Raw genomic sequence first — 54820 nt, 5'->3', positions numbered from 1 at the left:
TCGCAAAGCGTTTACCGAAACCACCCAGCAAGAGTGGGACACGCTGTTCGCCGTCAATACGCGCTCGGTCTTCTTCTACACAAAACACGCGCTGCCAGGTCTGATCGCAGGCCGTGGCGCCGTGGTGAACGTCTCCTCCATCGCGGGCAAAACCGGGGAACAAGGGCTGGCCACCTACTGCGCAAGCAAGGCCGCGCTCTTGGGTCTGACTCAGGCATTGGCCCTGGAATACGGCGGGCAAGTGCGTTTCAACGCGGTCTGCCCCGGGCAGATCGCCACGCGCATGATGGACAAAATCGTCAACGACGAAGCCCGCCTTGCAGCCCTGACCGCCCGAATCCCGGAAGGCCGCCTGGCATCGGCCACGGAAGTCGCTGACGCGATTTGCTGGCTGCTCTCGCCGGGGGCCAGCTACGTGAACGGCACCACGCTCACGGTCGACGGGGGTGAGACAGCCGGATTGCTGTCGCCAAAGTCCCTGTAGTGGCCGGGGCAGGCAGGCGTACTGAGGTTTTGTCAGTCGCCTGGCCCTGACCGTGCACATTCATTTCGGGCGGGCAGCGTCGTCAAAACCGGATGAAATCTGGGAGATCGTGACGCTCTCTGGCTGGCCCTTGTAGTCTGTCTACCCAATTCGCATACTCCTGCGCTGAAACTGAACGGCCGCGATACGGCCATCCATGGGTAGTCCAGGCGCTGAGCACTTCAACATGCATCATCCCCAGTCCATTCGTACGGTCGGCAGCCTTTTCAGCCAGCGCCCCTCCTCCATTCCTGATGGACCCGGTGTGTACGCGTTTTGGTGGATCGCTGACAGGGATACTCTCCTGGCGTCAAACCGTACAGTTGTCCTCAAGGGGCCTAATGAGGTTCGGGTCAACGTAGAGTACAAGGATTGGTGGCCGACTGAGCTGACGTACCCTTGCCTTTACGTCGGCAAGACAACCAACCTGCGAAAAAGGTTTGGTCTTCACCTGAAGCGCAAGAGCAAAGGTCGACTGCACGCAGCACATCCCGAGCACCACAAAGCAACCCCTCACACCACGTCATGTCAGCTTCGCTGGGGAATCGAACACATTTTCCCCAACACGCTGGACCCGGATGTGATCGCCACGCTGTTGATGGACGAAGACAAGACGCCGAGGCCACCGCAGAACACTTGTTTTGAAGGTGTCGTCGCACCTGCGCAAATGATCGATGCGTGGTTGCGCATGATGCGGCTCATGGATCATCCCCACGAGGCCACGATCCTGGCGCCGATGATCGAACGTGAGATTCTGTTCCGCGCCTTACAGGGGCCGTTGGGTGGCATTCTGCGTGACGTCGCGCGGCCGGATGGCCGGATGACGCAGATCCGCCGCGTCACACAGTGGATTCGTGACCACTACACTGAGCCTTTTCGGGTAGAGCCGCTGGCACTCATGGCGGACATGAGCGTTGCCGCCTTTTACCGGCACTTCAAATCGGTGACGGCCATGACACCGATCCAGTATCAGAAACGCCTGCGTTTGCTCCGGGCGCGGTGGTTGCTGCTGTTCGACACACTGGACGCGACGTCGATCGCCTATGCCGTGGGTTATGAAAGCGCCTCGCAATTCAGCCGTGAATACGCGAGGTTATTTGGCCTGCCGCCTGCGCGGGATGCGGCGAGATTCAAGTCTCCCCTCCCCGCCACGGGCTGACAGCATCCCATTAGGGCCGCCTCAGAAATCGATGATCAACGTCCCCTCGATACGCTCGGCAAACCCATCACCGAAGACATTCGCGGGTGTGGCGAACCCGGGTAGACGCTCACCTTCCAATACCTGCCGCGCTGCCTCTACTGCGGCCAGCGGCGTGTAGGAATAGCCGTTTATGGTTTCGATCACGGACCGGGCGATGGCTCCGTCAACGCCAGTGACCTCAACCACTGCACGGGCACGATGCGCCTCCCGCTGTGCTTGGGTCGGGCCGTCGGGCAATTGTGAGAGATCGCCTTCTGGAAACGCGTCGCCTGAGATGTGCACGAACATCGCGATGTTCGGGATGCCCGTCGAATGCCACGCTGTCACCAGATCACCAAACGACAGCGGCACACACAGGACTGGCCCCTCACCGAAGTCAAAATGACGCGGCGTTGCATCCGGTGTGGCGACCAGTTCGCCATCGACCCTCGCCATGACCCCTGCCCCGATGATTTCGCTGACGCTCATGGCCGAGCCACGTGACATCGAACCCGGGACTTGAAGCGCAATGCTCAGCGCAAAAGGCTGTTCGACCCGCTTGGCGACCTGCACCGCCAGCGAATCGGTCGGCACGACGTCCCACCCCACACCCGGCAAGAGCATGACCTGATGCACAGCGGCTTCCGCTCCCAGTCGCTCGGCCAGCCGGTAGACGTTGATCTCCGCCGTGATGTCCAGGTAGTCGACCCCGGCCTCGATACAGGACCGCATCAGCGGCTCTGCGGTGTGCGCAAAAGGGCCAGCGAAGTTGAGCAGGACCGAGATGCCTGAGAGCGAGCCCGCCGCATCTGCATTGGCATCGAACAGTCGAAACGGCACGCCCAGTTGCGCAGCCAGTGCCGCAAGACGCGCGTGATCACGCCCGGCGATTTCGAAGGACAGGCCCAGCGCTTTTGCCCGTTCAGCGGCCATGCGACCGGTGTAACCGGTGGCGCCGTAGATCAGAAGCGTGCTCATTGGACGTGCTGCCATTTTTTATAAACGAATTCGAGGCTGTACCCGTCCGGGTCCAGCACATTGGCGGCGTAGTAATCGGGATCGTAGTGCAGACGCGCACCCGGCGCGCCGTTGTCGACAGCGCCCTCCTTCATGGCGGCGGCGTAGGCGGCGTCCACTTCGGCTTGGCTGTTGGCGACGAAACCCACGTGTGCGGCGCGTCCCTCGACGACCCCTTCACGCAGCCAGAAAAACACCCGGCCATTGGCACCAAATCCCTTGAGATCGGGGTGCCCCGGCGGGCCGTCCTTGCCGTCGTAGTCCAGGCGCGCAGTAATGCCCAACGGGGTTAACGCCGCTTCGTAGAAACGGATGGAACGGGTGATGTCGCTGACCGACAAAAAGACATGATCCAGCATTGCGTGCTCCTCAAAGGATGTAGCTGTCGGCGGTTCAGATGCTGTAGCCGCCTGCGATTTCGATGGTCTGGGCATTGATCCAGCTGCCGTCGTGCGACAGCAGCATGGCAATCACGCGGGCGACGTCTTGCGGCTCACCCACTCTGCCAAGCGCGGTCTGCGCTGCGAGCATGGTCTCGAATTCGTCGTTCAAGCCGCCGCCAAGCTCGGTGCGGATCGCGCCGGGTGACACAGCGTTGGCCCGAATCCGCCGCTCGCCAAACTCTTTGGCCATGTAACGGGTGAGCACTTCCAGCCCGCCCTTGAACGCTGCGTAAGGCGCCACACCCGCCGTGGCAACGCGGGTGGTTGCGCTGGTCAAGTTGACGATACTCGCACCGTCCGCCAGCAGCGGCAGCAATGTTTGCGTGAGGAAAAAGGGGCCTTTGAGATGAACATTGAACAGGCCATCGAACTGCGTTTCGCTGACAGTGGCCAAGGGGTTGAACAGGCCATACCCGGCATTGTTGACCAGCCCGTCGAGCGTGGCGACGCCCCAGGTCTCGCGCAACGCCAGGGCCACCGACTCACGAAACCCGGAGAAACTTGCCACCTCCGACACATCGAGCTTGAGCGCTACCGCCTTGCCTCCCGCGTGCTCGATGCGCTCAACGACCGAAACCGCCTCCTCTGGATGACTGTTGTAGGTCAGGATGACACCCATGCCCCGCTGAGCAATGTGCTCGGCGGCACTGGCTCCGATGCCGCGACTCCCGCCCGTGACAACGATTACGCTCATGTGCTGTTCCTCTGTGCTTCGAATGAGGACCCAGCCTACGGATCAGGCCGATCAGGAGCGCACCCGTTCCTGCTCGAAACCTGCCTGTTTCTGCTTTTTGCTCGCAGCAACCGAGCGTCTGCCCTCAGCCTGTGCGAACTGGACAGATGGATCGACTCAACGCCGCCACACCTTTCCCTGATCGCTCACGACCCACGGTTGGTCATCGGCCACGACATGGACCCCGCCGACCCAGCGCTCTGCTGGTGCGTGGTCGAGCCAGTTCAAGCGGCCCGACAATACCTGCTCGCCCAAGGCAGTGATTCGGATAACGCGCTTCTGCCACTCGGGTCCCGGCTGCTCATGCACGAGAGGCTGCGGCGAATCGATCAGGGGGCGCAGCAGTACGTGGAACATCAAATCCCCCAGAAAGGGCAACGGCTCATAACTCATCATCAAATGGCCAAAGACTTTTCCGGAGGGCAGCTCACCGTGATCGGCCAGCACGCGCAGTGTCAGGCGCTCGGTCATGCTTAATCCGTCATTGGCGCCTGGAAGCTCTTGCAGTTGCCTGGCCAAAGCGGGCCCCAGCAGCGGCAGTGCTGGATGCGCTCGCGCAGCAATGCGGGCCCACTCGACCGGGGTTGTCGACGTGTAGGCGGCCCATGCTTCACGCGCCACTGCCAAGGCGTCTTCGCCCAACGGGCGCCGTTGTGGCCACAGCCAGGCGAGCAGATCGGGCGCCAGTTGCCCAATGCCGATAAATCGCTCCACGCCGGGAACCTGAGCGATTTCGATCAATTCAAGTCTGCGCGGTAACGCGGGCAAGCTCGCCAGTATCCGCGCCAGAAACAGTTGATCGTAGGCGTCGGCTTCGCACCACAACACCAGTTCGCTTTCGCCATCCAGTTGCGCCAATGCCTTGCGCTGCTTGGCTTGGCGCTGCTGGATATCTCGCGTCGGCAGACCGAAGGCCTGTTCGGCAAAGGCCGCTCGCACGGCCCAGTAATCATCCTCAGGCAAGGCCGGCACCGGGCCCATCACCATCGGATCATCGAACATATGAAACGCACCCGAGAAACCGGCGATTCGCAGGTTGTGCTCGATATCGTTGCCGCAGCGCCAGTGTTGGACCGCCGCCTCACCCGTCGCGACAAAATCCGGATGACGTGCAGCGAACGCAATGCTGTCGGCATGGGCTATCAGCTTGGGCCAACTGGGGAAACCCGCGTCGCGCGCCACCAGCCACTGCGTGTCAGCGAGTCGATAGTCAGGGCCCGACAAACCGATCACCCGCAACTGCATGCGGGCATCGTCGGCTTCGTGGTTTTTCAGTGCTTTCAAAAGACGCTTGGCGCGCTTGCGCAGCGAGGGCAGATCAGGGAGGCCGTGATAGCGGGAAGCGTTTATGGCAGGCATGCCAACTCCTTTCAGGGCTCGGTCCGCCGACAAGCCGGGAGCTGGAATGAAAAATTGAAAACGCTTGCCTGGGTGACCCCTTCGCGCGGACCGCAGGCGCAGCAAACGCCCGGCGCTGACTGTAGCGGGAAGAGCCGAAGGAAGCAAAGCCCGATTGGTAATTCCCGAGCGCTTCGCGAAAGCTCAATGGCTCAATGGCTCAATCGCCGTACCGGGGAATGACATGGCAAATCCTGAACAAGAGTAGGGAGTTGAAGCGTGTCGGCGCAGACCTCAAGCCGCCCGTTCAACAGGCTGACTTCAGGCTTTCCAATGACGAACGCGATTCAACGCGCGTCCAACAGTTCTCTGCGAACGATGTCTGCGCCCGCACTCAGCGCCTTCAACTTGCCGCTGGCGATTCGTCGCGGCAACGGCGCCATGCCGCAGTTGGTGCACGGGTAAAGTTTGTCCGCATCCACGAACTGAAGCGCCTTTCTCAAGGTATTGGCGACGTCTTCCGGCGTTTCAATCGCGTGGTTGGCCACATCGATGGCCCCTACCATCACCTTTTTACCCCGGATGAGTTCGATCAGGTCCATGGGCACGTGGGAGTTGTGGCACTCCAGGGAAACGATGTCGATGCTGGATTTCTGCAGTTTGGGAAAGGCCTCTTCATACTGTCGCCACTCGGAACCCAGGGTTTTCTTCCAGTCGGTGTTCGCCTTGATGCCGTAGCCGTAGCAGGTGTGCACCGCCGTTTCGCACTTCAGTCCTTCGATGGCACGCTCCAGGGTCGCCACGCCCCAGTCGTTCACCTCATCGAAAAACACGTTAAAGGCAGGCTCATCGAATTGAATGATGTCGACACCCGCGGCTTCCAGCTCCCTGGCTTCCTGATTGAGAATCTTGGCAAATTCCCAAGCCAGTTTTTCACGGCTTTTATAGTGGGCATCGTAGAGGGTGTCGATCATCGTCATCGGGCCTGGCAGCGCCCACTTGATCGGCTGATCGGTCTGCTGACGCAAGAATTTGGCGTCTTCAACGAACACCGGTTTTTGGCGAGTGACGGCCCCGACCACCGTCGGCACGCTCGCGTCATAACGGTCACGAATCCTGACGGTTTTGCGCTTTTCGAAATCAACGCCATCAAGGTGCTCGATGAAGGTCGTGACGAAATGCTGGCGGGTTTGTTCGCCATCGCTGACGATATCGATGCCCGCCCTTTGTTGTTCTTGAAGTGCAAGTAACAGCGCGTCTTGCTTGCCTTCAATCAACTCGCCGTCCTGCAACTTCCAGGGAGACCAAAGCGTCTCCGGTGGTGCGAGCCAGGAAGGTTTAGGCAAGCTGCCAGCCGTCGACGTGGGCAACAGTTTTTTCATGAAAAAAGACCTTATCTATTAATGAATCAAAGCGCGCAGTTACCGGACCACTGTTCAAGAGCGGTCTGGTAGGGCTTGATGAAGTGTTCTTCGGCAAACTTTCCTTGCTCGACGGCCAGCTGACTACGCTCTTCGCGGTCATACACAATTCGGGTCAATGAATAGTCCTGGTGCTTCAAGCTGGGCTGATACGACTTTCCTGCGGCGGAGTTCGCGTTATAAATCTCAGGCCGATAAATTTTCTGAAAAGTGTCCATCGTGCTGACCGTGCCAATCAGCTCAAGGGCGGTGTAATCAGCCAACAAATCCCCTGAGAAATAAAAGGCCAACGGCGCTGCGCTGTTAGGGGGCATGAAATAACGGACGTTCAGGCCCATCTTTTTGAAATACTCATCGGTCAACGAGTCGTCATCCTGCCGGTATTCAAAACCCAGCACAGGGTGTTGATTCTCGGTGCGGTGGTAAGTTCTGGCGCTGGAGACGCTCAAGCAGATGACGGGCGGCTTGTCGAAATGCGCTTTGTAGGCGCTTGAATTAACGAAGCACTTGAAGAGTTTGCCGTGCAGCTCTCCAAAGTCCTCGGGCGTGCTGAACCCGGATCGGTTTTTGTTGTGCTCCGCTAACCGCACGCTAAAGTCATAATCTCGAACGTAAGAAGAGAAATTGTTCCCGACAATGCCATTCAGGCGCTCGTTCGTTGTTCGATCGACAATGGTCGTTTTCAACACCTCAATCATGGGGATGGCGTGGTCACCGTCTTCACCATGGAGGCTCACTTCAACAGAGATGATGTCCAACTCGACCGTGTAACGATCAGCGGCAGGGTTGTCCCAGTGCGCCAAGGCATTGAAGCGGTTATCGATCATCTTCAAGGTGTTGCGCAAATTCTCCTGCCGACGTTCCCCTCTGGCAAGGTTTGCGAAGTTGGTCGTGATGCGCGTCGTGTCTGACGGAATATAATGCTCATCAAAACTGATGCGCTTGATCGCAAATTCGAATGCTGTGCTCATGTTGATCCGACACCCTGTTTTTAGCCACACCTGAATACGCTCTTTGTCTTTATCAGGAATGGCTGTCGTTCCGATCTTTCACTCGGCTGGATTAACAGTGCCTGCAGTGAAAAGCTGTACGAAGTTTAGGCGGGGACCCTGCATGAATAAAACGAATTGAATTCAGTGAAGGCATTAGCCGGGCTCATGATCAACTTTAAAGAATGCGGTCCTTCCGTCTTCATCGTCCGGATAAGGAACGCACCTGTTCCTGCTCAAAACCTGCCTGTTTCTGCTTTTCACTTGCGGGGTACGGCCGTCACCCCTCAGCATGCCGGTTATGGACAACTCACTGAACGAACTCAGGTCACTCGCGGCCCAGGCTGAAAACCGGCGAACCGACACCGGCATCCCTCGCGTGGCCATGGTCAAGGGAGCAGTTCCCGAGCACCTGCTGGCAGCGGTGTACGACCCGATGATCAATGTGATTTTGCAAGGCAGCAAAACCATGACAGTGGGTGACCGGACGCTGCGCTATGACCCCGCCACCTACTTCGTCATGTCCATCGATTTGCCTGCCGTGGGTTCGGTGCACCCGGCCGCCACCGGCGAGCCCTATCTTGCGGTCAGCCTGACACTCGATCTCACTGTATTGTCCACACTGTTCGCTGACCTGCCCGAACCTGCGCTTCGAGCCGAAACGAATCCCGGTTTTTCAGTCGCCCCCATGACCCGCGATCTCACGGACGTCTGGGTGCGAATGCTCAGGTTAATGGGTGACCCGCCAGCCATCGCAGCCCTCGCGCCGGTCTACGAACGAGAGATTATTTTCCGCGTGCTTCAAGGCCCGCTTGGCTGGATGCTTAGGGAAATCGCCGCACCGGACAGCGCGATGGCCCGCGTGAACCTGGCAGTCCAGTGGATTCGTCGCGATTTCGCCCAACCCATCCGCGTCGAACACCTGGCTGAGCGAGCCTCGATGAGCGTCTCGGCATTCCACCGCCATTTCAAGGCCGTGACCAATTTGAGCCCGTTGCAATATCAGAAACGTGTGCGCCTGCTTCAAGCCCGAATGCTCATGGTTGCCAGTGCAAAAAGTGTCATGTCGGCAGCGTTCGAAGTGGGTTATGAAAGCCCGACACACTTCAGCCGGGATTACGCGAAAGCCTTCGGACTGCCCCCTTCGCGAGATGCCAGCAGAATAGCGGGCGATGGCGCATTCGCAGGCGGCCAGTGAGTGGTGAGATGGTCGGGGTCAGGTCCGTCGCAACAGCCAGCGTGGCGGTCGCTGCTGGTCAAGTCCGGCGCCGAATCGCGAAAAAAATCGCCGGCGCATATACGTCTTTCGTCGGGCCGGAGTGGGTGTTTGGCGGTTTCAAGCCCCACGACCAAGGTGCACCAGACTCTCCGCCAGCTCGTTTTTGCGGAAGGGCTTGGTGAGACGAGGCAGATCAGGGTCGAGGCCCTCACGTTCCGCGTAGCCGGAGACGAGCAGAATCGGCGTCCCCGGCCGGGAGTCCCGAACCACCTTCGCCAAGTCGGTCCCGCTGATACCGGGCATGAGGTGGTCCGTGACGAGCAGGTCAAACGACTCCCCGCCCTTCATCAGCTCCATGGCCTCTTCTCCTGACGCGGCTTCGATCACGCAATAGCCCAGTTCGGCCAACATGTAGGACGTGCTGGCGCGAACCAGTTCTTCATCATCGACCAGCAGCGCAACCCCGCGCGTCAATGGCGGCTCAGGCGCCTCCGCCATGCGGAGTACCGCCGCAGGTACGGTCATGCTGCGCGGAAGCCACAGCTCCACGTTCGTGCCAAGGCCGGGCGAACTCTGGATCGTGAGGGCGCCGTTCAATTGCGATGCCAGCCCGTGCACCATCGAGAGCCCCAGGCCCGTCCCTTTGCCGACGCCCTTGGTGGAAAAGAACGGCTCGACCGCGAGGGCGAGTGTCGCGGGGTCCATGCCGATGCCGGTGTCGGCCACCGACAGACACAAGTATTCGCCAGCCGGAAGTCTGGAGCGGTGGTCGACGCCCACTGTCTCCATGGTGGCCGAGATGCGCAAGGTGCCGCCTTCCAGCATCGCATCCCGCGCGTTGACAGAGAGGTTGAGCAGTGCCATTTCGAGCTGATTGAGGTCAGCGATGGCGGCCGGGAGATGGTCTGGTGCATCGACAACCACCTTGATTTGCGGCCCGGTGGTGCTGGCCACCAGATCACCCATGTCACTCACCAGCTTCGCCACATCGACGGGCACCGGTTGCAGCGGCTGACGGCGGGCAAACGCCAGCAGCCGCTGGACGAGTGTCTTCGCCCGCTCGGCGGACTGCATGGCGCCGGAGATCAGCCGCTGCTCCCGCTCACCACCCACGCCCCGGCGTTGAAGCAGGTCGAGCGTACCGACAATCGGAGTCAGCAGGTTGTTGAAGTCGTGGGCGACGCCGCCGGTCAACTGCCCCATGGCTTCCATTTTCTGGCTCTGCCGCAGGGCCTTTTGAACCTCTTCCCGTTCGGCGATGGCCTGGGCCACCCGCCCTTCCAGCGTGGCGTTGAGTTCTCGAAGCGCGTCCTCGGCCGTCTTGCGGGCCGTGATTTCCATCGCCGTACCGGTCACCCGCAAACAGCGACCCGTGGTGTCGAACACCCCCCGTCCTTTGGCCGCCACCCAACGCACGATGCCGTCCTCACGGCCCACCGTCCGGTAGTCAACGTCATAGAGCGCGCGATGCTCAGGGTCGATGGCGGCGCTAAATGCCTCAATCGTTGCGTCACGGTCCTCAGGGTGCAAACCGTCGTAAAAATCCTGCAGCGTGACCGGCACGTCAGCCGAAATACCAAACATGGCCTTCGTCTGTGCGGGCCATACCAATGTGTTCTGCACGAAATCCACATCCCAGAAACCCACGTCTGCGTGGGCCACGGCCAGGCGCAACCGCTCTTCGCTGATCCGGATCGAAGCATCCGCCCGCGCCCGGTGCACGACCAGCCCGACCGTTTGAACCACGAAATCGACAACCTCGATATCCGCCAACAACGGATCGCGGCGCTCGGGGTGATACAGCACAAACGCGCCCAGCGTGACACCTTGCGCCGAACGGATCGGGATTGACCAACACAGGTGCAGACCCTGTTCGATGGCCCGCTCCCGGCACGCGGACCAGAGGGGATCGGCACTGACGCCAGCGATGGCGTTCCTATACGCAGCGGGCAGGCTCGGGCCGGAGCAGGAATGAATACGCCGGCCGTCGTCGTCCAACAGCACAATGCTGCCGAGGAACCGGGACGGGGACAGCGTTTCCACCTCGCGGACGATGGCGTCCAGCGAGAACGCAAGCGGCGTCTGCGCTACGGCCAGTTCCAGAATGCGGTTCTGAGCGGCGCCCAGTGCTGCCGCACGATTGCGCGCTTGGGTCAGGCGCGCATTCTCGATGGCAATCGTCGCCAGACGCGCGAGGCTTTCCAGACGCTTGAGCGTGTCCTGACCATGATCCCCGACTTCAGCCCAATAGGCCCCGAGCGCGGCGACTGGAACAGGGCGACCAATGGGCACCATGACGAGACTGCGCACAAAAGTCGCCGCATAGGCGTCTTGGGGAACACGGGAATCCAGCCGGACATCAGGAATCGCGACGGTCGCGTTATGGCGCATCGCCCAGCCCGAAACGCAGTGGTCCGCAGGAAACGTCTGGCCTTGCCAGAGTGGCGAGACCGCGTCTTCCGCCACATAGGAACAATAGCCGCCCGTCTCGATCACGATCGCAACGCCTTCTGACCCGACCGCCGCACGCGCCGTGTCGCGGAGCACGGCAACGACTTCGTCTACCGAACCGGCCAGCGCCAGCCGTTCGCTGGCATTCAACACGTGGGACAAACGGTCATTACGGTCGGGACCGACGAGATCAGTAGGCAAACGGGCTTCCTCATGAACGCCGCACAGACGTTCTGCGGGCGGGTTCAGCGTGAACGTGACGAAAGCGTGCCGTGCAGCCCCCTCCCTGTTCGGCAGTGTGAAATCCAGTCTGTCAGAAATGTCGCCACGAAGCATCACCCCACCGGCCGTGACCAGGAACACGACGTCCGATGGCACGCCGTTGTACGAGAAGGCGGCGAAAACAGGGTCGTTTGAGTGGCGTTTAAGGCCGTTAGTCCAAAGGCCCGACGGATCGGCCCTGATTACGTCCCTGGTAAGAAAAGCGTCATCTGCCCTGACTAGGTTGAAAGCTCACTCCGAGCTGAGACAAGAACGTGAACACTTCAGCCACCCCCCACAACGCCCACCTCTCCCGTCCCAAACTCGATCACGCGCTGAGCCCCCGAAGCCTCGCGCTGTTCATCGGCCTGTTAATCGTCGGCGTCCTCGTCAGCGGCTGGGGCATCGTGCAAGACGTTGACGAGGCTGGCGCCGTGGCCACGACGTGGCTGCCCTACGGCCTGCTGTGTCTGGCGCTGGTCATCGCGCTGGGCTTCGAGTTCGTCAACGGCTTTCACGACACAGCCAACGCCGTGGCCACGGTGATCTACACCCACTCGCTCCCGGCCAACATTGCGGTGGTGTGGTCGGGCCTCTGCAACTTCAGCGGGGTGCTGGCGTCAAGCGGGGCGGTTGCGTTCAGCATCATCGCGCTGCTGCCAGTGGACATGATCCTCCAGGTGGGCTCCGCAAACGGTTTCGCCATGATCTTCGCGCTGCTGATCGCCGCCATCGTCTGGAACCTGGGCACGTGGTGGCTCGGGCTGCCGGCGTCTTCATCGCACACGCTGATCGGTTCGATCCTTGGCGTCGGTCTGGCCAATGCCTGGCTGCAAGGCCGGTCGGCCGCGGACAGCGTCGACTGGTCACAAGTGTCTAAAGTGGCCTACGCGCTGTTGCTGTCTCCGCTGGTGGGCTTCGTCTGCGCGGCAGGGTTACTGCTGTTACTGAGGCTGCTGGTCAAACAGAAAGCGTTGTATCAGGAGCCGAAGGGCCAGAACCCGCCGCCACCGTGGATTCGCGGGTTGTTAATCCTCACCTGCAGTGGCGTGTCCTTCGCCCACGGCTCTAACGACGGCCAGAAAGGCATGGGGCTGATCATGCTGATTCTGGTGGGCACCTTGCCCATGGCCTACGCGCTGGACCGTGCCGTGCCTGTCACCCAGACGACCCAGTTCGTCGCCGTTGCGCAGGTCACCCACCAAGGGCTGACGACCGAAGCCAAGGGGCGTCAAGTGAATGACCCGCGCATGGTGTTGATGGAATACGTCCGCACCCGAAAAGCCAGCGACGACACCGTGCCTGCCCTGGCCGCCGTGACCGGAATCATCGCCGACGAGGTGAAGAACTACGGCACGCTGGCCAAAGTGCCCGCGCAGGCCATGACCAACGTGCGCAACGACATGTTCCTGACCTCGGAGAGCATTCGCCTGCTCGGTACTCAGCACCTCGATAATTTCTCTGCGGGCACCCGCACCAACGTCGCGGAATTCAAACGCCAGATCGACGCGGCCACGCGCTTCATTCCGTTCTGGGTGAAGATCGCCGTGGCCATCGCCCTGGGGTTGGGCACGCTCGTGGGCTGGCGCCGTATCGTCATCACCGTGGGCGAAAAAATCGGCAAGGCGCACTTGACCTATGCCCAGGGCGCCAGTGCCGAACTGGTGACCATGGCCACCATCGGCGCGGCCGACGGTTTCGGCCTGCCCGTGTCCACGACCCATGTGCTCTCCTCCGGCGTCGCCGGGGCCATGGCGGCCAATGGCAGCGGGTTGCAGATGGCGACTGTGCGCAACCTGATTCTCGCGTGGGTGTTCACCTTGCCCGCCGCCATGGTGCTCTCGGCGCTGCTGTTCTGGCTGTTTCATGCCATTTTTTGATGGGTGAATCGTGACCGGCCGTCAATCCGCTCATTTCACCCTGGCGGGAAATCGGGCGGTAAAGGCAGTGCCGGCCGCCAGCGTCGACGTCACCCCCAGGGTGCCTCCGTGGGCTTGGGCGATTTGCGCTGCGATGTATAGGCCCAGCCCCAACCCTTCCCCGCGCTGCCCGGCCTCCGAACGCGTGAACGGTTCGAACAGCAGCGGCATCAACGCGACCGGAATTGGAGGGCCCTGGTTGGTCACTAGGATGACGATTTCCTCGCCTTCCTGCCACGCTTTCACTCGAATGGGCGCATCCGTCGCCCCATGCGTCACGGCGTTGCCCACCAGATTGGACAGCAATTGCGTGATGCGCAGCGAATCGCAGTAGATTCCGGTGGGCAGATCGAGCGAGTGGCTGATACATGCCTGCGGGTTGGAGTGCTGCACCTCACTCAGCGCCTGCTCCAGAACAGGCCCCAGGTCATCCACCCATTGTGGCTTCACCGGAATCCCGCCGCCCATGCGACCCCGTGCAAAATCCAGCACGTTTTCGATGAGCATGCCCATGCGCGATGCGCTGTGGCGGATGGCAGCCAGAAGCCGCAGCGGACGCGTTTCTGTGGTCTGGGTTTCCAGCAGATCGGTGCTCATGCGGATCGCACTCAAGGGCGTGCGCAGGTCGTGCCCCAGCACCGCCACGAATTGATCACGCAAGCGTTCGTGTTCCTTGGCGGTCGCCAGCGCAGCTTGCGTCACCTCCAGGTCTTTCTGGGCATCGAGGCTCATTCCGATCAACTGTGCGAACAGGCTGAGCGTCTTGAGAATGGAGGGTTCCTCCAGATCGGCCGGCAGTGAATCAATGGCGCAGAGAGTCCCGAAAAACGCGCCGTCTCTCGTGATGATCGGAATCGAGACATAGCTCTCCAATCCATAGGTCTGGGGTGTGTGATGCAACGAGAAATGCGGATGCGCACTGGCTTGGCCAAAAATAACCGGGGTTCGGTGCTGGCGGATTTCGTGGCAGATAGTGGATTCGAGCCGCAACTCCCCACCGGGTTCAAGGCCAAAATCGATGGAGTCGTCCACCGCGCAGGCCACCCAGTTCTTGTCCGTGACCCGGGCCACCGCCGCGAAACGCATCCGGGTCAAATGCTTGACCATGCTCAGGATCACGGGCACGGCCCCGATCGCCTGCACGGCGTCAATGTCAGCTGAAAAATCCGGGCGGACCATACGGGGCGGGCCTTTGATCGAAGATTGGAGCGGAGACTACAACGAATAGCGCCCGGCTTACAGACACACTCGCTCCGATTCCACCATGAGTCCCTTGGTGCACCTCCAAGAAGAGTTAACGGTGACGCTTGCCACACGCAAATGAAGGTAGAAAAAAGAGGTCATGCGTGCATTAATTGGCCACCACTGGTGACATCAATCGGAAGGTTGGCATGACTCAGATTTACCCTTCCCTGCCTTTCGAACCGATTGGCTGTGCCCAATGCCGCAACCTCGAAGGTTTGGGCTTCGACTTCACCATGGCGTTTCAGCCGATTTTCAACGTTCACACCCAGACAGCCTATGCCTACGAGGCTCTGGTTCGCGGTATCAATGGCGAATCGGCTGCGAGCATCTTGAGCCAAGTGGATGACACCAATCGCTATCGCTTCGATCAGGCCTGTCGTGTCAAAGCCATCGAACTGGCGGCCACGCTGGGGTTGTTGCAGCAGCCCAGGTGCAAGCTCAGCATCAACTTCCTGCCCAATGCTGTCTACCGGGCCGAGACTTGCATCCGGGCGACACTTGAAGCAGCCCACCTGTTCGACTTCCCGTTAGACAGGCTGATGTTCGAGGTGACCGAAGGCGAACGCGTCGACGATCCCGATCACTTGAAATCCATTTTCCAGGCGTACGAGCGTCACGGCTTCACCACCGCGATCGATGACTTCGGGTCAGGCTATTCAGGCTTGAACTTCCTGGCCATGTTCCAGCCCCACGTGCTGAAAATTGACATGGCACTGACCCGAGGTATCGACGCGGATCCGGTAAGAAAAGCCATCGTTGAAGGGATCGTGCTGGTTTCGAAACGCCTGAACATCGAAGTCGTCGCTGAAGGGATCGAAACGCCCGAAGAATATTGGGCGCTCCGGGCGCTGGGCATTTCGCTGATGCAAGGCTATCTGCTGGCACGCCCGGTCATTGGCGCGTTGGTGTCCGGCGACTTTTCGCGAGTCGGCGCTACGGCTGAATAAGGAGTCTCACATGAACCCAAGGATTGCAGCCTGTCTGGCCATAGCCGTATCGATGTCCGGCTGCGGCACGATCGCGACGTTGACCAACGAAAAAGGCGCTGCCGACGAACTCGCCAGCTGGCATTCGCACTGCCAGACCATTCCCCGCGCCTACAGCGGCGTCGCCTACGATTTCTGCACGCTGAATGGCCCGGAGCGACATGGGCAACCGCCTACTGCCACCGGCATGGTCATCGACATCGCACTGTCCAGCATTACAGATACGCTGGTCATTCCGTACACCGGTTATCAGCAGTATCAACGGGGAAGTATTCCGGTGCGCAGGAAACATCTGGATTAGGCACCGCCTCAAGCATCCAGACATGAAAAAGCCCAACCTGAGAAGGTCGGGCTAAGTCATTGAAAAATAAGTTGGTCGGGACGGAGTGATTCGAACACTCGACCCCTAGCACCCCATGCTAGTGCGCTACCGGACTGCGCTACGCCCCGACTAGGCGTGAATCTTTTGGGCTTCTTGCGAAAGCGTCGAGAAATATACCCTAAGCATTTGAATGATGGAAGTATTTTGAGTCATCGGTCTACTTGCGCAGAACGACCAACACGTCTTCCAACTCAGCAATCATCTGCTTGATCAATTGCTTGTACTGCAGGGAATCGTCCTTGACCTCATCGCTGGACATACGAAGGCGCGCACCACCGATGGTGAAGCCCTGGTCGTACAGCAACGCGCGGATCTGTCGGATCATCAGCACGTCCTGTCGCTGATAATACCGACGATTCCCGCGGCGCTTGACCGGGTTGAGCTGAGGAAACTCCTGCTCCCAATAACGCAGAACGTGCGGTTTTACCGCGCAGAGCTCACTGACCTCACCAATGGTGAAGTAGCGTTTGCCGGGAATAGGCGGTAGCTCGTCGTTATGACTTGGTTCCAGCATAAGCCTCAACTCGGGCCTTCAGTTTCTGCCCTGGGCGAAAGGTGACCACACGGCGAGCTGTAATCGGAATTTCTTCCCCTGTCTTGGGATTTCGACCCGGTCGCTGGCGTTTATCTCGCAGGTCGAAATTGCCGAATCCGGACAATTTGACCTGCTCGTTATCTTCCAGAGCGTGCCTGATTTCCTCAAAGAACAGCTCAACCAGTTCCTTGGCTTCTCGTTTATTCAGGCCTAGCTCTTCGTACAGACGTTCGGCCATCTCAGCTTTCGTCAGAGCCCCCATACGCTACTTCCTTAACGTGGCGTTTAACCTTTCCTCTAGCGAGGTGAGAATTTGCTGCGTCGAAGCGTTTACCTCATCGTCAGTAAGAGTGCGCGATGGATGTTGCCAGGTCAAGCCAACTGCAAGGCTTTTTCTATGCGGATCAATGCCTTTACCCTGATAAACATCAAAGAGCCTGAGGTCTGTTAGCCATTCCCCTGCATTTTCACGAATAACGTCCATTACCGCAGTCGCTGCAACATCACGATCCGCCAGCAACGCCAGGTCACGACGGACCTCCGGGAAGCGGGACAACTCGTGGAATTTCGGCAGACGCCCCTCGACCACATCGGCCAGCACCAGTTCGAACACGAACACCGGACGATCCAGACCCAACGTCTTCACCAGCTCAGGGTGCAGTGCGCCGATGTAACCGACTTCGCGGCCTTCGCGCTCGATGCGGGCAGTTTGGCCTGGGTGCAGTGCAGGATGTTTGCCCGGTACGAAACGGAAATCATCCAGTGCGCCCGCGAAGCCCAGTACCGCCTCCACGTCAGCTTTGACGTCGAAGAAGTCCACGAGCTCACGACCCTGTGCCCACCCCTCCGGCAAGCGACTGCCGCAGATCACACCTGCCAGCATAGGCTCTTGTTTTAAACCGTCCAGCTGACCGACAAAACGCAGGCCGCTTTCGAACAGGCGTACACGGTCTTGCTGACGATTGAGGTTGTGTTGGAGCACCTTGATCAGGCCGGGCCACAGCGACGAGCGCATGGCAGCCATGTCGGCGGAGATCGGGTTGGCCAGCAACAATGGCTCAACACCCGGATTGAATAGCTCAAACCATTTCTGATCGATGAAACTGTAGGTGATCGCTTCCTGATAACCGCGCGCGACCAGCAGACGGCGTAGCGCAGGCAGATCGCCACGGGCTTCGGCGCGGGCTTGCGGGGCCAGACGCGCTTGCGGGTAACGAACCGGCAAACGGTTGTAGCCGTAAAGGCGGGCCAGCTCTTCGATCAGGTCGACTTCGAGGCTGATGTCGAAACGGTGGCTAGGCACCTCAACGCGCCACTGGCCAGCCGTTTCATTGGAGACTTTCAGGCCGAGCGCAGTGAGCAGACGCTCCACTTCGGCTGCATCCATGGTCATGCCGAGCATTTGCTCGATGCGCTCAGCGCGCAGGATGACCGGCGCAATCGACGGCAAATGTTGCTCGCTGACGGTTTCGATGACCGGACCGGCTTCGCCGCCCGTGATTTCCAGCAACAGGCCAGTGGCACGCTCCATGGCTTCGCGAGCCAGCTGCCAGTCAACGCCACGCTCGTAGCGATGCGAAGCGTCGGTGTGCAGACCGTAGGACCGAGCCTTGCCGGCGACCGCAATCTGATCGAAGAACGCGCTTTCCAGAAAGATGTCACGGGTGGTCGCGGTATTCACGCCGCTGTGCTCGCCGCCCATCACGCCAGCGATCGCCAGGGCGCGCTGATGGTCGGCGATGACCAGGGTATCGGCGCGCAGGCTGACTTCCTGACCATCCAGCAACACCAGCTTTTCGCCTTCTTCCGCCATGCGGACGCGGATACCGCCGTTGATCTCGGCGAGGTCGAACGCGTGCAGCGGCTGACCCAATTCGAGCATCACGTAGTTGGTGATGTCGACGGCGGCGTCGATGCTGCGCACTTCCGAACGACGCAGGCGCTCGACCATCCACAGCGGGGTCGGGCGTGACAGATCGACATTACGAATGACACGGCCCAGGTAACGCGGGCAGGCAGCCGGTGCCAGCACTTCCACCGAACGCACCTCATCGTGCACGGCAGGAACGACCGCCACTGACGGGCGAGTGACCTTGGCGTCGTACAGCGCACCGACTTCGCGAGCCAGACCTGCAACGGACAGGCAGTCGCCACGGTTCGGCGTCAGGTCGACTTCGATGCTGGCGTCATCCAGCTCCAGATAATCACGGAAATCCTTGCCAACTGGCGCATCGACCGGCAACTCCATCAAACCGTCGTTGCCCTCGCCCACTTGCAGTTCGGCCTGAGAGCACAACATGCCGTTGGACTCGACGCCGCGCAGCTTGGCTTTCTTGATCTTGAAGTCGCCCGGCAGTTCTGCGCCGATCATGGCGAACGGAATCTTCAGGCCTGGACGCACGTTGGGCGCGCCGCAGACCACCTGAAAGGTTTCCGAGCCATTGCTGACCTGACACACGCGCAACTTGTCTGCATCCGGGTGCTGTTCGGTGCTCAGCACCTCGCCCACCACGACCCCACTGAAAACACCGGCGGCCGGGGTCACGCTGTCGACCTCCAGACCTGCCATCGATAGACGGGCAACCAACTCGTCACGGGACACTTGCGGGCTTACCCAGCCGCGCAACCACTGTTCACTGAATTTCATCCTGCTCTCCTAAAAAGTTCGTTACGGGCGACCTAGCGAAATTGCGCGAGGAACCGCAAGTCGTTGTCGAAGAACAGGCGCAAGTCATTGACGCCGTAACGCAGCATGGCCAGACGCTCTGCGCCCATGCCGAAAGCAAAACCTTGGAATTCTTCCGGATCGATACCGGACATGCGCAGCACGTTCGGGTGAACCATGCCGCAGCCCATCACTTCCAGCCAGCCAGTCTGTTTGCAGACACGGCAGCCCTTACCGCTGCACATCACGCATTCCATGTCGACTTCAGCGGATGGCTCGGTGAACGGGAAATAGGAAGGACGGAAACGCACTGCCAGTTCTTTTTCAAAGAACACGCGCAGGAACTCTTCGATGGTGCCCTTGAGGTCGGCGAAGTTGATATCGCGGTCGACCAGCAGGCCTTCGACCTGGTGGAACATCGGAGAGTGAGTGATATCGGAGTCGCTGCGGTACACACGGCCTGGACAGACAATGCGGATCGGCGGCTTGTTCGCTTCCATGGTGCGGACCTGTACCGGCGAGGTATGGGTGCGCAGCAGCATGTTGGCGTTGAAATAGAAGGTGTCGTGCATCGACCGGGCCGGGTGATGGCCTGGGATGTTGAGCGCCTCGAAGTTGTGGTAATCGTCTTCGACCTCAGGGCCTTCGGCAATGCCGTAGCCGATGTGGGTGAAGAACTGTTCGATGCGTTCCAGAGTCCGGGTAACCGGGTGCAGACCGCCTGTGGTTTGGCCACGGCCCGGCAAGGTTACGTCAATGGATTCGGCAGCGAGTTTCGCGGCAAGATCCGCTTCCTCAAGCGATGCCTTTCGCGCATTGAGAACCTCTGTGACACGCTCCTTGGCAACGTTGATGAGCGCGCCAACCTGCGGACGCTCTTCAGCCGGCAAATTCCCCAGGGTCTTCATCACCTGAGTCAATTCACCCTTCTTGCCGAGGTAGTGAACCCGGATTTGCTCCAGGGCATTGATATCTTCGGCGCTTTGCACAGCCTCAAGTGCTTGAGAGACCAGCGCGTCCAGGTTTTCCATGTACAGACTCCAGATACGAAATAGGGGAAGAGCTTACAAGGCTCTTCCCCTATTTATGACGTTTAACACCGAACCCCGAAACGAGGCCCGGTGATTGCCGGGGACTTAGGCCAGAGTGGCTTTAGCTTTCTCGACAATCGCAGCAAACGCCGCTTTTTCGTTCACTGCCAGATCAGCCAGAACCTTACGGTCGATTTCGATCGACGCTTTTTTCAGGCCAGCGATGAAACGGCTGTAAGACAGACCGTTGATACGCGCACCAGCGTTGATACGAGCGATCCACAGAGCGCGGAACTGACGTTTTTTCTGACGACGGTCACGGTAGGCGTATTGGCCAGCCTTGATTACCGCTTGCTTGGCAACACGGAATACGCGTGAACGCGCGCCGTAGTAGCCTTTAGCAAGTTTCAGAATTTTTTTGTGACGCTTACGGGCAATGACGCCACGCTTTACACGAGCCATGAGTTACTTCCTCTATTCTTGATCAAAATTAACGAAGGCGCAGCATGCGCTCGACTTTTGCGACGTCAGACGGATGCAGCAGGCTGCTTCCGCGCAGTTGACGCTTACGCTTGGTCGACATTTTGGTCAGGATGTGGCTCTTGAAAGCGTGCTTGTGCTTGATGCCATTCGCGGTTTTCAGAAACCGCTTAGCTGCACCACTTTTAGTCTTCATCTTTGGCATGTTCGGATACTCCGCATTCAGTTGATAAACATAACCGCAAGGCCTGCCGTGCCCTGGTGGTTATTTCTTCTTTTTCGGGGCGATGACCATGATCAGCTGGCGTCCTTCCATCTTAGGATGCTGTTCGACGGCGCCGTATTCGAGCAGGTCAGCCTCAACCCGCTTCAACAGCTCCATACCCAGCTCCTGGTGGGCCATCTCACGACCGCGGAATCGCAACGATACCTTGGCCCTGTCCCCGTCACTCAGGAAACGTACCAGGTTGCGTAGTTTTACCTGGTAATCCCCTTCCTCCGTCCCTGGACGAAACTTGATTTCTTTAACCTGAATCTGCTTCTGGTTTTTCTTCGCCGCAGCAATCTGTTTCTTCTTCTCGAAGATCGATTTGCCGTAGTCCATCACGCGACAGACAGGTGGTACTGCGTCGGCAGAAATCTCTACCAGATCAAGCTTGGCTTCTTCAGCTATACGAAGCGCTTCATCAATCGAGACGATGCCAATCTGCTCGCCGTCAGCGCCAATTAACCGAACCTCGCGTGCCGAGATATTCTCGTTGATCGGGGCCTTCGGTGCAGCTCGTTTATCTTGTCTCATTTCACGCTTAATAATAATTACTCCGAATCTTGGCGACCACGCCGGGAAACCGCTTGTGCGAGGAACTCCGAGAATTGGGCGACCGGCATCGAGCCGAGGTCTGCGCCTTCACGGGTACGCACAGCGACAGTTTGCGTTTCAACCTCCCGATCTCCGATGACGAGGAGATAGGGAACCTTGAGCAAAGTATGCTCGCGGATTTTAAAGCCGATCTTTTCATTTCTCAAGTCGGACTTGGCACGAAACCCGCTTTCAGCCAGAGTTTTTTCCACTTCAAGCGCAAAATCTGCCTGTTTATCAGTGATATTCATGATCACTGCTTGAGTTGGAGCCAGCCACGCAGGGAATGCACCTTCGTAGTGCTCGATCAGAATTCCGATGAAACGCTCGAAGGAACCGAGAATCGCACGGTGCAACATGACCGGATGCTTGCGACCGTTGTCTTCCGAAACGTATTCGGCGCCCAAACGGATAGGCAGGTTGAAATCGAGCTGCAATGTACCGCATTGCCACACACGACCCAAGCAGTCCTTGAGAGAAAATTCGATTTTCGGACCGTAGAACGCCCCCTCGCCCGGCTGCAGATCATAGGGCAGACCGGCGCTATCGAGTGCTGCGGCGAGCGCGGATTCGGCGCGGTCCCACAGATCATCGGAGCCCACGCGCTTTTCAGGACGAGTGGAGAGCTTCATTTCGATGTCTTTGAAGCCGAAATCGGCGTAGACATCCATGGTCAGCTTGATGAAGGCTGCGGACTCGGCCTGCATTTGCTCTTCAGTACAGAAGATGTGGGCGTCGTCCTGAGTGAACGCACGCACACGCATGATGCCGTGCAATGCACCTGATGGCTCATTACGGTGGCAGGCACCAAATTCGGCCAGGCGCATCGGCAGCTCGCGGTAACTCTTCAGGCCTTGATTGAACACCTGCACGTGGCAAGGGCAGTTCATCGGCTTGATGGCGTAGTCGCGACTTTCGGATTCAGTGGTGAACATGTTTTCGGCATAGTTCGCCCAGTGACCCGACTTTTCCCAAAGAGAGCGATCGACCACTTGCGGGGTCTTGATCTCAAGGTAGCCGTTTTCACGCTGGGTCTTGCGCATGTACTGCTCAAGCACCTGATACAGGGTCCAGCCGTTCGGGTGCCAGAACACCATACCCGGCGCTTCTTCCTGGGTGTGGAACAGGCCAAGGCGCTTGCCGATTTTACGGTGATCGCGTTTTTCAGCTTCTTCGATACGCTGAATGTAAGCCGCCAGCTGCTTTTTATCGGCCCAGGCGGTGCCGTAAACACGCTGCAACTGTTCGTTCTTGGCATCACCGCGCCAGTAGGCACCAGAGAGTTTGGTCAGCTTGAACGACTTCAGGAAACGGGTATTCGGCACGTGCGGGCCGCGGCACATGTCCACGTATTCTTCGTGGTAGTAGAGACCCATGGCCTTTTCATTCGGCATGTCCTCGACCAGACGCAGTTTGTAATCCTCGCCACGCGCCTTGAACACTTCGATCACTTCGGCACGCGGAGTGACTTTCTTGACGACGTCGTAATCTTTTTCGATCAGCTGCTGCATGCGCTGCTCGATGGCCGCCAGGTCATCAGGGGTAAACGGGCGCTCGTAGGCGATATCGTAATAGAAGCCGTCATCGATGACGGGGCCAATCACCATTTTGGCTGTCGGATACAACTGCTTGACGGCATGACCCACCAGATGCGCGCAGGAGTGACGAATGATCTCGACGCCTTCCTGATCTTTGGGGGTGATGATTTGCAGGCTCGCGTCGGCGTCGATCAGGTCGCTGGCATCGACCAGTTGACCGTTGACCTTACCGGCGATGGTAGCTTTGGCCAGACCTGCGCCAATGGACGCGGCGACCTCGGCGACGGAGACCGGGTGATCGAAAGAACGTTGACTGCCGTCGGGAAGAGTAATAGTTGGCATGGCGCCTCCTCTCCTAGTGGTGACCCCTACCAAAGGTCACGTGGGTTGGGATAGAGCCAGTACGCGATTCGGCGGTGTACCTGCCTCACAGTGGCAGGAGCCCAAGGGCCAACCATTTGACCGAACCAGAGTGACTGGAATGTACGAAATCGACAGGTGCGCACTCGGCGAAACCTGACCCGCGAGACGCGAGCGAATCTGCAGGACGCGCATCCTAGCACAGCCTGACAGCTCTACGTCAGGCCGACCCCGGCAAGTTGTGAATAAAGATGCTGACAATTGCCGTGAGAATTGTCCGGAACTGAACTGCGACATCTCGCTGTCGTCAGATAATCCGAGATCACCGTTCCAGGCCCTTGACTCTCGGGGCCCATCGACAAGAAGGAAACCACCATGAAGCTTCTACGTGTTGCCGCCCTCCTCGCACCTTTGGCGCTGGCTCTTCCGATCAGCGCTCATGCCGCCATGGATGCGAACACCAAGACCACCTATATGAATGAATGCGCCGCCGCAGCGACTCAAAATAATCCCGGCATGGATACCAATGCAGTCAAGGCGCACTGCGAATGTGGCGCACAGCAGATCAACAAGAATTTCTCGGACAAGGAAATTGCGTCACTGAATGACAAAACGACGCCTCCGAGTACCGAAATGACCGCTCGACTGCAAAAAGCCGTGAGCGAAAACTGCCTGAAGGGCAAAAAATAAAAAATTTACATTCTGCAGTCATGGGTCAGAGGCATTGGGTAGGCAATGCTCCGCGCAACCTTCTGAAGCCCTCGCCGTTCGTGGGCTTCAGCCACTTCAAAGGCATGAGAAGGCTTCAGTTGAGCGCCGGTGACCCGGCTCATCCCACGCGAATTTTCCCTATATATTTGCGGCACTGGCGCAAAGTTCTAATCGAAAAAGTCCAGCATCGACACAATTCGACTATGATAGCCCCCGTGTGCCCAGTTGGCCTGAGCAGCACAGCACTACTGAATATTATGTTTCTGGAGATACACCATGTCTAATCGCCAAACCGGCACCGTAAAATGGTTCAACGATGAAAAAGGCTTCGGCTTTATCACTCCACAGGGTGGCGGTGACGACCTGTTCGTACACTTCAAGGCTATCGAATCCGAAGGTTTCAAAAGCCTGAAAGAAGGCCAGACTGTTTCCTTCGTGGCTGAGAAAGGCCAAAAGGGCATGCAAGCCGCTCAGGTTCGCGCGGAGTAATCCGAGCGCGCTAAAAAAAACCCGTCTCTGACGGGTTTTTTTATGCCTGCAAACAACCTGGGCGCCATCAGCCGCAATTTACGCGGGTTACCGTGGCGCCTTGGTCTGTATTGAGGTTCAGTCGGTCGGAGCGATACTCCAGAGTCACCATGTCGTCTGGCCCCAGCACCCTGGCCGTCTGGGCACCCGCTTTCGCCCGGGCCTGATCGAGCAACGCAGGTGAAGCTGGCTTGCCGACCGCGAACTGTGCCGCGGCCGCATCACAACGGGACTGGCTGGAGTCTGACGTCGCCGCGCCTTTGGCGGGGGATGAAGACTCTGATGCAGTGCTGCATCCCGCCAGCAGCGCCACTGCCAGAATCAATCCCGATGATGCATATTTCCAGGGCATACGAACTCCTTACGTTTAACGAAAACCAGAACTCCTGCGACAGCGTCATTACGGCTTGGTTTCGCAGGTCCCAGGCAGAACACGCCCTTGGACGATGTCGGGATGCGCAGGAGTCTGCCCGAGCCCGATGCTCAGCGGGCAAACAAATCGTCACAAAACGTTAGCCATTTTGTGTACTCATTGCCCACATTGAACGTCATGCCTAAGTCGCAGTGCGCAATGTTGACCGGGATGCTTTACTGCACGCCCGCCCAGGGGTAACCCGCGCGTGAGGGCAGCGCCAACACCTATTTTGCAGAGGAACGATTCACCATGGCACTCGTGTCCATCGATGCTGATATCAAGGCCAAGTGGTCGCAAGGGCAATGCGCCCATAGCCCTGGCAGTCCTGAAGAACTGGCAATCATTTCAATCGATTTGCTGGTGAAGGAACTGGGCACTGAAAGCGCCCAGAATTTCATGAACCAGGTATTTCTGCGCTACTCGACCGAGAGTTTGAGCAGCGCATGATTGGCGTTATTTGAGCCGTGCCAGACGCTGCGTCAGCAGGTCGAAGAACCCCTGTGCATCGCCGTTCTCGACCCAGAAAACATTTTTAGGCTGTCCCAGCGTGTCATACCAGTCGGCCACGGTCTGACCGAAGCCTGGCCCCTCCCGGCTGTCAATCGCCACGTTGATTAGCCTGCCACTAAACAACTCCGGTTTCAGCAGCCAGGCAATCACACTCGCATCGTGCACCGGTCCACCCGGCAAACCGTAATGCACCATATCGGCCTTGACGTACTCGTTGAGGATACTGCTGACCAGTTTGCCCGCTTGATTGTTCAGCCCCTCTATCCGCTGAATACGCTGATCGCTGGTGAGAACCTTGTGCGTCACGTCCAGCGGCACGTAAGTCAGCTTGACGCCACTGGCCAATACCACTTTGGCGGCATCCGGATCAGCGTAAAGATTGAATTCAGCCACTGGCGTGATGTTGCCACCGTTGAAGTGTGCCCCGCCCATGACCACCACTTCCTTGATGCCCTGCGTGATCTCCGGTGCCTGAATCAACGCCAGCGCGAGGTTGGTTTGCGGCCCGAGCATGGCGATGGTGATGCTGTGGGGCTCGGCCTTGCTCAGCGTGTCGATCAGATACTGCACCGCGTTACCGTCGGCGAGCCCCTTTTTAGGCTCATGGACGTCGACGCCCGGCAGGCCTTCCTTGCCATGGATGTTTTCGGCGTAGATCGGTGGTCGTACCAACGGCCTGCCTGCCCCTGCATAGACCGGAACCTCTTCACGCCCCGCCCACTCCCGGGCCAGACGCGCATTACGTGAGGTCTTGTCGATCCGCACGTTACCGGCGACGGTGGTGATCGCACGGATGTGCAGTTCTTCCGGCGACGCCAGCGCCAGCAGCAGCGCGACCACATCGTCTGCCCCTGGATCGGTGTCGATGATCAGGTCGCGTTTTTCGGCGGCGTGGGCAGCAGTGGAAAAGATGGCCAACAGTGCAATGCTCCTGATCAAGCGAAGGAGAAAGTGACGGCAAAGGTGCATAGGAAACTCCCTGTTTCGTGAATGTGACGCGAATCGCCAGCGATCAGAAGACCACGCCCGCGATCAACGCCACGTTGGTGTATGGCTGGCATTCGCCCGTGCGCACGACGGCCCGGGCGTTGCGACTCAGTTGTTTCAACGCCTCGTGACTCATTAGCCGCTGTTGCCCCAAGTGTCCCGCGGCATTGAGCTGATCGATGACCGACAAGGCCGGGGGCTGCTTATCCCGCATTTCATCGGCGATGACGTGGCTTTCGACCTGCATTTCCGCCAGCACCGTGTTCAGCACACTGACGAAATCCGGCACGCCGTGCGTGACCGCCAGGTCGATGAGCTCTACACCGGGCGGGACAGGCATCCCCGCGTCCACGATCAACAGCACATCCCCATGCCCCAGGGACGCGACCACGCGGGACAGTGCGATATTAAGCAACGGTGTTTTCTTCATGGTTGATAACTCTGAACGTCGACGACGGTGGGTATGGAAGGCTGGGCGCCTGAACGCGTGACCGACAGTGCCGCTGCAATCTGTCCGAAACGGATGGCGTCCGACTCGGATTTACCTTCAGCCAACGCAGCCGCGAAACCGCCGACGAATGTGTCGCCCGCCGCCGTGGTGTCGACCGGCTGGACCTTGGGCGCCGGGAAGTGCTGAGAACGGGCCTGACTGGCAAACAGCGCACCCTGCTCGCCCAATGTGACGATCACTTTCCTGACGCCCGCCTTCATCAACGCCGTGGCGGCGGCATCGGCACTGCCTACGCTGTCGACCGGCAAGCCTGTCAACGCGGTGGCTTCGCTTTCGTTCGGGATCAGGTAGTCAATCCAGCCGTACCATTCTGCGGGCAAGGGGCCACTGGCTGGAGCCGGGTTGAGGATAACCGTCTTACCCAGTTCGCGACCCCGCTTGAGCACATACCCCACCGTCGTCATCGGGACTTCCAACTGGCAGATGATGACATCGGCCTGGCTCAAGAGCGTGTCGAATCCGTCGACCACCGCCGAAGTGACGTGCCCATTGCCGCCGGCCACGATGACGATTGCATTCTGGCTGCTGTCATCGACCACGATCAAAGCCACCCCCGAGGACTCGCCCTCGATCCGGGTCACGGCCTGGCAATCGATCCCTTCGGCCAGCAGCGCTGAACGCAACTCTTCGCCATACGCATCGCTGCCCACGCAACCGATCATGGCCACGCTGGCCCCGAGGCGGGCTGCCGCCACTGCCTGATTGGCGCCCTTGCCCCCAGGCACGGTCACGAACGACTGGCCGGCAAGTGTTTCACCCGCTTTCGGCAGCCTTGGCGCTCGCGTGACGAGGTCCATATTGAGACTGCCCACTATCACTACTTTTGCTTGCATGACGTTGTACTCTTCCATCCGGACCCTTCGATCCGGCTCAGCGAAACTCATTGAATGCGTTGGTGGGCGGCGCCGTGGATTCGCGCAATACGATGCTCGGCGCCACGATCATCCGCTGCACCGGACTGTCGCCCCGTGCCGAAATTCGTCGCAGCAACACTTCAGCGGCGCGTTCCCCCAGTTGCAGAATCGATTGTCCGACCGTGGTCAGCGCAGGATAAACGTACTGGCTCATCTGGATGTCGTCGAAACCGATGACCGACAGATCCGCTGGAACGCGCACATTGCGCTCGGCCGCCGCACGCAACGCGCCGATGCCGACCATGTCGTTGGCCGCGAAAATCGCCGTAGGGCGATCACCGTCCAGCAACAGGCTCGCCGCCTGGTAACCGCTGGGACCGGTGAAGTCGCTCTCGACTACCCAGTTGTCAGGCACGTTCACGCCGGCTTCCTGCATCGCCCGGTGATAACCGGCGAGACGCATCCGCGCGACGCTGGTTTCAGCCGGACCACAGATACAAGCAATGTGGCGATGCCCCAATTCCAGCAAATGCGAAGTGGCGAGATAGGCGCCCAACTCGTGATCGATTCGCACCAGATCGGCACTGATGTTTTCCAGATCCCGGTCGACAATGACCATCGGGGTGCGCACCGACGACAAACTGTCGACAAGGCTGTCACCCCCGCCGACCGACGACACGATGAGGCCATCGACCCGCTTTTCCAGCAGCACGCGTAAATAATTGCGCTGCTTCTCCAGGTTGTCGTCGGAGTTGCAGAGGATCACGCAAAAACCGTTGCGCTCGCAGAAATCCTCAATGCCCCTGGCCAGTTCGGCAAAGTACGGGTTGATGCCGTTGGGAATCAACAAACCGATGGTCGCGGTGGACTTGGCCTTCAATGAGCGGGCGACGGCGCTGGGCACATAATCCAGCTGCGCGATTGCCGCCTCGACTTTCTTGCGGACCTCGTCACTCACCGGCCGTGTCCGGTTTACGACATGGGACACCGTTGTGTAGGAAATGCCGGCAATGGCGGCCACGTCTTTGATGGTGGCCATATCAGCCGCGCCGCCGTGCGCGGTTGCTGCGGTAGGTGTCGAGCACGACTGCCACGACGATCACAGCGCCGGTGATGATGCGTTTGGTGGGCTCGGTGGCGCCAATTTGCGCAAGGCCTGCCGCCAACACCGAGATGATCAGAACACCGAAAAACGTGCTGATCACTGACCCACGCCCGCCCATCAGGCTGGTGCCGCCAATTACCACCGCCGCGATGACCTGAAGTTCGAGGCCCGATCCGGCATTGGGGTCAGCCGCTTCAAGACGGGAAATCTGGAACAAGGCAGCGACACCTGCCAGCAGTCCCATCAAGGAAAAGACCAGAATCTTGTAGGGCTTCGGATTGATCCCTGCCAGACGCACGGCTTCTTCGTTCGTCCCGATGCCGATCAGGTAGCGGCCGAAGACCGTTCGGGTCAGCACGGCCTGGGCGGCAAAAATCACGATCAACGCGATGACGAACGAAGGCGAAATGCCGAACGCGAAGGGATTGGACAGCCAAGCGAAGGAATCGCCGATGTACGCCGTGCGCGAATCCGTCAATTGGTACGCGACGCCGCGCGCCATTTCCAGCACACCCAGCGACACGATGAAGGACGGAATGCGCCAGGCCACGGTGATCGAGCCGGTCACAGTGCCCGCTACTGTTGCGCACGCCATGCCGAGCAGCGCGGAAGGCAACACGCCCCAGCCCCACCCCAGCATGGCCACGCTCACGGCGGAAGCAGCCAACGCCAGCACCGAGCCGACAGACAGGTCGATACCGCCAATGATCAGGATGAAGGTCATGCCAACAGCCAGCACCATCAGATCCGGGATTTGGTTGGCCAGCGTGCTGAAGGTTTCGTAAGACAGAAAATGATCGCTGAGAAAGGAGAACAGCACGATCATCGCCAGCAAGGCGCCCGCCAGACCGAGGTACGTGCCGAGGCCGAAATAATTGCCGGTGCGCTTGCCCGGCGAAGGCAGAGCGGCAGGAGTAGTCGAGGTTTTCATCAGTCGTTCCTGGGCGCGGCTTCAGAGAGCAGCGCATCACGTTTTTGGTAGCCAGCGAAGGCCGCGGCGAGCAGTTCGTCCTGGGTCCAGCTGTCGCGCTCGAACGTGTCGATCAACCGACCGGCCGACAACACGCCGATGCGATCACAGATCAACATCAGCTCACGCAAATCGCTGGAGACCACCACCAATGCCCTGCCCTGTCGCGTTAACTCGCCGAGCAGCGCGTAGATGTCGAACTTGGCGCCCACATCGATCCCTCGCGTCGGCTCGTCGAACAGCATCACTTGGCAGTCGCGCTCCAGCCAGCGGCCGATGACGACTTTCTGCTGGTTACCACCCGACAGCTCCGAAACCAGTTGCGTTGGGCTGGAACTGCGAATGCGCATGGCTTCGACCTGACGTCGGGCCAGGGCCATTTCGGCGTTGCCGTTGACCACGCCACCATTGGATATCGCCTCCATGTTGCCCAAGGCGATGTTGGCGCTGATGGACTGCGACAACAGCAGACCTTCGCCTTTGCGGTCCTCGGTAATGAGCGCGATCCCGTGACCGACGGCGTCCACTGGCGAGCTGACGCGCACGGTTTGCAAGGGGCTGCCCACCTGGATGCTGCCGCTGTCGGCGGTGTCCGCGCCATAGATCAGACGCAACAGTTCAGTGCGGCCTGCGCCAATCAGCCCGGAAATGCCGAAAATCTCACCGGCGTGGACGTCGAAAGAAACATTCCGCACTTTGTCCGAGCGGCTGAGGCCTTTGACCGAGAGGGCGACGCCGCCAATCTTGCGCTCGCCAAGGTCGATGTGTTCGCCCAACTCGCGCCCCACCATGAGCGTGACGAGTTGTTCGCTGTTGTAATTGGCCATGGCATCGACGCACACGAGCTTGCCATCGCGCAGCACGGCGATGCGCTGGGCGACGCGAGCCAACTCTTCCAGGCGGTGAGAGATATACACGATGGAAACGCCGCGATCCTGCAGCCGGGTAATCTGCTCGAACAACATCTCCACTTCACGGGCCGTCAGCATCGCGGTCGGCTCGTCGAGAATCAGCACATGGCAATCGCCGATCAGGTTGCGGGCAATCTCGACCATTTGCTGATGACCAATGCCCAATTCACCGACCAGGGTGTCGGGATCAATGGCCTCGAGACCCACTTGCGCCATGGCCTTGATCGAGTCTTCGCGCAATTTTTTGCGGTTGATGAACCCGGCCCGACTGGGCAGGTTATCGAGAAACAGATTTTCAGCGACCGACAGCGTCGGCAGCAGATTGAGTTCTTGCATGACCATGCGCACGCCCAGTTTTTCCGCTTGGGTGCGGCTGGCCGGTGCATAGGGTTGCCCCTGAAACTGCATGTCACCTGTGGTCGGGGTAACCAGTCCACCGATGATTTTCGACAGGGTGCTTTTGCCCGCGCCATTTTCACCGGTCAGCGCCAACACTTCCCCGCGCAGCAGCGTCAGGTCGATGTCGCCGAGGACAGGTTGGGCGTAGGTTTTGCCGATGTTGCTGACAGACAGAACAGCGGCCTGAGCAGACGCTGACATAACGCTCTCCACGCGCCCGCTCCCGGTGAGGAGCAGGCGGTATGTACGGATGATTGACGGGTCGGGCTTATTGCGGCTTGGTGACCAGCTCGACCGGGGTCTCGATCACACCGTCCTTGATGTCGAGCTTGTCGCCCTTGATCATCTTCAACGCGGTGTCGATGCCGAATACAGCCTGACGCGCAGCGAACTGGTCAGCGGTAGCGAGCACTCGACCGTCCTTGAGCATCGGCTTGATGGCGTTGATGTTGTCATAGCCCACGACCTGCACTTTGCCCGCCTTGCCTGCGGCACGTACCGCCGACACTGCACCCAGCGCCATGCTGTCGTTACCGGCCAGCAGGGCTTTCAGGTTCGGGTATTCGTTGAGCATGGCCGAAGCGACGGCGTTGCCCTTGTCGATTTCCCAGTTACCCGATTGCGTGGAAACGATCTTCATCTGTGCAGCGTCCATGGCGTCCTTGAAGCCCGCGGTGCGTTGCTGCGCGTTGGTGGTGGTCGGCACACCTTCGATGATCCCGACCTGATCGCCCGCCGTCAGTTGCTTGGCGAGGTAGTCACCCACCAGCTTGGCGCCCTTGCGGTTGTTCGGGCCTACGAACGGCACTTCGATGCCTTTGCTTTTCAGCACGTCCGCGTCGAGCTGGTTGTCGATGTTGACGACCTTGATTCCCGCTTTCATGGCCTTGTCGATCACCGATGCCAAGGCCTTCGAGTCAGCGGGTGCGATCACCAGCGCGTCGACCTTCTTGACGATCATCTGGTTGACGATGTCGATCTGCGCGGCCGTATCAGACTCGTTCTTGATGCCGTTGGAGATCAGGTCGAAATCACTGGAATGTTGTTTCTGGTACTGCTTCGCCCCGTCTTCCATGGTCAGGAAGAACTCGTTGGCGAGGGATTTCATCACTAGCGCGACGGTGGGCTTTTTGGCGTCGTCAGCGTAGGCAGAAGAGAGAGGCAGGGTTACCGCACTGGCGGTGAGCATGGCAACAGCAAGAAGACGTGCAGCGAATGGCAGCTTCATGGAATCACTCCGACATTATGATTATTGTATCGGCATCGTCCGCGAGGTCAGGGTACACCCGGCCAATCGCAAACGTTTGCGTGAACGAAACTATGAGAATGGTTGCATCGTTTGTCAACAGCCTGAACCCTGGCGACAGGCTTTTTCAGATTTGCCCTACAACCGCCGGATGGATTATTCCCCGTTCACAGGCCACGATGTGATGGCTTAAGCGTGCGCAATACCGCATTAAATACGCTATTTAGTCCGCTGCACCCCTCAATGCTGCGCTAATATGACGGCGATCTGACATCGCGCATCGCCAATGTCGCTGTCACTCACATAAGAACGTCGTTGGAGTGGAAATGATAGACCCGGCCGTACAGAACACCCTCGCAGAGCAAGGCAACGACCCTGCTTCGGATTTCATCGAGTCGATGATTTCCGCCTTACCCGGTGTGGGTCCTGTAGGAAAAAGCCGCGCAGCTCACCGGCAGTGGTATGAATCGCTGTCCGAAGAAGATCAAATGAAAGTCCGTGACAAGCTGCGAGAAGAAATTGCCAAGGTCAGGGAGCAATTCGGCCGTCGCTCCAACGCCGTGTCAGCGCAATCCGTCAGGCTCAGAGACCACGGCTGATCCGCGGCCCTCATCTTGGGTTTAGACCGATCGCCTAAACCCCACCAGACCTGATCGCCCCTTTCGGTAGGCTCTGTTCAATCCTCCTTCTTCACCGTCGCCACTTCATCGGCACGCACTCTGACCGTTTTGCCAGAGATGTCTTTGAACTCATAAAACCCGTCAACACTCTTGGTCTTGGGCACATCCTCGGTGATGTATTGCGTGCCGTTCTGCAACGTGACCACGGTGGCGGTCGAGCACCCCGCCAACGCTACGCAACCTACGAGCGCCAAGGACAGCCCCAACCCTCTGATCTTCATGCCGACTCCTCTATTTTTCCAGATCATTGCGAACCGATTCGCCAATAGGGACTCTGATCGACGCAATCGCTTTTGGTTCGCGAAAAAAAGAATTGGTCGGACAAATCAACGACTTGGGTTGCGATGAATATTCTTCTTACTGCACGGTTGCGAAACGTCCCACACTGAAATACTGTATGCGCATACAGCTAAAACAAGGGATCACTCTCATGTCTACCACCGCCGCTACAGCCCCTGCGCCGTACGAACGTATGGCCATCCGCATTCAGAAAATCATCAATGCCCCGACCGCACAGAAATCGCGCTCTGCCCTGATCTTTCGCCTGGCCGACGAACTCGAAGAGGACTGGAATCAACTGCTTGAGGAGATCGCAGAGAACGACAACGTGACCCTCGCATGGCGTGATGACGGTGGCGTGCAGATTTTCTGGACAGTGCCCAAAGAGGACTGAGCTGACCTGACCCCTCTTGCAGCCACATACCCGCCCTATCGGCGAGTCACAACTGTGCCTCGCCCCGCGCTAATCAGCCCGTAGTTGGATTCAATGCTCAGACTTTTCGTGTCATGCCTCTTGCTTATCTCCTCCCTGCAAACCGCACTCGCCGACGTCAACATCGGCACCTGGAACCTGGAGCACCTGAGTGTGCGGCCCAACAAGGATTTCCAGAGCATCGCTAAAGTCGCGAAAAACGTGGACTTTCTTGCGGTGCAAGAACTCATGAGCGAAGACGCACTGAACACCCTCGCCAAGGAACTGATCCGGCAGACGGGTAAACACTGGAGCGCGATGGCGTCACACGCGGTGGGTCGATCGACCTACAAGGAAATGTACGGTTTCGTCTGGCGTGATGACATCGTGGCCTACGAAGACGGCGCAGTGACTTATCTGGATCGCGGCGACACCTTCGAACGCGAGCCCTACTCCGCCCGCTTCCGATCGCTCAAGGACGACACGACCTTTGTGGTCGCCACGGTGCACATTCTTTACGGCAAGAATCAGGCTGACCGCGCTTCGGAAATCACCGCGCTGTCCAGCTACTGGGCGTGGTTGAAAGACACGTACCCTGGCAACAACCAAATCATGTTGATGGGCGACTTCAACACGCCGCCGAAGGCACCGGCCTGGAGCAACCTGGACGCCAGCGCGAAACCATTAATGCTGGAGGGTGCCTCAACGCTGTCCACCACCGACGGCAAATTCGCAAACCTTTACGACAACGTCTTCGTGAGCAGGCAATCCGCGATCAAGGCCAGCGAGATCAAAGTCTTCAAATATCCAGAGTACCTGGGGATGACCAACGCAAAAGGCCGTGACAGCGTGTCGGACCATGCGCCGATCTTCTTCCGCGCCAGCTTCACGGGGGGCCGTCAGGTGGCAGCATCTGCGGCGCCAAGCTCATCCTTGCCGAACCCGATGAAACCGGCGTCGCCGGATTCCAGCGGAAAAAACTTGACCGTGGCGATTCGCGGGAACAAAAAAACCCTGATCTACCATCGCCCGGACTGCCCGTCATACAACTCGGTTTCAGAGAAGAACCGTATCGACTTCGCCAACGCCGCCGCTGCTGAAGCCCAGCATTATCATTTGGCGGGCAACTGCCGCTGATAGACACCTCGTCGTGAAGGGCGCGCCTGATATCAGGTGGCGCCCCTGGCCTGGCTTATCGACGTGCCAGATCGTGCTGGATGCAGCCGTCATAATACGTTTGCTTGACGGCTGCCGGTTTCAATCGCGATGGACTCTTATACGTCTGTTCGGTGATGCCTAGCGCCATTTTGCGCATCCAGGGTTGAGAAAACTTCTGTGCCTGAAGCTTCCGGCGCTGGCTGTATAAAGTCTTCCCGGACAGCTTCGATTGCTGCGCGACGCCAGCCATACCCGCTCCCCATTTACATACCTGTACGTCCTGCTTACTGACAGTACGCGCTTGTACAGGGAGTGCCGCCATCATCAAAACAAAGGCCGTCACGCCCAATCCCATCTTTCGCATACGCCCTCGTCCCGGAATCACTTGAAAGAAAAGGATTTTTCCAGAAAACCCACGCCCTGCGGGCCATCAGATTGCCTTTTTTATGCGGGAAGGCTTCTGTTGGCTCTACGGTCGCTGCCCACCGGGTCCCTGTCGCTCTTCGTACACCCAAAAGCGCATGGATTTGAGGCCATGCATCGCATCAAGGGCACATGGACACTCAAACAGATATGGCACATGGCCGCTTATCGGCGAGCGATTCAAAATGCCATGAAACAATGCAATTCTCTCTCGGTCGGTAGCCATTCGCAGCTGCAGAAGGCTACTCGTCTCAGGCAGAGAACACGCATTACGATCCATGGCCGGAATCCTGTTTTTTTGCAGCCTGTATCGATCTCGAAATGAAGTGACAGCACCGCTGATGCATTCCGCGGACACCCTGTCAGGTACATAAGGACGTACTCAATTTCAGACCGGCGTACTCGACGCCCAACAGGCCCATGACGATGAATGATTCCAGGGATTTTGAAATTCATTACCGTTTCCGAGGCGAACCCCGGCACTTCTGCCACCATGCCAGTCACTTGTGTGAAAGCGAGGCGTTGCACTTTGCGACCTTGCACGCGGGTGTGGGCAATCTGGATGGCGGTGTCGCTGCGGGCCCCATGCGTTTGGCCATGCTCTATGCCGAAGGGCTGGGCGTGACTCAGGTTCAGTGGAAGCGAACCTGACGCCACAAATCTCCAAACAAACCGCGAATCAAGTGGTCGGTATTTACTGCAGCGCTCATTAAATCAGCAACGCGAGGTAAATATGTCCATTGATAACGCGCTTAAACACGAGGTTCTGACTCGACTCTTGCACGCCCACCCTGCGGGTTTGGGGAAAGAAGTTCTGGACAACTATCGAGGGGAAAACGCGGTTGCGGATACCCTCGAGCATTTGCAGAAAGCCGGCTTGATTCACCACGGCTGTGTCGACAGCCCGGCAAAAGGTGAGCGAACGCTCAATTACCCGGTGAAGTTGAGTTCCGCTGGCGTAGAAGCCGCCAAGCAGCTTTGACCTGAATACCGTCGGTATCGAAAAGGGGGGAATGCTGGTGTTCTCCCCAAGTGCTGCAGACCCGATCATCCATGAGCCGGTCGGGTAGCAGCACTACAGGGGAACGAGAAGAATCCTACAAGCTGCGTCTGTTTTCAGTCACTCTGACAATTGTGACTTAATTAGTCGAACAAGCCGCATCACACCGCTGGATAATCGCCCGTGCCGTCCGGCCAGGGCGTCAGCAACTCAAAACCCGTTTCAGTGACCGCCACCATGTGCTCCCACTGTGCGGACAGCGACTGATCACGGGTCAACACGGTCCAACCGTCGCTCAACACGTGGGTGCCCGGCTTGCCGGCGTTGATCATGGGCTCGATGGTAAAGACCATGCCCGGCTTGAGCTTGAGCCCTTTGCCTGCTGCGCCATAGTGCAAGACCTGAGGTTCTTCGTGGTATTTGCGGCCGATGCCATGGCCGCAATACTCCCTCACGACGCTGAATCCCTCACGGTGGGCAACGGTTTGAATGGCGTGGCCGATATCGCCCAGCGTCGCGCCCGGTTTCACCGCGTGAATACCCGCCAACGTCGCTTCGTAGGTGGTTTCAACCAGACGTTTCGCCAGCGGGCTGACTTCACCCACGTAATACATCCGGCTGGTGTCGCCGTACCAGCCATCCTTGATGACCGCCACGTCAATATTGACGATATCGCCTTCCTTGAGGATGTCGTCTGGTGACGGGATGCCGTGACAAACCACCGTGTTGGGCGAGATACAGGTGGTCTTGGTGAACCCGTGGTAACCCACATTGGCCGGGATGACTTTCAGTTCATTGACGATGAAATCGTTGCAGATGTCGTCCAGCGCTTCGGTGCTGATACCGGGTTTGACGTGCTGACCGATCATGGCGAGCACGTCTGCGGCGAGACGACCTGCAATGCGCAGTCCGACCAGATCGGCTTCGGTCTTGATACTCACGCTCATTGCGACACCACCCTGACCTGAGTCTCTGCGGTTGCATTTTCATCAGGCAAGGCACCCAATAAGGTATTTCCGGAGACCTCGGCGCGGATCAGCAATTGACAGATGTCGGAGTAGTTCAGCCCCGGATTGAGCTCAGCGAGCATGCCGACCCGCATCCAGTGCTCGGCCTGGGCATTGATTGAGCGACTTAGCGCGGCGCTGGCCGAGCGAATATTGGCGTGCATATGTTCGGAAATCTTGACCAGTCCCATGACTTACCTCGCGTTTGATATACGAAGCATATATGTTTCATATATTTTCACGCAAGCCGCAGAACGGTTCTCGCATCACGCCGACGCTTGGGCAGCCGCATCCATCGCACATTCCGAGAGCGACGTCGCCAGCTGAGAAATGGCCTCCTGATCGTCCTCGCTCAGAGCGCGGTAGTGAGTGATGATCGCGCGCTCGGCGTCATTCAACGACTCGGCCGCCATCGGCGTGCGTTGGCCGGAGAGCACATACAGCACGTCAACGCCTTTCTTTCCTAGCGCGGCCAGGTAATCGGAACGGGGAATGCGTTCTCCGCTCTCATACTTCCCTTGGGCATTGGCCTCGACGCCGCCGATGGTGCCAAAGTCCTGCTGCGAAAGTCCGAGGCGCTTGCGTTCTTCTTTCAGGCGGGAGCCAAGATCTTTCATAAACGCGGGCCTCGAATGTGACTGTGTCTAAACCAAGACCCCACTGGTCGAGGGGAGTTGCGAATCACCCGACAATTGTTCAAGCTTCGCGCTTTTCGGCTCAAGTAAGCGCTCGACGCGGCCGATAACTCGGATGGACAGCTTGTCATTGATGTGGCAACCCGATTCTTGCAGTTCGGAGTACCAGACGTGATTACATTTTTACTGGGTTGGTGTGCCGTTTCAGTCGTGGGAACGGTGATCGCAGTCGGTCTCATCAGAGCGGGCAAGAAGCGCCAGCCCGAAGTCGATGACGCGCCTGCCACCGAGGCTGTTCCTGTCGCTACCCCTGCGTCCTACGACCGCTAAACCGTCCTTCGCTCTGCGTCACGCAGCGCTCGAGGCGAATGCTCACTCCACGGCACAATGCGCCTGTTCACCTGAGTAGGACAACGGGCCTGTCGCAAAGCCCATCTGCTCCAGGCCAATGCTGAACTGGCGGACCCCTGCCGCCAGCGCCAGAAAATCCTCACGCTGCATCTCGTTGCCCCAAACGCTGCTGAACGACGCTTCGCGCACCTGAGAGGGTTGGGCCTTGGCCGGGAAAGCCAGGGTGGTTTCGGCTTGATTCATTTGCATGGTCGATCCCTCTTCACTAAACACTGTGTGGATATACAGTATTTTCTTGGGCAACCAAACGCAAGCCTTGATTCGACGAGCGGTCGTCTTTGGAACGTACCGCGCGTTGACGCGAAACGGTCAGACCCCGGCGAGTCCCTTGAGACGCTGGAGATCTTCGGCCGCGAGAACGATGCCTTCCGCGAGCGATATTTCCCGCTGTTGATAACGGCGATCCCCCGGCATGCGCCGCTGCCCCACCCCATGCATCTGTCTCACCAGCTCTTCGCTGCGTTGCGCGAAGGCCTGTCCGCTGCCCTTGTCAGGGTCGATGACGATGAGGGTCTGCCCAGTCCACGGCGTCTGGGCGCCCGGCTTTGTGGACATGTCAAACTCGAAAGAAAAATTGCCCCCCGTGAGCGCCGCTGACAGCAGTTCCACCATCATGGACAGCGCCGAACCCTTGTAACCCCCAAAGGGGAGCAGCGCGCCGCCGTCGAGAATCGCCTTGGGGTCTTCGGTCGGTTCACCGGCGCGATCAACGCCCATGCCCGGTGGCAACAGGCGCCCTTCCCTTGCGGCGATCTGCACGTCACCGTGGGCAATGGCGCTGGTGGCCATGTCGAACACAATCGGCTGCCCCCCGGCACGCGGCGCCGCGAAGGCGATCGGGTTGGTGCCGAAGAGCGGCTTTTGCGCATCATGGGGCACCACGCAGGTCATGCTGTTGACCACGCTCAACGCCACCAGCCCTTCTTGGGCGAAAGGCTCGACGTCGGGCCAGAGCGCCGCAAAATGGTGGGAGTTGCGAATCGCCAGAATCGCGATCCCGGCCGTGCGCGCCTTTTCGATCAGCAGCGCCTTGGCGGCTTGCATGGCGGGCTGTGCGAAACCGCCACCGGCATCCACCCGAACGAATCCCGCGCCAACATCCTCGACGTTCGGCACTGCCTGACCATCGACCCAACCGGCTGCGAGGGATGACAAGTAGCCTTTGATGCGGAAGATGCCGTGACTGTGCGACCCGTCGCGCTCGGCGCTGGCGCAGTTTTCCGCCAGCACGCGCGCTACGTCTGCCGAAGTGCCATGGCGCAGAAATATCTGGCGCAGGAGTTCGGTCAGGTCGCTGTAGGAAATCGTCTGGGTGTCAACCGCGTCGCGGGGTGAGGACATCTGAAGCTCCGGTGTGATTATTGGAAGTGGAAGCCGAACAGAACGTAGATCAGCGCCTGAGAGTACTGTGGGCGAGCAACCGGGTAAACTGCGCACCTGCATCTTGCCCCTCGTGCGCTTCAACTGATCAAGGATCATTCCATGGAGTGTCAGACCCTCGTTCTCGGCGCCGGCATCGTCGGCGTGTGTTCCGCCCTGCACCTGCAAGCCGCAGGCCAGAGCGTCGTGTTGCTTGATCGCAATGACCCTGGCACCGGGACCAGTCACGGCAACGCAGGGCTGATCGAACGCTCCAGCATCATTCCCTACGCCTTCCCCCGCGAGTGGACCAGTCTGGTTCGCTATGGCCTCAACCGGCAATCGTCGATGCGCTTCAACCCGGTGTTTCTGCCTCGCCTGTCGCCGTGGCTGCTTGAGTACTGGCGGCAGTCCTCGCCGGAAAACCTGGCCCGTGCCAGCCAGGCCATGCAACCGCTTATCGAACGTTGCGTCACCGAGCATGACCTGTTGGCCGAGGCGTCGGGCATGACCGGCTTGATGCGCGCCAAGGGCTGGATCGAGTTTTACCGCGATAAGAAGGAGTTCGATCTGGCATCCGCTGACGCCCGATCCTACGAGCAATACGGACTGCGCTTCGAGATTCTCGACGCCAGCCAACTGCGCGACCGCGAGCCGGACCTGAACGGCGTTGTCGGCGGCATTCATTGGCACGATCCGAAGAGCGTGACCGATCCTGGTGCACTGGTGCGGGGATACGCGGCGCTGTTTGCCCAGCGCGGCGGCGTGGTGCTCAAGGGGGATGCGAGGACCTTGAAGCAGCAGGGCGCTGGTTGGGAGGTCGACAGTGCCCAGGGCCGAATCAGTGCCAGCAACGTGGTGGTGGCGATGGGGCCGCAATCCGCCGAGGTCTTCTCGACGCTGGGTTACCGCATCCCCCTGGCCATCAAGCGCGGCTACCACATGCATTACGCATCGCTGCCGGGCGCCGAGCTGCAACATTCGGTGATCGATGCTCAGGCGGGTTTCGTGCTGGCGCCGATGGCGAGAGGAATCCGCCTGACAACGGGCGTCGAGTTCGACGCCAGCGATGCACCGCCCAATGAAATCCAGTTGCGTCGCTGCGAAGCCATCGCCCGTACGCTCTATCCGCTGGGTGAACGGCTGGATGCCGAACCGTGGCTGGGGCGCAGGCCTTGCCTGCCAGACATGCGCCCGGTAATCGGCCCGGCCCCTCGTCACACGGGGCTGTGGTTCAACTTCGGTCACGCCCATCACGGTCTGACGCTGGGACCGGTCACCGGACGTCTGCTGGCCGAGATGATGACCGGCGCACCGACGTTCACCGACCCGGCTCCTTACAGCCCCGCGCGCTTTCGGTAACGGTTCAGCTCAGCCGTTTCTGGAAGAACAGGCGCTGGTGCCCTGGCGGGTAATCGTCGAGCTGGCCGAACGAGGCGTAGCCGTGTTTGCGATAGAACTCGGGGGCCTGAAAGTCGAAGGTGTCCAGCCAGACGCCCACGCAGTTGCGCTCACGGGCAAAGTCTTCGGCCATTTCCATCAACCGGCTGCCCATCCGCTGCCCACGGGCCAGCTCGGGCACGACCAGCAGTTCGATGAAGCACCAGCGATAGAGAACCCGGCCGTGAAGCCCGCCGATGACTGCATCGGTGGTTTCATCCCGGACAAAGAACGCGAACTTTTCCGACAGGCCATCCCCCGCTTTCGCCGCGTTGTAGGCCTTGAGGGGTTCGAGAATCTGCAGACGTTCGTCTTCGCTGGGGTTGCTCTTGAATTCGATTCGCACGCTCATGCGTCGCTTCCTGCTGACATGGAAAAGGAACGCAAGGGTGTTGGATTTGGCGGAATGAGTAAAGCGGCGGCAAACAGAGGGAGCCGCCGAATGGGGCTCCCGGGTGGACGGGATCAGTCTTTCTGATCGCGGAGGATGTTGCCGGAGGTGCCGTCGATGCGGAATTCGTACGTCAGGCTATCGGCCTTGCGGCCTTCACCTTCCCAGTACCCTTTGTCATCGGCCTCGATCTTGTAGATCTCCGTGTAACCGGACGACTTCGCCTTTTCGATGGCCTTCTCGATGGTGATCCAGCCTGGGCCAGGCTTGTCCGCGAGGGCGAACGGGGCAGTGGCCAGAGCGGCGGTGGCGAGGACGGCAGCGGTAAGTGTCTTGATCATTTTTGAACTCCATTTCCCTTTGCGGGCTATTGACGTGCAGGGGGTTGGAGTCGGTCGAAAGACGGATGGTTCAGGCGAGGTTTTGTAACGGGGTGCTGCACGGCGACCGGCGAACATCATCCTGGGATGACGACCGCCGGGAAGCCGGTGTTGCAGGAAGCCACATCAATCAGCGCTTGACCTTGCGACGCAGAATGCCGTTCAGCACCACGACCACCACGGCGACAAAAATGGCAATGTACTGGAATTTTTTCTCGTCGAGCACGCCAATGGTTTGCAGGTGCGACAGGCCGAGCATGATCACCAGCACACTCAAGGCGATGAGGATCGAATAAATCAGACGCTGTTTGTTGGTCATTACGGAGGTTCCTGAAAACGGGTCTAGATCGTTTGCACTGCCGCAAACGCGCCCGACATCTTACGCCGTCACAAAGGTGATAGCACCCTGGGCCTGCGCCTTTGATACTGCGGCGAAGCGTCTCGGTGACTGAACCCTGTCACTTTGCCGTGGTTTAATACCGGCAGTTTACGTTCGTTGTACGCATTTTTTCGTCGTTGAAAGGAGTCCCCAATGCCCCATGAAGGCAGCCTGTTGCAGGCCGCAGTCGTGTTTCTGCTCGCCGCCGTTCTGACCGTCCCCCTGGCCAAGCGCCTGCAACTGGGCGCGGTGATCGGTTACCTGATCGCTGGCGTGATCATCGGCCCGTCGGGTCTGGGCCTGATCGGCAACCCGCAGAGCGTGGCGCATATTTCCGAGCTGGGCGTGGTCCTGCTGCTGTTCATCATCGGCCTTGAGCTGTCGCCCAAACGGTTATGGGTGATGCGCAAATCAGTGTTCGGCGTGGGTCTGGCGCAAGTGCTGCTCACGGGTCTGGTGATTGGCACCGTGGCGCTGCTGGGATTCGGCCAGCCGCTGAACAGCGCCGTGGTCCTCGGCTTGGGTCTGGCCCTGTCGTCCACGGCCTTTGGCCTGCAAAGCCTGGCCGAACGCAAAGAGCTGAACGCGCCCCACGGCCGCCTGGCCTTCGCGATTCTGCTGTTCCAGGACATCGCGGCCATCCCGCTGATCGCATTGGTGCCGATGCTGGCGGGCGGCGATCACGAAGCGTCGTCCGGCGATTCCCTGCGTCATGGTTTGCAGGTGCTGGGCGGCATTGCCGTGGTCGTGGTCGGCGGGCGGTATTTGCTGCGGCCGGTGTTCCGCATTGTCGCCAAGACCAAGCTGCAGGAAGTGTCCACGGCCACCGCGTTGCTGGTGGTGATCGGCACGGCCTATTTGATGGACCTGGTCGGCGTCTCGATGGCGCTGGGCGCGTTTCTCGCCGGTCTGCTGCTGGCGGATTCGGAATACCGCCACGAGCTGGAATCGCAGATCGAGCCGTTCAAAGGCCTGTTGCTGGGCCTGTTCTTCATCAGCGTCGGCATGGGGGCCAACCTGGGTCTGTTGCTGAGTTCGCCAATCACCGTGCTGGCCCTGACCGTTCTGCTGATCGGCCTGAAGCTGCCGCTGCTGTTCTTCGTTGGCCGGTTCGCCGGGGGCCTCGGCAAACAGAGCGCCTTGCGCCTGGGGCTGGTGTTGGCGGCGGGCGGGGAATTCGCCTTCGTGGTGTTCAAGATTGGCCGCGACCAAGGCCTGTTCGATGCCACGCTGTACGACACGCTGGTGCTGACCATCACCCTCTCCATGGCCCTCACCCCGCCGCTATTGCTGGTGATGTCACGCTGGCTCAAACCCAAAGCGGTGGTCAAGGAAGTGCCTGATGAATACAGGGACATCGATTCGGACAACCCTCGCGTCGTGATCGCGGGCATGGGCCGGATGGGGCAGATCGTGGCGCGTATCCTGCGTGCGCAGAAAATCCCTTTCATTGCGCTGGACACTTCGGTGGAGACGATCGAGTTCACCCGCAGCTTCGGCAATGTCCCGGTGTTTTACGGCGACCCGCTGCGTCCGGAAATCCTCCGCGCGGCCAAAGTGGATCAGGCGGAATACTTCGTGATCGCCACCGACGACCCGGACACCAACATCAAGACCGCCGAGCTGGTGCGCAAGCTGTACCCGCACCTGAAAATCATCGCCCGGGCCCGTAACCGGCAGCACGTGCATCGCCTGTTGGACCTCGACGCGCAGGCGGTTCGGGAAACCTTCTATTCCAGTCTGGAGATGACTCGCCGCACCCTGATTGGCCTGGGCTTGACCGAGGCGCAGGCGGCGGCGCGCATCAATCGCTTCAAGCGTCATGACGAACAGGTGCTCAACCGTCAGCACCTGATCTACGACGATGCGGCGAAGGTCATGCAAAGCGCACTGGAAGCCCGAACCGAACTGGCCGAGCTGTTCGAGTCCGACCACATGGACGAAGAAGCCGAACTGGCTGCCAGCAAACCCTGACTTCGTCCTGCGCTGAGTCGGCTAACGGCTCAGCGCGACGACGAACTCCAGAAAGGCGCGCACCTTGGCCGGTGGCAGATGGCGGGACGGGTACAACGCATACAGCGGGAAATACTCGTCCGGCCAGTCCGGAAACAGCTCCACCAGTCGCCCCTCCCGAAGCGCCGGTTCCACGCCCAACGCCAACACTTGCGCCACCGCCTGCCCTTCCTCGCAGATGCGATGCATCGTTCCCACGTCGTTGACCATCAACCGCCCACGCGTGTTGACGAACAATCGCTCATCACCCCGATGAAATTCCCACGGAAACGGACGCCCGGTGTGTGAGTCGCGAAAATCGATGCAGACGTGCTGAGGGCTTTGCAAATCAGTCGGGTGGTGCGGCCTGCCGTGCTTTTTCAGGTACGCCGGGGAAGCGACGGTCAACACCCGCGTCTTGAGCAACTGACGACCAATCAGCGATGACGAGGGCTGCTCCCCGAAACGCACGGCCAGGTCGACGCCGTCCGCGATCAGATCGCCCAGTTGCTCGCGGGTCACCAGGTCCAGTTCCAGCTCAGGATAGGTGGCCATGAAGTCGCCCAATGCCGGGGCCAGAATCAGCCGGGAGAAATACGGATCGACGTTGACCCGCAAACGCCCGCGCACGGCCGTGGCGCTCCCGGACGCCTGGGTGGCCGCCTCTTCGAGCCCGGCCAGCAGCGGCGCAATCTCTTCGTAAAGTCGGCGGCCCTCATCGGTCAGCTTGACCGAGCGCGTGGTGCGGTCGAACAGCCGAATCCCCAGCCGCGCTTCCAACCGGGCCACTGCGCGACTGACACCGGATTGGGTCATGTCCAGCGCTTCGGCGGCCTTGACGAAGCTGCCGCTGTCGACCACCGCCGACAGCACGCCCATGCCACCGGCCAAACGTCCGTCGAAACTCATTAATGATTCTCCAGCATGGATGCAATGACACCCATGCTATCGGAGAATCAAACCGCCCGACGCGATAATTCTCGCAACGGCGACATCAGGTCGCTCCGAATGAGGAAACGGATTCATGTACACGATCATGGGTGTGACCGGGCAAGTGGGCAGTGAAGTGGCGCGCAATCTCCTGGCAGCGGGCAAACCGGTGCGTGCGGTGGTGCGCAGCGCCGAGAAAGGTCAGGTGTGGGCGAATCAAGGATGCGAGGTTGCGGTCGCCGATGTGGACGACGTGTCGGCGTTGACCACTGCCTTTCAGAACAGCACCGCGGTGTTCATCCTGCTGCCGCCGAACTTCTCGCCGACCGAAGGCTTTCCGGAAACCCGCAAGGTCATCGCCAACCTTAACGAAGCATTGACCACGGCGGCCCCTGGCAAGGTGGTGTGCATCTCCACCATCGGCGCTCAGGCGACGCAGCCCAATCTGCTGAATCAGCTGCAACTGCTGGAGAAAAGCCTGAGCACGCTCGAACTCCCGGTGACCTTCCTGCGTCCGGGCTGGTTCATGGAAAACTGCCTGTGGGACGTGGCGCCTGCGACAGAAACCGGTGTGATTCCCAGCTTTTTGCAACCGCTGGACAAACCGGTGCCGATGATTGCCACGGCGGACGTCGGACGTGTTGCCGCCGAGCTGTTGCAGGAACAGTGGTTCGGCAAGCGGATCGTCGAGCTGGAAGCTGAAAGTCACGTCACGCCGAACCAGATCGCCGACACCTTTAGCGAACTGCTGGGCAAGCCGGTGTCGATGCAGGCGGTGCCCCGCGACACCTGGCATGACCTGTTTACCTCGCAAGGCATGAGCAATCCGCTGCCGCGCATGCAGATGCTCGACGGCTTCAACGAAGGCTGGATTCGCTTCGAAGGGCTGCCACGCAAGGGCCATGTGACGCTGAAAACCGTGCTGGCCGGGCTGTTGGCGCGCTAAGTGGCGATCAGGCCTCCCGCGAGTTTTTCACGTTTTCGATGAAGCGCGTGACCGCGGGGGCCTTTTCGTAGCGGCGGTGGATCAGCGACAGGTATGAGGTGGGCTGACAGTCTTCGATGCGTCGATACAGCACGTTCGGCAACTGGATGTGATCGACCACCGATTCCGGGACCACCGCCACGCCTTGCCCCAGGCTCACCAGCGCGACCACGGACACCAGACCGCCCGGTTGAGGCCCCAGGGTCGGCGCAAAGCCGCCTTGGGCGGCCACTTCCAATGTCCCGGAAATCTGCTCGGGCAGAATGAACGTCTCGTTTTGCAGGTGCATCGCGTTGATCAGCTTGAGCTTGCTGAGCCATGACCCGCTCGGCAGCGCCAGGGCAAACCCTTCGGTCAGAAGCTTCACAGCGCTGACCGACTCCGGCAGGTTCATGGGCGAACGAATGAAGCCCACGTCCAGCCGCCCTTCTTCAATCATCCTCGGCAACGCCGGCATCAGGTGTTCAGTGATCGCGAACTCGACGTCGGGATGCCCTTGGCGAAACGCCCCCACCTGACGCTGCAACACGCCCGAAAACACGGCCGAAGCGACGTACCCCAATTCGATCTTTCCCGCTTCGCCCCGTCCGGCCCGCTGCACGTTGTATTGCGCGGTCTCGAACTGACGCACTGCGAGTTCGGCCTCGATCTGCAAGGCGCGGCCTGCGTCGGTCAGACGAACCTCCCGCTGCTCGCGGACGAACAACCGTGTGCCCAAGGCGCTTTCGAGATCCTGGATCTGCCGCGTCAACGTCGGCGGCGCGATGCCCAGTTGCTCGGCGGCACGGGTGAAATGACGGTGCCGGGCAACAGCGAGGAAGTAGCGAAAATGACGGATTTCCATGGCACGTTACCTGGCAGGTAATTGATTCGTGGGAGGCAGGTAACGAAGCATACGCCTTTCGGCGATATTCTGAATGTCACCGAACCCCGGTATCTGCGCTGCCGCTAGCAGGCCTCTCCGCTACATGGGGGCGCGCTCAGTCAGAAACATACGGATCGTGCCCCGAATGTCGCTCACTGAGCATTAGTCAAAACCTAACACTGGAGCTGCCATGCCTCATCCCAGCCCCCGCATGACCCTGCTCACCGCTTCCGGCGTGTGCTCGCTGATCGTGCTCGACACCAACATCGTTGCCGTGACCCTGCCGAGTATCGCCCGGGACCTGGGCGCCGGGTTCGCCGACATTGAATGGGTGGTCAGCGCCTACATGCTGGCGTTCGCCGCGTTGCTGCTGCCCGCAGGCAGTCTGGCGGACCGCTTCGGGCGCAAGAAGATGCTGCTCACCGGTTTGGTGCTGTTCATCCTCGCATCAGTCGGATGTGGCGCTGCGCCGAACATCGTCTTTCTCGACATCGCCCGGGCGGTCAAGGGCGTGGGGGCCGCACTGCTGTTGACCTCGGCACTGGCCACCATCGGCCACGTGTTTCACGACGAAGTCGAACGGGCCAAGGCCTGGGCGTTCTGGGGCGCGTGCATGGGGGTGGCGATGACGGCTGCGCCCACCGTCGGCGGTTTGATCGCGGAGCTGGTGGGCTGGCGCTGGATTTTTTACCTCAACCTGCCGGTCGGTCTGCTGTTGCTGGCGATGGTGTCGCGCAACGTCGGCGAGTCGCGTAATGAGCAGTCGGCCCGTCTGGACCCCATCGGCAGCCTGTTTTTCAGTGCCAGCCTGTTGAGCCTGATCTGGGGATTGATCGAAGCCAACCGCATCGGTTGGGACAACCCGTTGACCTTCGCCCGCCTGACTGGGGGCGCATTGTTACTGGGCCTGTTTGTGGTCGCGGAGCGCTTGCAGCGTCGGCCCATGGTGGATTTGCAGTTGTTCAAACACCCGCGCTTCATCGGCGCGTTGCTGGGCATGTTCGCCTACGCCGGGTGCGCTCAGGTGATGATGACGCTGCTGCCGTTCTATCTGCAAAACGGCCTCGGTTTCAGCGCCATCAGCTCGGGCCTGGGCATGTTGCCGTTTGCGATCACCATGCTGCTGCTCCCTCGATTGGGGCCAAAACTGGCTCGGCACCTGTCGCCTGCCGCGATGATGGCGTTGGGGCTGACACTGGTCAGCACCGGCAACCTGCTGTGCGCCTGGGCCACCACGCTGGGGGGTTATCCGGCCTTCGCGCTGGCCATGGCGGTGACCGGCGCTGGCGCCGGACTGCTGAACGGTGACACCCAGAAAAACATCATGGCTTGCGTGCCTCGGGAGCGCACCGGCATGGCGTCGGGCATGAGCACCACCATGCGGTTCAGCGCGATCATGCTGGCGGTGGGCGTCTACGGCGCGCTGCTCGCCAGCCACACGTTGAAAGCGTTGAACCTGAGCCTGCGCAACCTCGCGCCGGAATGGCTCGACCAGGCCGAATACATCGCGTCTCGCGTAGTGGCCGGTGACATGAGCGCCGCGTTGCAGGCTGTCGACACGGGCGCCCGCGCCGTGGTGCAACCCTTGGCGCAGCAGGCGTTCGTGACAGGCTTCGGCTCGGTGTTGTGGGTCGCCGGGTGCGTCGGTCTGGTGGGCGCGGTGTTGGTGGGCACCCTGATGCGCAAACCCATCCCAGCCCTGCAACTCAATCCCGCCTGATCCGCTTCAGTCCTGCCGTTTGAGCCATTCCCCAGGCGGCAGGCCCATTTCCTGAACGAACGCTTTGCTGAGCGCCGCTTGGGAGCTGTAGCCCACCGACGCGGCAATCACCTTGAGTTTCACGCCTTGCTTCATCAGGTCCCGCGCCAGCTTCATCCGCCACGCCGTGAGGTAGGCGATAGGTGACACGCCGACCACCTTGAGGAACTGCGCCGAGAATTTGCTGCGGGACATGCACGCCAGCTCGGCCAGTTGCTTGAGGTTCCAGTCCTGCTCCGGACTCAGGTGAATCGCGTTGATCGCAGCACCCAGGTGCGGGTCGAGGATCGCGCTCAACCCACCCCGCGCAATCATCCCGTCCTCCATCGCCCGCCGCACCAGCACGATGAAGATGTATTCGAAGAGCACGCTCAGGCCTTTCCGATGCCCTGCACCTTGGCCGCGAAATTCGGCCAACAGCGCCGTGATCACTGGCACCAGCGGCTCAATGTCCTTGAACGGATACACCAGCGTGTCGGTGACCCCCAGCGGAAATGAGCGGCCCATGCTGACGCCGAACTCGAAGGTCGCGCAGAGGATATCGGCGCCCTGCTCGGTGGTCGGTTGCAGTTTGTAACGGCAGGTGCTCGGACACAGCAGAACGGTGGGGCCGTCCAGTTCGATGCGCGGATGACCGGGGCGAATCAACGCCAGGTCGCCGCGTTCGACGATGTGAATGAACGCCGTGCCGTCGGGCTTGTTGATGTCGAGGGTATCGAACACCGTCCCGGCGTAGAACAGCCGTCCGTTCATGTGGATTCGGTCGAAAAACTCGGATAGCGCGTCCATTGAGTCACTTCAGGCAAAAAACGCGGACGTCGGGACAAAACCCCTCCGACGTAAAGAACGAGGATAACCCTCACTTGCGACGCCCCGGTCGGCGGCGACCGCAAGAGGTTATTCCAATCCGAGGAGCCTCACAATGAGCACTGATTCGAACGTCAATTCCCTCTACCGTGACCCCGAAAACGGTGTGTTGCCGAAGGTCGACTTTTCCCTCGACCTCACGCGTGCCGCGCTGGTGGTGATCGATCCGCAGGTGGATTTTCTGAGCGAAAAAGGCGTGACCTGGCCATTGGTGGGCAACAGCGTCACCGAGAATGGCGTGGTTGGCCACCTGGAGCAGTTATTCGCGGCGTCCAAACAGGCCGGGATCGCGGTGGTCATTTCCCCTCATTATTACTACCCCTGTGACCACACTTGGGAGCATGGCGGACCGCTGGAAAAAATGATGCACGACGTTGGCATGTTCGACCGGACTTCGCCGCTGGACCTGACTGGCTTCGACGGCTCCGGCGCCGACTTCATGCCGCAGTACAAACCGTACATCCTCGACGGCAAAACCATCATCTGCTCGCCGCACAAAATCTACGGCCCGCAGACCAACGACCTGACCCTGCAACTGCGCAAACAAGGGGTCTCGCAGGTGATTCTGGCGGGGATGGCGGCCAATTTGTGCGTCGAATCGCACCTGCGTGATCTGGTGGAACAAGGGTTCGAAGTGGTCGTGGTGCGCGACGCGACGGCCGCGCCGCAGGTGCCGGAGGGTGACGGGTATCAGGCGGCGTTGATCAATTACCGGTTCCTTGCGCATGGGTTGTGGACCACGGCGCAGGTGTTGGAGCAGTTGCAGAGCCGGTGATCGGACTGCGGCACGAGACCTTCGTGGGAGCGAATTCATTCGCGAATGGGTTTACAGGCGACATATCCGGGTCGGCTGCGCCTCCTTCGCGAATGAATTCGCTCCCACAGTTGAATCTGCGTCAAGCAAAGATATTTTCAAGCCTCCGGGAATAACCCTCCCCCGGCTTCGTCATACGGGCTCAAGAAGTTATTAACCCTGAAATGAGGAAGCCTCCCATGAAAACCACACTGATCGCCCTGACCCTGACCGTGTTGAGCAGCGTTGCCCTGACCGCCCACGCCGACATGAAGAACATGCCGCAGGTGCAGGAATACACCTACGGCACCAAGCTCGATATCGCCGAAGTCACCAAGACCCCGAACCTGAATTTCTGCGGCGTGCGCCCGGTGGACCTGGGCTACGTCGATCACATGGGCAAGGCCCACACCCTGCGTTATGAAACCAGCGGCAACACGTGCCTGGGCGACAACTGATCGCTCGATCACCGCGCGGCGAGGCGCCACATCCGCGCCAGATCTCGTGCCCGGTCGTGCAGCAGGGACGCGGCGTTGTCGCAGGCCTGCTCCAGCGTCATCGGCCCGCTGGCCAAGGCAAACGCCGCGCTGATGCCGTGTTCGTAAAGGTCCGCGTAGCCCTCGCCCAAGGTGCCCGCAAGCACGATCACCGGCACGCCATGACGCTGGGCGATTTTCGCGACACCGAACGGCGTCTTGCCGCGCAGGGTCTGGGCATCGAAGCGCCCTTCCCCGGTGATCACCAGATCGGCGCCCTGTAGAGCGGCGGCCAGACCGGTCAGGTCAGCGACCACTTCCACACCCGGACGGAACGAAGCATTGAGATAGGCTTTGGCAGCGAAGCCCATTCCCCCTGCCGCGCCGGTGCCAGGGTACTCGCTGTCATCCTTGCCCAGCACGCGGGCAGAGACTTCGGCGAAGTGGCCCAACGCTGCGTCCAATGCCAGCACCTGCTCCGGCGAAGCGCCTTTCTGTGGCCCGAAAATATGTGAGGCGCCGTTGGGTCCGCAGAGTGGGTTGTTGACGTCGGCGGCGACTTCGAACTGCACGTCCTTGAGGCGGGCGTCCAGCCCATCCAGATCAATCTGTGCGACCTGGCTCAGTGCCAGGCCGCCGGGGGGGAGCGGCTCGCCCTCTTGATCGAGAAAGCGCGCACCCAAGGCCGACAGCATGCCCGTGCCCGCATCATTGGTGGCACTGCCGCCGATGGCCAGAATGACCCGCTGCGCACCGGCGTCCAACGCGGCGGCGATCAATTCGCCGGTGCCGTACGTCGTCGTGACCGTGGCATCGCGCTGTTTCAGGGTCAGCATCTGCAAGCCGCTGGCCATCGCCATTTCGATGATCGCGGTACGGGTGTCAGGCAACCATCCCCACTGCGCCTGTGTCGATGCGCCCAACGGTCCTGTTGCATCGGTGGTCATCCATTGCCCGCCACACGCCGCCAACACGGCTTCGATGGTGCCTTCGCCGCCATCGGCCATTGGGCATTCGACCAGCCGCGCGTCCGGCCACACCTCACGCAAGCCGCTGGCAATGGCCTGGGCGACACCTTGGGCGCTGAGGCTGTCCTTGAAGGAATCCGGGGCGATGACGATGTTCATGGTGTTCTCCTTATCGATGGTCGCGATCTTCGCACGGGTGCCGGGAAATTCCGCCTGCCCTTCGCACAACGCGGTCAGACGCTGTGTTGTTCATCTGAACAAAAGGCCCGGCGATATCGTCGGTTGGCGGGTTGCTCTCTATAACGTCTGCTGTATCGGAGACATTTCGGCCACACAAACCGGCGAATATGACACTATATAGCCACTATTTTTTACGGGTTATCGCCACCTCATGGCCGATCTGCCCGTTTTGGTTTTTTCACGATGAAAGCCGCAGCCCTATGCTTCTGAACGATCCCGTCACCCTGCTGTTAATCATCATCCCGTTCGGACTCATGACCACGCTGATGCTGTGCCTGTCCTACGTCGGCACCAGCCGTCACCCCGCGCCGCTGCACTGGTGGATTGCCGGGGATCTGGTGCTGGCGGCCTATCGCGCGGTCGACCTGATGCAACCCGGCGTCATTCCCCAGGGCCCCGACTGGCTGGGCATTCTCACGCCCGAAACTGCCTTTATCGCCAACACTGCAGGGCTGTTGCTGGCCATCGGTTGCCACACCTTGGCGCTGCATCAACTGGCCGAACGTGCCCAAGGTGTCGCGTGGCACCTGCGAATGCTGCTCACGCCCGTGTTGCTGTACGGCATCGGCGCCAGTGTGCTGCTGCACAACGATTACATGCTGTCGTGGTTTTTTCTGTTCTGCGTGCTGACCATCGCCGTGCAGTTCTGCGTGACTTGGCCGTTGAGAAAACGTTTTCGGGGTGCCTGGGCGTTGCTTGCCGGGCACATCGCGCTGCTTATCTTTCATGCCCATTCCGCGATTACGCTGGCCGTCGATCCCCCGCCGCCCTTGGCCTTCGATGAACCGGATATGTTCTCGCTGCCTGCGCTGGCGATGGATTTCATGGTCTCGTTTCTGTTCACCCTCAGCTTCGCCCTTATGTTGCAGGAGCAATTGCGCCAGCAGGTCGTGCAATTGAGCATCACCGACACCCTGACCGGCGCCCTGAACCGACGCGGCGCGGTGGCGACGATTCTTCATCAGGAGCGTCGTCAGAACGGGCCGCAACGCTACCCGCTGGCCGTGGCGATGATCGACCTGGACAACTTCAAGCGCATCAACGACCAGTACGGGCATGCGATGGGGGATTCGGCCCTGCAACTGTTCGCCAACACTGTGACTCGGTTGATGCGCAAGGATGACGTGTTCGTGCGTTGGGGCGGCGAGGAATTTCTGTTGGTGTTCCCCGGCACCGACGTGCAACAGGCGCAGATGTTCATGAAACGCTTGTGCGAGGCGCTGGACCCGCCGAAGGCAGAAGCGAAGCTGCCGTTTCCGATTGGCTTCAGCGCCGGGCTGGCGCAAACCTCGACGTTGAACAGCCGGAAAGATTTCGAAGCCCTGTTGCGCTCGGTGGACAAGGCGCTGTATCGGGCCAAGCAGGTGCGCGGGCGGGTTGAGGTGGTCGAGGCGATGGATTTGTAAAGCGTGCCGGGTACCGGACTCGACCTGTGGGAGCGAATTCATTCGCGAGACATGGGCACTGCTCCTCATAGCCAGCGCCAGACACGCCGTCTCGCGAATGAATTCGCTCCTACAGAGGAGCCGGGATGCCATGGATTGCAGCGTCGGGGCCTGATGACTTAGCGCGGGATCATCTGCATTCCCAGGTACAACCTCAACAGCTCATCGGTCCGGTACGGGTCACACCCGCTCACCTCGGCAATTTTTTCCAGCCGATAGCGCAAGCTGTTGCGATGAATCCCCAAGGCATCGGCGCAGGCCTGGCTTTCGCCGCTGTAATCGAACCAGGCGCGCAGGGTGTCGAGCAGTTGGCCGTTACCCTGCAAACGCAGCACCGGTTCGGCGATTTCCTCGGCCAGCCAGTCATGGCGATTGCGCCAGAACAGCACCGCCAGCCGATGATTCGCCAACCTCAACAGCCGGTGTTGCGGTTGAACGTGACGGGCGTAATCCAGCAGATCGCGGGCGGCCGTGCAGGCGTGGCGTAAAGAGATCAGGTCTGACGACGGCTCGACCGTGGCCATGCGCGACACCGGCCAACCCTGCTCGTCGAACTGCTCCAGTAACAAGGCATCATCGCGATCCTTGCCCGCCGCACGACACCAATACACCAGGCTCGGCTCGCACGACACACACCAACTGTTGGCGTAACGTCCGTTCAACCAGGCCGCCAACGGACCCGCATAGCCCGCACCGTCAGGCAGTTCAATCAACACCGCCTGACGCGGCAATTGCGGCTGCAAACCCAGCTGTTCGGCCTCATCGACCAGATGCTCGGCGCTGTCGCCCCACAACAGCCGCGCCAGCAAATCCTCACTGCGCTG

59 protein-coding genes, 1 tRNA gene and 1 pseudogene (2 of these 61 only partly in view) are annotated in these 54820 nt (G+C 59.8%); 21 read left to right on the top strand and 40 right to left on the bottom strand.

Going from position 1 to position 54820, the window contains the following annotated elements; translation table 11 throughout:
* Positions 1-484, top strand: the 3' portion of a protein-coding gene (locus tag ACWKWE_RS14855; RefSeq protein WP_483850954.1) for an SDR family NAD(P)-dependent oxidoreductase. 254 nt of this gene lie to the left of the window's left edge; 484 of the gene's 738 nt are visible here — the last part of the coding sequence; its start codon lies off the left edge, out of view; it ends in the stop codon at positions 482-484.
* A gap of 604 nt (positions 485-1088) precedes the next feature.
* Positions 1089-1682: pseudogene (locus tag ACWKWE_RS14850) on the top strand (AraC family transcriptional regulator); the annotation flags it as partial.
* A 21-nt stretch (positions 1683-1703) separates the two neighbouring features.
* On the opposite strand, the gene ACWKWE_RS14845 reads toward ACWKWE_RS14850, so the two are convergent.
* The 6 genes from ACWKWE_RS14845 to ACWKWE_RS14820 all read right to left on the bottom strand — a co-directional run bounded on the left by ACWKWE_RS14845 (position 1704) and on the right by ACWKWE_RS14820 (position 7626).
* Entirely contained in the window at positions 1704-2681 is a 978-nt protein-coding gene (locus ACWKWE_RS14845) for a saccharopine dehydrogenase family protein (RefSeq protein WP_483850953.1), read from the bottom strand.
* Positions 2678-3079 (bottom strand): VOC family protein, encoded by a 402-nt coding sequence (locus tag ACWKWE_RS14840; RefSeq protein WP_483850952.1) that lies wholly within the window; start codon positions 3077-3079, stop codon positions 2678-2680. Before ACWKWE_RS14840 ends, ACWKWE_RS14845 begins: the two co-directional genes overlap by 4 nt.
* A gap of 34 nt (positions 3080-3113) precedes the next feature.
* Positions 3114-3857, bottom strand: a complete 744-nt coding sequence (locus ACWKWE_RS14835; protein ID WP_483850951.1) for an SDR family NAD(P)-dependent oxidoreductase — start codon at positions 3855-3857, stop codon at positions 3114-3116.
* A gap of 156 nt (positions 3858-4013) precedes the next feature.
* The gene (locus ACWKWE_RS14830) at positions 4014-5255 is read right to left on the bottom strand and encodes a DUF1835 domain-containing protein (protein ID WP_483850950.1); all 1242 of its coding nucleotides are present in this window, start codon (positions 5253-5255) and stop codon (positions 4014-4016) included.
* Between the two features lie 326 nt (positions 5256-5581).
* Positions 5582-6616 (bottom strand): methionine synthase, encoded by a 1035-nt coding sequence (locus ACWKWE_RS14825; protein WP_483850949.1) that lies wholly within the window; start codon positions 6614-6616, stop codon positions 5582-5584.
* A 26-nt stretch (positions 6617-6642) separates the two neighbouring features.
* Positions 6643-7626: a DUF1852 domain-containing protein gene (locus tag ACWKWE_RS14820; RefSeq protein ID WP_483850948.1), complete on the bottom strand. Its 984-nt coding sequence runs from the start codon at positions 7624-7626 to the stop codon at positions 6643-6645.
* 319 nt (positions 7627-7945) lie between these two features.
* Between ACWKWE_RS14820 and ACWKWE_RS14815 the strand changes: the two genes are divergently transcribed.
* Complete coding sequence (locus ACWKWE_RS14815; RefSeq protein ID WP_483850947.1) at positions 7946-8842, top strand: AraC family transcriptional regulator; 897 nt, start codon at positions 7946-7948, stop codon at positions 8840-8842.
* 138 nt (positions 8843-8980) lie between these two features.
* Here ACWKWE_RS14815 and ACWKWE_RS14810 read toward each other — a convergent pair whose 3' ends face one another.
* Entirely contained in the window at positions 8981-11515 is a 2535-nt protein-coding gene (locus ACWKWE_RS14810) for a GAF domain-containing hybrid sensor histidine kinase/response regulator (RefSeq protein ID WP_483850946.1), read from the bottom strand.
* 335 nt (positions 11516-11850) lie between these two features.
* On the opposite strand from ACWKWE_RS14810, the gene ACWKWE_RS14805 reads away from it, so the two are divergent.
* Positions 11851-13455, top strand: a complete 1605-nt coding sequence (locus ACWKWE_RS14805) for an inorganic phosphate transporter (protein ID WP_483850945.1) — start codon at positions 11851-11853, stop codon at positions 13453-13455.
* A gap of 30 nt (positions 13456-13485) precedes the next feature.
* Here the strand turns inward: ACWKWE_RS14805 and ACWKWE_RS14800 are convergent, their stop codons facing one another.
* Positions 13486-14673 (bottom strand): GAF domain-containing sensor histidine kinase, encoded by a 1188-nt coding sequence (locus tag ACWKWE_RS14800; RefSeq protein ID WP_483850944.1) that lies wholly within the window; start codon positions 14671-14673, stop codon positions 13486-13488.
* Between the two features lie 212 nt (positions 14674-14885).
* Here ACWKWE_RS14800 and ACWKWE_RS14795 point away from each other — a divergent pair, with 212 nt between their 5' ends.
* Complete coding sequence (locus tag ACWKWE_RS14795) at positions 14886-15686, top strand: EAL domain-containing protein (protein WP_483850943.1); 801 nt, start codon at positions 14886-14888, stop codon at positions 15684-15686.
* Positions 15687-15696: 10 nt separating this feature from the next.
* Positions 15697-16026, top strand: coding sequence for a YceK/YidQ family lipoprotein (locus ACWKWE_RS14790; RefSeq protein ID WP_483850942.1), 330 nt, complete (start codon positions 15697-15699; stop codon positions 16024-16026).
* Between the two features lie 72 nt (positions 16027-16098).
* Here ACWKWE_RS14790 and ACWKWE_RS14785 read toward each other — a convergent pair.
* The 9 genes from ACWKWE_RS14785 to thrS all read right to left on the bottom strand — a co-directional run bounded on the left by ACWKWE_RS14785 (position 16099) and on the right by thrS (position 23557).
* A tRNA-Pro gene (locus tag ACWKWE_RS14785) sits at positions 16099-16175 on the bottom strand.
* Between the two features lie 89 nt (positions 16176-16264).
* Positions 16265-16621 carry a MerR family transcriptional regulator gene (locus ACWKWE_RS14780; protein ID WP_081566855.1) on the bottom strand — a complete coding sequence of 119 codons (357 nt, stop codon included), beginning with the start codon at positions 16619-16621 and terminating at the stop codon, positions 16265-16267.
* A complete protein-coding gene (gene ihfA / locus ACWKWE_RS14775) occupies positions 16602-16904 on the bottom strand; it encodes an integration host factor subunit alpha (RefSeq protein ID WP_002553164.1) in 303 nt (100 codons plus the stop codon). The genes ACWKWE_RS14780 and ihfA overlap by 20 nt, the downstream gene beginning before the upstream one ends.
* A 3-nt stretch (positions 16905-16907) precedes the next feature.
* On the bottom strand, positions 16908-19289 hold the full coding sequence (gene pheT, locus ACWKWE_RS14770) for a phenylalanine--tRNA ligase subunit beta (protein WP_401142995.1): 2382 nt from the start codon (positions 19287-19289) through the stop codon (positions 16908-16910).
* 32 nt (positions 19290-19321) lie between these two features.
* Positions 19322-20338, bottom strand: coding sequence for a phenylalanine--tRNA ligase subunit alpha (pheS, locus tag ACWKWE_RS14765; protein WP_341958496.1), 1017 nt, complete (start codon positions 20336-20338; stop codon positions 19322-19324).
* 105 nt (positions 20339-20443) lie between these two features.
* On the bottom strand, positions 20444-20800 hold the full coding sequence (gene rplT / locus ACWKWE_RS14760) for a 50S ribosomal protein L20 (RefSeq protein WP_007905879.1): 357 nt from the start codon (positions 20798-20800) through the stop codon (positions 20444-20446).
* Between the two features lie 28 nt (positions 20801-20828).
* Positions 20829-21023 carry a 50S ribosomal protein L35 gene (rpmI, locus tag ACWKWE_RS14755; protein ID WP_002553160.1) on the bottom strand — a complete coding sequence of 65 codons (195 nt, stop codon included), beginning with the start codon at positions 21021-21023 and terminating at the stop codon, positions 20829-20831.
* Positions 21024-21083: 60 nt separating this feature from the next.
* A complete protein-coding gene (gene infC, locus ACWKWE_RS14750; protein ID WP_178115747.1) occupies positions 21084-21635 on the bottom strand; it encodes a translation initiation factor IF-3 in 552 nt (183 codons plus the stop codon).
* The gene (gene thrS, locus ACWKWE_RS14745) at positions 21635-23557 is read right to left on the bottom strand and encodes a threonine--tRNA ligase (RefSeq protein WP_166597005.1); all 1923 of its coding nucleotides are present in this window, start codon (positions 23555-23557) and stop codon (positions 21635-21637) included. The genes infC and thrS overlap by 1 nt, the downstream gene beginning before the upstream one ends.
* Before the next feature lie 393 nt (positions 23558-23950).
* On the opposite strand from thrS, the gene ACWKWE_RS14740 reads away from it, so the two are divergent.
* Positions 23951-24265 carry a hypothetical protein gene (locus ACWKWE_RS14740; protein WP_166596874.1) on the top strand — a complete coding sequence of 105 codons (315 nt, stop codon included), beginning with the start codon at positions 23951-23953 and terminating at the stop codon, positions 24263-24265.
* A 297-nt stretch (positions 24266-24562) separates the two neighbouring features.
* On the top strand, positions 24563-24775 hold the full coding sequence (locus ACWKWE_RS14735; RefSeq protein WP_166596873.1) for a cold-shock protein: 213 nt from the start codon (positions 24563-24565) through the stop codon (positions 24773-24775).
* A 67-nt stretch (positions 24776-24842) separates the two neighbouring features.
* On the opposite strand, the gene ACWKWE_RS14730 is transcribed toward ACWKWE_RS14735, so the two are convergent.
* The gene (locus ACWKWE_RS14730; RefSeq protein ID WP_166596872.1) at positions 24843-25166 is read right to left on the bottom strand and encodes an I78 family peptidase inhibitor; all 324 of its coding nucleotides are present in this window, start codon (positions 25164-25166) and stop codon (positions 24843-24845) included.
* Positions 25167-25478: 312 nt separating this feature from the next.
* On the opposite strand from ACWKWE_RS14730, the gene ACWKWE_RS14725 reads away from it, so the two are divergent.
* Positions 25479-25676, top strand: coding sequence for a hypothetical protein (locus ACWKWE_RS14725; protein WP_483850941.1), 198 nt, complete (start codon positions 25479-25481; stop codon positions 25674-25676).
* A gap of 6 nt (positions 25677-25682) precedes the next feature.
* Here ACWKWE_RS14725 and ACWKWE_RS14720 read toward each other — a convergent pair whose 3' ends face one another.
* The 7 genes from ACWKWE_RS14720 to ACWKWE_RS14690 form a co-directional block, all read right to left on the bottom strand.
* Complete coding sequence (locus ACWKWE_RS14720; protein WP_166596870.1) at positions 25683-26708, bottom strand: nucleoside hydrolase; 1026 nt, start codon at positions 26706-26708, stop codon at positions 25683-25685.
* Positions 26709-26751: 43 nt separating this feature from the next.
* The gene (gene rbsD, locus ACWKWE_RS14715; protein ID WP_401142981.1) at positions 26752-27156 is read right to left on the bottom strand and encodes a D-ribose pyranase; all 405 of its coding nucleotides are present in this window, start codon (positions 27154-27156) and stop codon (positions 26752-26754) included.
* Positions 27153-28070: a ribokinase gene (rbsK, locus tag ACWKWE_RS14710; RefSeq protein WP_401142979.1), complete on the bottom strand. Its 918-nt coding sequence runs from the start codon at positions 28068-28070 to the stop codon at positions 27153-27155. Before rbsK ends, rbsD begins: the two co-directional genes overlap by 4 nt.
* Before the next feature lie 37 nt (positions 28071-28107).
* The gene (locus tag ACWKWE_RS14705; protein ID WP_166596867.1) at positions 28108-29130 is read right to left on the bottom strand and encodes a LacI family DNA-binding transcriptional regulator; all 1023 of its coding nucleotides are present in this window, start codon (positions 29128-29130) and stop codon (positions 28108-28110) included.
* 1 nt (position 29131) lies between these two features.
* Positions 29132-30127 carry an ABC transporter permease gene (locus ACWKWE_RS14700; RefSeq protein WP_444860610.1) on the bottom strand — a complete coding sequence of 332 codons (996 nt, stop codon included), beginning with the start codon at positions 30125-30127 and terminating at the stop codon, positions 29132-29134.
* The gene (locus ACWKWE_RS14695) at positions 30127-31677 is read right to left on the bottom strand and encodes a sugar ABC transporter ATP-binding protein (protein WP_483850940.1); all 1551 of its coding nucleotides are present in this window, start codon (positions 31675-31677) and stop codon (positions 30127-30129) included. Before ACWKWE_RS14695 ends, ACWKWE_RS14700 begins: the two co-directional genes overlap by 1 nt.
* Positions 31678-31744: 67 nt before the next feature.
* Positions 31745-32704 (bottom strand): sugar ABC transporter substrate-binding protein, encoded by a 960-nt coding sequence (locus ACWKWE_RS14690; protein ID WP_341958503.1) that lies wholly within the window; start codon positions 32702-32704, stop codon positions 31745-31747.
* Positions 32705-33048: 344 nt separating this feature from the next.
* Here ACWKWE_RS14690 and ACWKWE_RS14685 point away from each other — a divergent pair, with 344 nt between their 5' ends.
* Complete coding sequence (locus tag ACWKWE_RS14685; protein WP_483850939.1) at positions 33049-33321, top strand: hypothetical protein; 273 nt, start codon at positions 33049-33051, stop codon at positions 33319-33321.
* 77 nt (positions 33322-33398) lie between these two features.
* Here ACWKWE_RS14685 and ACWKWE_RS14680 read toward each other — a convergent pair whose 3' ends face one another.
* Positions 33399-33623, bottom strand: coding sequence for a YgdI/YgdR family lipoprotein (locus tag ACWKWE_RS14680; protein ID WP_166596862.1), 225 nt, complete (start codon positions 33621-33623; stop codon positions 33399-33401).
* Positions 33624-33832: 209 nt separating this feature from the next.
* Between ACWKWE_RS14680 and ACWKWE_RS14675 the strand changes: the two genes are divergently transcribed.
* Complete coding sequence (locus ACWKWE_RS14675; protein WP_483850938.1) at positions 33833-34075, top strand: DUF1654 domain-containing protein; 243 nt, start codon at positions 33833-33835, stop codon at positions 34073-34075.
* Between the two features lie 120 nt (positions 34076-34195).
* The gene (locus ACWKWE_RS14670; protein WP_483850937.1) at positions 34196-35230 is read left to right on the top strand and encodes an endonuclease/exonuclease/phosphatase family protein; all 1035 of its coding nucleotides are present in this window, start codon (positions 34196-34198) and stop codon (positions 35228-35230) included.
* A gap of 55 nt (positions 35231-35285) precedes the next feature.
* Here ACWKWE_RS14670 and ACWKWE_RS14665 read toward each other — a convergent pair whose 3' ends face one another.
* Positions 35286-35615: a hypothetical protein gene (locus tag ACWKWE_RS14665; protein WP_178115744.1), complete on the bottom strand. Its 330-nt coding sequence runs from the start codon at positions 35613-35615 to the stop codon at positions 35286-35288.
* Positions 35616-36100: 485 nt separating this feature from the next.
* On the opposite strand from ACWKWE_RS14665, the gene ACWKWE_RS14660 reads away from it, so the two are divergent.
* A complete protein-coding gene (locus ACWKWE_RS14660; protein WP_166596859.1) occupies positions 36101-36325 on the top strand; it encodes a DUF6555 family protein in 225 nt (74 codons plus the stop codon).
* Positions 36326-36407: 82 nt separating this feature from the next.
* Positions 36408-36656 (top strand): hypothetical protein, encoded by a 249-nt coding sequence (locus tag ACWKWE_RS14655; protein ID WP_166596858.1) that lies wholly within the window; start codon positions 36408-36410, stop codon positions 36654-36656.
* A gap of 179 nt (positions 36657-36835) precedes the next feature.
* On the opposite strand, the gene map is transcribed toward ACWKWE_RS14655, so the two are convergent.
* From map to ACWKWE_RS14630, 5 genes are all read right to left on the bottom strand, one after another.
* Positions 36836-37621: a type I methionyl aminopeptidase gene (map, locus tag ACWKWE_RS14650; protein WP_483850936.1), complete on the bottom strand. Its 786-nt coding sequence runs from the start codon at positions 37619-37621 to the stop codon at positions 36836-36838.
* Positions 37618-37872 carry a ParD-like family protein gene (locus ACWKWE_RS14645; protein ID WP_483850935.1) on the bottom strand — a complete coding sequence of 85 codons (255 nt, stop codon included), beginning with the start codon at positions 37870-37872 and terminating at the stop codon, positions 37618-37620. Before ACWKWE_RS14645 ends, map begins: the two co-directional genes overlap by 4 nt.
* 75 nt (positions 37873-37947) lie before the next feature.
* Positions 37948-38298, bottom strand: coding sequence for a helix-turn-helix domain-containing protein (locus tag ACWKWE_RS14640; protein WP_341958512.1), 351 nt, complete (start codon positions 38296-38298; stop codon positions 37948-37950).
* Positions 38299-38688: 390 nt separating this feature from the next.
* Positions 38689-38916 (bottom strand): hypothetical protein, encoded by a 228-nt coding sequence (locus ACWKWE_RS14635; RefSeq protein WP_166596802.1) that lies wholly within the window; start codon positions 38914-38916, stop codon positions 38689-38691.
* A gap of 120 nt (positions 38917-39036) precedes the next feature.
* The gene (locus tag ACWKWE_RS14630) at positions 39037-40068 is read right to left on the bottom strand and encodes an Ldh family oxidoreductase (RefSeq protein ID WP_483850934.1); all 1032 of its coding nucleotides are present in this window, start codon (positions 40066-40068) and stop codon (positions 39037-39039) included.
* A gap of 141 nt (positions 40069-40209) precedes the next feature.
* Here ACWKWE_RS14630 and ACWKWE_RS14625 point away from each other — a divergent pair, with 141 nt between their 5' ends.
* Complete coding sequence (locus ACWKWE_RS14625) at positions 40210-41448, top strand: NAD(P)/FAD-dependent oxidoreductase (RefSeq protein ID WP_483850933.1); 1239 nt, start codon at positions 40210-40212, stop codon at positions 41446-41448.
* Between the two features lie 4 nt (positions 41449-41452).
* Here the strand turns inward: ACWKWE_RS14625 and ACWKWE_RS14620 are convergent, their stop codons facing one another.
* The 3 genes from ACWKWE_RS14620 to ACWKWE_RS14610 all read right to left on the bottom strand — a co-directional run bounded on the left by ACWKWE_RS14620 (position 41453) and on the right by ACWKWE_RS14610 (position 42616).
* Entirely contained in the window at positions 41453-41878 is a 426-nt protein-coding gene (locus ACWKWE_RS14620; RefSeq protein WP_483850932.1) for a GNAT family N-acetyltransferase, read from the bottom strand.
* 113 nt (positions 41879-41991) lie between these two features.
* Complete coding sequence (locus tag ACWKWE_RS14615; RefSeq protein ID WP_166596851.1) at positions 41992-42258, bottom strand: PepSY domain-containing protein; 267 nt, start codon at positions 42256-42258, stop codon at positions 41992-41994.
* Positions 42259-42427: 169 nt separating this feature from the next.
* On the bottom strand, positions 42428-42616 hold the full coding sequence (locus tag ACWKWE_RS14610) for a hypothetical protein (protein ID WP_166596850.1): 189 nt from the start codon (positions 42614-42616) through the stop codon (positions 42428-42430).
* 213 nt (positions 42617-42829) lie between these two features.
* Between ACWKWE_RS14610 and ACWKWE_RS14605 the strand changes: the two genes are divergently transcribed.
* A complete protein-coding gene (locus ACWKWE_RS14605) occupies positions 42830-44650 on the top strand; it encodes a monovalent cation:proton antiporter-2 (CPA2) family protein (RefSeq protein WP_483850931.1) in 1821 nt (606 codons plus the stop codon).
* A gap of 21 nt (positions 44651-44671) precedes the next feature.
* Here the strand turns inward: ACWKWE_RS14605 and ACWKWE_RS14600 are convergent, their stop codons facing one another.
* Complete coding sequence (locus ACWKWE_RS14600) at positions 44672-45577, bottom strand: LysR family transcriptional regulator (RefSeq protein WP_483850930.1); 906 nt, start codon at positions 45575-45577, stop codon at positions 44672-44674.
* A 115-nt stretch (positions 45578-45692) separates the two neighbouring features.
* Between ACWKWE_RS14600 and ACWKWE_RS14595 the strand changes: the two genes are divergently transcribed.
* Positions 45693-46544 (top strand): NmrA family NAD(P)-binding protein, encoded by an 852-nt coding sequence (locus tag ACWKWE_RS14595; protein ID WP_483850929.1) that lies wholly within the window; start codon positions 45693-45695, stop codon positions 46542-46544.
* Between the two features lie 7 nt (positions 46545-46551).
* On the opposite strand, the gene ACWKWE_RS14590 is transcribed toward ACWKWE_RS14595, so the two are convergent.
* Complete coding sequence (locus ACWKWE_RS14590) at positions 46552-47427, bottom strand: LysR family transcriptional regulator (protein WP_166596846.1); 876 nt, start codon at positions 47425-47427, stop codon at positions 46552-46554.
* A 211-nt stretch (positions 47428-47638) separates the two neighbouring features.
* Between ACWKWE_RS14590 and ACWKWE_RS14585 the strand changes: the two genes are divergently transcribed.
* Positions 47639-49168: an MFS transporter gene (locus ACWKWE_RS14585; protein WP_483850928.1), complete on the top strand. Its 1530-nt coding sequence runs from the start codon at positions 47639-47641 to the stop codon at positions 49166-49168.
* 6 nt (positions 49169-49174) lie between these two features.
* Here the strand turns inward: ACWKWE_RS14585 and ACWKWE_RS14580 are convergent, their stop codons facing one another.
* Positions 49175-49996, bottom strand: coding sequence for a helix-turn-helix domain-containing protein (locus ACWKWE_RS14580; RefSeq protein ID WP_483850927.1), 822 nt, complete (start codon positions 49994-49996; stop codon positions 49175-49177).
* Between the two features lie 133 nt (positions 49997-50129).
* Here ACWKWE_RS14580 and ACWKWE_RS14575 point away from each other — a divergent pair, with 133 nt between their 5' ends.
* Both ACWKWE_RS14575 and ACWKWE_RS14570 read left to right on the top strand, forming a co-directional pair.
* Positions 50130-50849 carry a cysteine hydrolase family protein gene (locus ACWKWE_RS14575; RefSeq protein ID WP_483850926.1) on the top strand — a complete coding sequence of 240 codons (720 nt, stop codon included), beginning with the start codon at positions 50130-50132 and terminating at the stop codon, positions 50847-50849.
* Between the two features lie 218 nt (positions 50850-51067).
* A complete protein-coding gene (locus ACWKWE_RS14570) occupies positions 51068-51325 on the top strand; it encodes a DUF2790 domain-containing protein (RefSeq protein ID WP_166596842.1) in 258 nt (85 codons plus the stop codon).
* 8 nt (positions 51326-51333) lie between these two features.
* Here ACWKWE_RS14570 and ACWKWE_RS14565 read toward each other — a convergent pair whose 3' ends face one another.
* Positions 51334-52470, bottom strand: a complete 1137-nt coding sequence (locus ACWKWE_RS14565) for a glycerate kinase (protein ID WP_483850925.1) — start codon at positions 52468-52470, stop codon at positions 51334-51336.
* A 281-nt stretch (positions 52471-52751) separates the two neighbouring features.
* Between ACWKWE_RS14565 and ACWKWE_RS14560 the strand changes: the two genes are divergently transcribed.
* Positions 52752-53957: a GGDEF domain-containing protein gene (locus ACWKWE_RS14560; RefSeq protein WP_483850924.1), complete on the top strand. Its 1206-nt coding sequence runs from the start codon at positions 52752-52754 to the stop codon at positions 53955-53957.
* 158 nt (positions 53958-54115) lie between these two features.
* Here the strand turns inward: ACWKWE_RS14560 and ACWKWE_RS14555 are convergent, their stop codons facing one another.
* A protein-coding gene (locus ACWKWE_RS14555; RefSeq protein ID WP_483850923.1) for a sugar diacid recognition domain-containing protein crosses the window boundary here: on the bottom strand, positions 54116-54820 show its 3' portion. 381 nt of this gene lie beyond the right edge of the window; 705 of the gene's 1086 nt are visible here — the last part of the coding sequence; the start codon falls outside the window, past its right edge; it ends in the stop codon at positions 54116-54118.

This window comes from Pseudomonas salicis (assembly GCF_057128705.1).
This window is presented reverse-complemented; position numbering and strand designations above follow the sequence as displayed.

Coding starts and splice junctions, on each gene's coding strand:
- ACWKWE_RS14845 (WP_483850953.1), bottom strand. CDS start 2,681: ATGAGCACGCTTCTGATCTACGGCGCCACCGGTTACACCGGTCGCATG.
- ACWKWE_RS14840 (WP_483850952.1), bottom strand. CDS start 3,079: ATGCTGGATCATGTCTTTTTGTCGGTCAGCGACATCACCCGTTCCATC.
- ACWKWE_RS14835 (WP_483850951.1), bottom strand. CDS start 3,857: ATGAGCGTAATCGTTGTCACGGGCGGGAGTCGCGGCATCGGAGCCAGT.
- ACWKWE_RS14830 (WP_483850950.1), bottom strand. CDS start 5,255: ATGCCTGCCATAAACGCTTCCCGCTATCACGGCCTCCCTGATCTGCCC.
- ACWKWE_RS14825 (WP_483850949.1), bottom strand. CDS start 6,616: ATGAAAAAACTGTTGCCCACGTCGACGGCTGGCAGCTTGCCTAAACCT.
- ACWKWE_RS14820 (WP_483850948.1), bottom strand. CDS start 7,626: ATGAGCACAGCATTCGAATTTGCGATCAAGCGCATCAGTTTTGATGAG.
- ACWKWE_RS14815 (WP_483850947.1), top strand. CDS start 7,946: ATGGACAACTCACTGAACGAACTCAGGTCACTCGCGGCCCAGGCTGAA.
- ACWKWE_RS14800 (WP_483850944.1), bottom strand. CDS start 14,673: ATGGTCCGCCCGGATTTTTCAGCTGACATTGACGCCGTGCAGGCGATC.
- ACWKWE_RS14795 (WP_483850943.1), top strand. CDS start 14,886: ATGACTCAGATTTACCCTTCCCTGCCTTTCGAACCGATTGGCTGTGCC.
- ACWKWE_RS14790 (WP_483850942.1), top strand. CDS start 15,697: ATGAACCCAAGGATTGCAGCCTGTCTGGCCATAGCCGTATCGATGTCC.
- ACWKWE_RS14780 (WP_081566855.1), bottom strand. CDS start 16,621: ATGCTGGAACCAAGTCATAACGACGAGCTACCGCCTATTCCCGGCAAA.
- ihfA (WP_002553164.1), bottom strand. CDS start 16,904: ATGGGGGCTCTGACGAAAGCTGAGATGGCCGAACGTCTGTACGAAGAG.
- pheT (WP_401142995.1), bottom strand. CDS start 19,289: ATGAAATTCAGTGAACAGTGGTTGCGCGGCTGGGTAAGCCCGCAAGTG.
- pheS (WP_341958496.1), bottom strand. CDS start 20,338: ATGGAAAACCTGGACGCGCTGGTCTCTCAAGCACTTGAGGCTGTGCAA.
- rplT (WP_007905879.1), bottom strand. CDS start 20,800: ATGGCTCGTGTAAAGCGTGGCGTCATTGCCCGTAAGCGTCACAAAAAA.
- rpmI (WP_002553160.1), bottom strand. CDS start 21,023: ATGCCAAAGATGAAGACTAAAAGTGGTGCAGCTAAGCGGTTTCTGAAA.
- thrS (WP_166597005.1), bottom strand. CDS start 23,557: ATGCCAACTATTACTCTTCCCGACGGCAGTCAACGTTCTTTCGATCAC.
- ACWKWE_RS14740 (WP_166596874.1), top strand. CDS start 23,951: ATGAAGCTTCTACGTGTTGCCGCCCTCCTCGCACCTTTGGCGCTGGCT.
- ACWKWE_RS14735 (WP_166596873.1), top strand. CDS start 24,563: ATGTCTAATCGCCAAACCGGCACCGTAAAATGGTTCAACGATGAAAAA.
- ACWKWE_RS14730 (WP_166596872.1), bottom strand. CDS start 25,166: ATGCCCTGGAAATATGCATCATCGGGATTGATTCTGGCAGTGGCGCTG.
- ACWKWE_RS14725 (WP_483850941.1), top strand. CDS start 25,479: ATGGCACTCGTGTCCATCGATGCTGATATCAAGGCCAAGTGGTCGCAA.
- ACWKWE_RS14720 (WP_166596870.1), bottom strand. CDS start 26,708: ATGCACCTTTGCCGTCACTTTCTCCTTCGCTTGATCAGGAGCATTGCA.
- rbsD (WP_401142981.1), bottom strand. CDS start 27,156: ATGAAGAAAACACCGTTGCTTAATATCGCACTGTCCCGCGTGGTCGCG.
- rbsK (WP_401142979.1), bottom strand. CDS start 28,070: ATGCAAGCAAAAGTAGTGATAGTGGGCAGTCTCAATATGGACCTCGTC.
- ACWKWE_RS14705 (WP_166596867.1), bottom strand. CDS start 29,130: ATGGCCACCATCAAAGACGTGGCCGCCATTGCCGGCATTTCCTACACA.
- ACWKWE_RS14700 (WP_444860610.1), bottom strand. CDS start 30,127: ATGAAAACCTCGACTACTCCTGCCGCTCTGCCTTCGCCGGGCAAGCGC.
- ACWKWE_RS14695 (WP_483850940.1), bottom strand. CDS start 31,677: ATGTCAGCGTCTGCTCAGGCCGCTGTTCTGTCTGTCAGCAACATCGGC.
- ACWKWE_RS14690 (WP_341958503.1), bottom strand. CDS start 32,704: ATGAAGCTGCCATTCGCTGCACGTCTTCTTGCTGTTGCCATGCTCACC.
- ACWKWE_RS14685 (WP_483850939.1), top strand. CDS start 33,049: ATGATAGACCCGGCCGTACAGAACACCCTCGCAGAGCAAGGCAACGAC.
- ACWKWE_RS14680 (WP_166596862.1), bottom strand. CDS start 33,623: ATGAAGATCAGAGGGTTGGGGCTGTCCTTGGCGCTCGTAGGTTGCGTA.
- ACWKWE_RS14675 (WP_483850938.1), top strand. CDS start 33,833: ATGTCTACCACCGCCGCTACAGCCCCTGCGCCGTACGAACGTATGGCC.
- ACWKWE_RS14665 (WP_178115744.1), bottom strand. CDS start 35,615: ATGCGAAAGATGGGATTGGGCGTGACGGCCTTTGTTTTGATGATGGCG.
- ACWKWE_RS14660 (WP_166596859.1), top strand. CDS start 36,101: ATGAATGATTCCAGGGATTTTGAAATTCATTACCGTTTCCGAGGCGAA.
- ACWKWE_RS14655 (WP_166596858.1), top strand. CDS start 36,408: ATGTCCATTGATAACGCGCTTAAACACGAGGTTCTGACTCGACTCTTG.
- map (WP_483850936.1), bottom strand. CDS start 37,621: ATGAGCGTGAGTATCAAGACCGAAGCCGATCTGGTCGGACTGCGCATT.
- ACWKWE_RS14645 (WP_483850935.1), bottom strand. CDS start 37,872: ATGGGACTGGTCAAGATTTCCGAACATATGCACGCCAATATTCGCTCG.
- ACWKWE_RS14640 (WP_341958512.1), bottom strand. CDS start 38,298: ATGAAAGATCTTGGCTCCCGCCTGAAAGAAGAACGCAAGCGCCTCGGA.
- ACWKWE_RS14635 (WP_166596802.1), bottom strand. CDS start 38,916: ATGCAAATGAATCAAGCCGAAACCACCCTGGCTTTCCCGGCCAAGGCC.
- ACWKWE_RS14630 (WP_483850934.1), bottom strand. CDS start 40,068: ATGTCCTCACCCCGCGACGCGGTTGACACCCAGACGATTTCCTACAGC.
- ACWKWE_RS14625 (WP_483850933.1), top strand. CDS start 40,210: ATGGAGTGTCAGACCCTCGTTCTCGGCGCCGGCATCGTCGGCGTGTGT.
- ACWKWE_RS14620 (WP_483850932.1), bottom strand. CDS start 41,878: ATGAGCGTGCGAATCGAATTCAAGAGCAACCCCAGCGAAGACGAACGT.
- ACWKWE_RS14615 (WP_166596851.1), bottom strand. CDS start 42,258: ATGATCAAGACACTTACCGCTGCCGTCCTCGCCACCGCCGCTCTGGCC.
- ACWKWE_RS14610 (WP_166596850.1), bottom strand. CDS start 42,616: ATGACCAACAAACAGCGTCTGATTTATTCGATCCTCATCGCCTTGAGT.
- ACWKWE_RS14605 (WP_483850931.1), top strand. CDS start 42,830: ATGCCCCATGAAGGCAGCCTGTTGCAGGCCGCAGTCGTGTTTCTGCTC.
- ACWKWE_RS14600 (WP_483850930.1), bottom strand. CDS start 45,577: ATGAGTTTCGACGGACGTTTGGCCGGTGGCATGGGCGTGCTGTCGGCG.
- ACWKWE_RS14595 (WP_483850929.1), top strand. CDS start 45,693: ATGTACACGATCATGGGTGTGACCGGGCAAGTGGGCAGTGAAGTGGCG.
- ACWKWE_RS14590 (WP_166596846.1), bottom strand. CDS start 47,427: ATGGAAATCCGTCATTTTCGCTACTTCCTCGCTGTTGCCCGGCACCGT.
- ACWKWE_RS14585 (WP_483850928.1), top strand. CDS start 47,639: ATGCCTCATCCCAGCCCCCGCATGACCCTGCTCACCGCTTCCGGCGTG.
- ACWKWE_RS14580 (WP_483850927.1), bottom strand. CDS start 49,996: ATGGACGCGCTATCCGAGTTTTTCGACCGAATCCACATGAACGGACGG.
- ACWKWE_RS14575 (WP_483850926.1), top strand. CDS start 50,130: ATGAGCACTGATTCGAACGTCAATTCCCTCTACCGTGACCCCGAAAAC.
- ACWKWE_RS14570 (WP_166596842.1), top strand. CDS start 51,068: ATGAAAACCACACTGATCGCCCTGACCCTGACCGTGTTGAGCAGCGTT.
- ACWKWE_RS14565 (WP_483850925.1), bottom strand. CDS start 52,470: ATGAACATCGTCATCGCCCCGGATTCCTTCAAGGACAGCCTCAGCGCC.
- ACWKWE_RS14560 (WP_483850924.1), top strand. CDS start 52,752: ATGCTTCTGAACGATCCCGTCACCCTGCTGTTAATCATCATCCCGTTC.